This window comes from Kaistella treverensis (genome assembly GCF_900114045.1).
Classification (GTDB): Bacteria; Bacteroidota; Bacteroidia; order Flavobacteriales; family Weeksellaceae; genus Kaistella; species Kaistella treverensis.
The window spans coordinates 226,603-284,273 of sequence record NZ_FORQ01000003.1 but is presented as its reverse complement, the minus strand read 5'-3'; the positions used below and the strand labels follow the sequence as shown (position 1 = coordinate 284,273).

Annotated in this window: 59 protein-coding genes, 1 tRNA gene and 1 riboswitch (2 of these 61 only partly in view); of the genes, 23 read left to right on the top strand and 37 right to left on the bottom strand. The window is 36.4% G+C overall.

The genetic code is table 11. The annotated features are described in order from the left end of the window. On the bottom strand, positions 1–48 hold the 5' end (the start) of the coding sequence (locus tag BMZ55_RS09570; RefSeq protein WP_089820139.1) for a type II toxin-antitoxin system HipA family toxin. Its footprint begins 1,173 nt before the window's first position; only the first 48 of its 1,221 coding nucleotides appear in the window; it begins with the start codon at positions 46–48; the stop codon falls past the left edge of the window. Continuing rightward, complete coding sequence (locus tag BMZ55_RS09565) at positions 45–353, bottom strand: helix-turn-helix domain-containing protein (protein ID WP_089820138.1); 309 nt, start codon at positions 351–353, stop codon at positions 45–47. The genes BMZ55_RS09570 and BMZ55_RS09565 overlap by 4 nt, the downstream gene beginning before the upstream one ends. A gap of 30 nt (positions 354–383) precedes the next feature. Between BMZ55_RS09565 and BMZ55_RS11515 the strand changes: the two genes are divergently transcribed. After that, the gene (locus BMZ55_RS11515; RefSeq protein ID WP_143068767.1) at positions 384–848 is read left to right on the top strand and encodes a metallophosphoesterase family protein; all 465 of its coding nucleotides are present in this window, start codon (positions 384–386) and stop codon (positions 846–848) included. A 50-nt stretch (positions 849–898) separates the two neighbouring features. Here BMZ55_RS11515 and BMZ55_RS09560 read toward each other — a convergent pair whose 3' ends face one another. From BMZ55_RS09560 to BMZ55_RS09545, 4 genes are all read right to left on the bottom strand, one after another. Further along, entirely contained in the window at positions 899–1,738 is an 840-nt protein-coding gene (locus BMZ55_RS09560; protein ID WP_089820137.1) for an META domain-containing protein, read from the bottom strand. Positions 1,739–1,743: 5 nt separating this feature from the next. Further along, a complete protein-coding gene (gene uraH / locus BMZ55_RS09555; RefSeq protein ID WP_089820136.1) occupies positions 1,744–2,142 on the bottom strand; it encodes a hydroxyisourate hydrolase in 399 nt (132 codons plus the stop codon). Positions 2,143–2,158: 16 nt separating this feature from the next. Next, positions 2,159–2,680: a heme-binding protein gene (locus BMZ55_RS09550; protein WP_089820135.1), complete on the bottom strand. Its 522-nt coding sequence runs from the start codon at positions 2,678–2,680 to the stop codon at positions 2,159–2,161. Between the two features lie 63 nt (positions 2,681–2,743). Continuing rightward, the gene (locus tag BMZ55_RS09545; RefSeq protein WP_089820134.1) at positions 2,744–3,313 is read right to left on the bottom strand and encodes a Crp/Fnr family transcriptional regulator; all 570 of its coding nucleotides are present in this window, start codon (positions 3,311–3,313) and stop codon (positions 2,744–2,746) included. Positions 3,314–4,122: 809 nt separating this feature from the next. On the opposite strand from BMZ55_RS09545, the gene BMZ55_RS09540 reads away from it, so the two are divergent. After that, positions 4,123–4,377, top strand: coding sequence for a hypothetical protein (locus BMZ55_RS09540; protein ID WP_089820133.1), 255 nt, complete (start codon positions 4,123–4,125; stop codon positions 4,375–4,377). A gap of 332 nt (positions 4,378–4,709) precedes the next feature. Here BMZ55_RS09540 and BMZ55_RS11480 read toward each other — a convergent pair whose 3' ends face one another. The 3 genes from BMZ55_RS11480 to rhuM form a co-directional block, all read right to left on the bottom strand. After that, positions 4,710–5,825, bottom strand: a complete 1,116-nt coding sequence (locus BMZ55_RS11480) for a nucleotidyl transferase AbiEii/AbiGii toxin family protein (RefSeq protein ID WP_233701932.1) — start codon at positions 5,823–5,825, stop codon at positions 4,710–4,712. Next, positions 5,822–6,427 (bottom strand): DUF6088 family protein, encoded by a 606-nt coding sequence (locus tag BMZ55_RS09530; RefSeq protein ID WP_089820132.1) that lies wholly within the window; start codon positions 6,425–6,427, stop codon positions 5,822–5,824. Before BMZ55_RS09530 ends, BMZ55_RS11480 begins: the two co-directional genes overlap by 4 nt. A 131-nt stretch (positions 6,428–6,558) precedes the next feature. Then, positions 6,559–7,530, bottom strand: a complete 972-nt coding sequence (gene rhuM, locus BMZ55_RS09525; protein WP_089820131.1) for a virulence RhuM family protein/type II toxin-antitoxin system death-on-curing family toxin — start codon at positions 7,528–7,530, stop codon at positions 6,559–6,561. A 647-nt stretch (positions 7,531–8,177) separates the two neighbouring features. Between rhuM and BMZ55_RS09515 the strand changes: the two genes are divergently transcribed. From BMZ55_RS09515 to BMZ55_RS09505, 3 genes are read left to right on the top strand one after another with little or no spacing between them, the layout of a single operon-like run. After that, positions 8,178–9,005, top strand: a complete 828-nt coding sequence (locus BMZ55_RS09515) for an ABC-three component system protein (RefSeq protein WP_089820130.1) — start codon at positions 8,178–8,180, stop codon at positions 9,003–9,005. Further along, the gene (locus tag BMZ55_RS09510) at positions 9,005–9,238 is read left to right on the top strand and encodes an ABC-three component system middle component 6 (protein ID WP_089820129.1); all 234 of its coding nucleotides are present in this window, start codon (positions 9,005–9,007) and stop codon (positions 9,236–9,238) included. Before BMZ55_RS09515 ends, BMZ55_RS09510 begins: the two co-directional genes overlap by 1 nt. Then, positions 9,229–10,929 carry a DUF2326 domain-containing protein gene (locus BMZ55_RS09505; protein ID WP_089820128.1) on the top strand — a complete coding sequence of 567 codons (1,701 nt, stop codon included), beginning with the start codon at positions 9,229–9,231 and terminating at the stop codon, positions 10,927–10,929. The genes BMZ55_RS09510 and BMZ55_RS09505 overlap by 10 nt, the downstream gene beginning before the upstream one ends. A 42-nt stretch (positions 10,930–10,971) precedes the next feature. On the opposite strand, the gene BMZ55_RS09500 is transcribed toward BMZ55_RS09505, so the two are convergent. From BMZ55_RS09500 to BMZ55_RS09420, 17 genes are all read right to left on the bottom strand, one after another. Next, positions 10,972–12,156, bottom strand: coding sequence for a restriction endonuclease subunit S (locus BMZ55_RS09500; protein WP_089820127.1), 1,185 nt, complete (start codon positions 12,154–12,156; stop codon positions 10,972–10,974). Next, the gene (locus BMZ55_RS09495) at positions 12,149–13,651 is read right to left on the bottom strand and encodes a type I restriction-modification system subunit M (RefSeq protein ID WP_089820126.1); all 1,503 of its coding nucleotides are present in this window, start codon (positions 13,649–13,651) and stop codon (positions 12,149–12,151) included. The genes BMZ55_RS09500 and BMZ55_RS09495 overlap by 8 nt, the downstream gene beginning before the upstream one ends. Beyond that, positions 13,651–15,405, bottom strand: coding sequence for an AAA family ATPase (locus tag BMZ55_RS09490; RefSeq protein WP_089820125.1), 1,755 nt, complete (start codon positions 15,403–15,405; stop codon positions 13,651–13,653). Before BMZ55_RS09490 ends, BMZ55_RS09495 begins: the two co-directional genes overlap by 1 nt. Next, positions 15,405–17,723 (bottom strand): EcoAI/FtnUII family type I restriction enzme subunit R, encoded by a 2,319-nt coding sequence (gene hsdR, locus BMZ55_RS09485; RefSeq protein ID WP_089820124.1) that lies wholly within the window; start codon positions 17,721–17,723, stop codon positions 15,405–15,407. The genes BMZ55_RS09490 and hsdR overlap by 1 nt, the downstream gene beginning before the upstream one ends. Positions 17,724–17,725: 2 nt before the next feature. Continuing rightward, the gene (locus tag BMZ55_RS09480; protein ID WP_089820123.1) at positions 17,726–17,914 is read right to left on the bottom strand and encodes a helix-turn-helix transcriptional regulator; all 189 of its coding nucleotides are present in this window, start codon (positions 17,912–17,914) and stop codon (positions 17,726–17,728) included. A 733-nt stretch (positions 17,915–18,647) separates the two neighbouring features. Next, entirely contained in the window at positions 18,648–18,839 is a 192-nt protein-coding gene (locus BMZ55_RS11355; RefSeq protein WP_221404033.1) for a hypothetical protein, read from the bottom strand. Between the two features lie 90 nt (positions 18,840–18,929). Continuing rightward, on the bottom strand, positions 18,930–19,580 hold the full coding sequence (locus BMZ55_RS09470) for a hypothetical protein (protein ID WP_089820122.1): 651 nt from the start codon (positions 19,578–19,580) through the stop codon (positions 18,930–18,932). An 11-nt stretch (positions 19,581–19,591) separates the two neighbouring features. After that, entirely contained in the window at positions 19,592–20,716 is a 1,125-nt protein-coding gene (locus BMZ55_RS09465; protein WP_228411120.1) for a relaxase/mobilization nuclease domain-containing protein, read from the bottom strand. A 16-nt stretch (positions 20,717–20,732) separates the two neighbouring features. Next, positions 20,733–21,191 (bottom strand): plasmid mobilization protein, encoded by a 459-nt coding sequence (locus BMZ55_RS09460; RefSeq protein WP_089820120.1) that lies wholly within the window; start codon positions 21,189–21,191, stop codon positions 20,733–20,735. A 200-nt stretch (positions 21,192–21,391) separates the two neighbouring features. Further along, positions 21,392–22,255, bottom strand: a complete 864-nt coding sequence (locus BMZ55_RS09455; RefSeq protein WP_089820119.1) for a toprim domain-containing protein — start codon at positions 22,253–22,255, stop codon at positions 21,392–21,394. A gap of 221 nt (positions 22,256–22,476) precedes the next feature. Then, positions 22,477–23,715, bottom strand: coding sequence for a primase-helicase family protein (locus BMZ55_RS09450; RefSeq protein ID WP_089820118.1), 1,239 nt, complete (start codon positions 23,713–23,715; stop codon positions 22,477–22,479). Continuing rightward, on the bottom strand, positions 23,712–24,089 hold the full coding sequence (locus BMZ55_RS09445; protein ID WP_089820117.1) for a helix-turn-helix domain-containing protein: 378 nt from the start codon (positions 24,087–24,089) through the stop codon (positions 23,712–23,714). The genes BMZ55_RS09450 and BMZ55_RS09445 overlap by 4 nt, the downstream gene beginning before the upstream one ends. 112 nt (positions 24,090–24,201) lie before the next feature. Further along, positions 24,202–24,993: a hypothetical protein gene (locus BMZ55_RS09440; RefSeq protein ID WP_089820116.1), complete on the bottom strand. Its 792-nt coding sequence runs from the start codon at positions 24,991–24,993 to the stop codon at positions 24,202–24,204. Position 24,994: 1 nt separating this feature from the next. Next, positions 24,995–26,236, bottom strand: a complete 1,242-nt coding sequence (locus BMZ55_RS09435) for a site-specific integrase (RefSeq protein ID WP_089820115.1) — start codon at positions 26,234–26,236, stop codon at positions 24,995–24,997. Further along, entirely contained in the window at positions 26,233–26,802 is a 570-nt protein-coding gene (locus BMZ55_RS09430) for a helix-turn-helix domain-containing protein (RefSeq protein ID WP_089820183.1), read from the bottom strand. The genes BMZ55_RS09435 and BMZ55_RS09430 overlap by 4 nt, the downstream gene beginning before the upstream one ends. 240 nt (positions 26,803–27,042) lie before the next feature. Beyond that, complete coding sequence (dnaK, locus tag BMZ55_RS09425; RefSeq protein ID WP_089820114.1) at positions 27,043–28,941, bottom strand: molecular chaperone DnaK; 1,899 nt, start codon at positions 28,939–28,941, stop codon at positions 27,043–27,045. A 160-nt stretch (positions 28,942–29,101) separates the two neighbouring features. Beyond that, a complete protein-coding gene (locus BMZ55_RS09420) occupies positions 29,102–29,488 on the bottom strand; it encodes a c-type cytochrome (protein ID WP_039341158.1) in 387 nt (128 codons plus the stop codon). Between the two features lie 135 nt (positions 29,489–29,623). On the opposite strand from BMZ55_RS09420, the gene BMZ55_RS09415 reads away from it, so the two are divergent. The 8 genes from BMZ55_RS09415 to BMZ55_RS09380 all read left to right on the top strand — a co-directional run bounded on the left by BMZ55_RS09415 (position 29,624) and on the right by BMZ55_RS09380 (position 36,924). Next, on the top strand, positions 29,624–30,124 hold the full coding sequence (locus tag BMZ55_RS09415; RefSeq protein ID WP_089820182.1) for a c-type cytochrome: 501 nt from the start codon (positions 29,624–29,626) through the stop codon (positions 30,122–30,124). An 85-nt stretch (positions 30,125–30,209) separates the two neighbouring features. After that, positions 30,210–32,207 (top strand): Sec-dependent nitrous-oxide reductase, encoded by a 1,998-nt coding sequence (gene nosZ, locus BMZ55_RS09410; RefSeq protein WP_089820113.1) that lies wholly within the window; start codon positions 30,210–30,212, stop codon positions 32,205–32,207. A gap of 147 nt (positions 32,208–32,354) precedes the next feature. Next, positions 32,355–32,942, top strand: a complete 588-nt coding sequence (locus tag BMZ55_RS09405) for a hypothetical protein (RefSeq protein WP_089820112.1) — start codon at positions 32,355–32,357, stop codon at positions 32,940–32,942. A gap of 43 nt (positions 32,943–32,985) precedes the next feature. Further along, complete coding sequence (locus BMZ55_RS09400) at positions 32,986–33,399, top strand: nitrous oxide reductase accessory protein NosL (RefSeq protein WP_089820111.1); 414 nt, start codon at positions 32,986–32,988, stop codon at positions 33,397–33,399. A gap of 38 nt (positions 33,400–33,437) precedes the next feature. Further along, on the top strand, positions 33,438–34,676 hold the full coding sequence (locus BMZ55_RS09395; RefSeq protein WP_177179803.1) for a nitrous oxide reductase family maturation protein NosD: 1,239 nt from the start codon (positions 33,438–33,440) through the stop codon (positions 34,674–34,676). Positions 34,677–34,726: 50 nt separating this feature from the next. Further along, positions 34,727–35,440 (top strand): ABC transporter ATP-binding protein, encoded by a 714-nt coding sequence (locus BMZ55_RS09390; RefSeq protein ID WP_039341171.1) that lies wholly within the window; start codon positions 34,727–34,729, stop codon positions 35,438–35,440. After that, positions 35,437–36,204 carry an ABC transporter permease subunit gene (locus BMZ55_RS09385; RefSeq protein ID WP_089820109.1) on the top strand — a complete coding sequence of 256 codons (768 nt, stop codon included), beginning with the start codon at positions 35,437–35,439 and terminating at the stop codon, positions 36,202–36,204. Before BMZ55_RS09390 ends, BMZ55_RS09385 begins: the two co-directional genes overlap by 4 nt. 165 nt (positions 36,205–36,369) lie before the next feature. Next, complete coding sequence (locus tag BMZ55_RS09380) at positions 36,370–36,924, top strand: fasciclin domain-containing protein (protein WP_039341175.1); 555 nt, start codon at positions 36,370–36,372, stop codon at positions 36,922–36,924. A 67-nt stretch (positions 36,925–36,991) separates the two neighbouring features. Here BMZ55_RS09380 and BMZ55_RS09375 read toward each other — a convergent pair whose 3' ends face one another. Both BMZ55_RS09375 and BMZ55_RS09370 read right to left on the bottom strand, forming a co-directional pair. Then, positions 36,992–38,206 (bottom strand): hypothetical protein, encoded by a 1,215-nt coding sequence (locus BMZ55_RS09375; RefSeq protein ID WP_089820108.1) that lies wholly within the window; start codon positions 38,204–38,206, stop codon positions 36,992–36,994. A gap of 75 nt (positions 38,207–38,281) precedes the next feature. Next, positions 38,282–38,884: a Crp/Fnr family transcriptional regulator gene (locus BMZ55_RS09370; RefSeq protein WP_089820107.1), complete on the bottom strand. Its 603-nt coding sequence runs from the start codon at positions 38,882–38,884 to the stop codon at positions 38,282–38,284. A gap of 142 nt (positions 38,885–39,026) precedes the next feature. Between BMZ55_RS09370 and ppk1 the strand changes: the two genes are divergently transcribed. Further along, on the top strand, positions 39,027–41,096 hold the full coding sequence (gene ppk1 / locus BMZ55_RS09365; protein ID WP_089820106.1) for a polyphosphate kinase 1: 2,070 nt from the start codon (positions 39,027–39,029) through the stop codon (positions 41,094–41,096). Between the two features lie 61 nt (positions 41,097–41,157). Next, positions 41,158–41,348, top strand: a riboswitch (cobalamin riboswitch). A 101-nt stretch (positions 41,349–41,449) separates the two neighbouring features. After that, positions 41,450–43,357, top strand: a complete 1,908-nt coding sequence (locus tag BMZ55_RS09360; protein WP_089820105.1) for a TonB-dependent receptor plug domain-containing protein — start codon at positions 41,450–41,452, stop codon at positions 43,355–43,357. A 51-nt stretch (positions 43,358–43,408) separates the two neighbouring features. On the opposite strand, the gene BMZ55_RS09355 is transcribed toward BMZ55_RS09360, so the two are convergent. Beyond that, positions 43,409–44,836: a CCA tRNA nucleotidyltransferase gene (locus tag BMZ55_RS09355; protein WP_089820181.1), complete on the bottom strand. Its 1,428-nt coding sequence runs from the start codon at positions 44,834–44,836 to the stop codon at positions 43,409–43,411. Positions 44,837–44,923: 87 nt separating this feature from the next. Then, positions 44,924–45,172 (bottom strand): hypothetical protein, encoded by a 249-nt coding sequence (locus BMZ55_RS09350; RefSeq protein WP_039341186.1) that lies wholly within the window; start codon positions 45,170–45,172, stop codon positions 44,924–44,926. A 213-nt stretch (positions 45,173–45,385) separates the two neighbouring features. On the opposite strand from BMZ55_RS09350, the gene BMZ55_RS09345 reads away from it, so the two are divergent. The 4 genes from BMZ55_RS09345 to BMZ55_RS09330 all read left to right on the top strand — a co-directional run bounded on the left by BMZ55_RS09345 (position 45,386) and on the right by BMZ55_RS09330 (position 49,148). Beyond that, entirely contained in the window at positions 45,386–45,844 is a 459-nt protein-coding gene (locus tag BMZ55_RS09345) for a GtrA family protein (RefSeq protein WP_089820104.1), read from the top strand. A 33-nt stretch (positions 45,845–45,877) separates the two neighbouring features. After that, positions 45,878–46,603 (top strand): lysophospholipid acyltransferase family protein, encoded by a 726-nt coding sequence (locus BMZ55_RS09340; protein WP_089820103.1) that lies wholly within the window; start codon positions 45,878–45,880, stop codon positions 46,601–46,603. Between the two features lie 42 nt (positions 46,604–46,645). After that, positions 46,646–48,094 carry an MFS transporter gene (locus tag BMZ55_RS09335; protein WP_089820102.1) on the top strand — a complete coding sequence of 483 codons (1,449 nt, stop codon included), beginning with the start codon at positions 46,646–46,648 and terminating at the stop codon, positions 48,092–48,094. Between the two features lie 61 nt (positions 48,095–48,155). Then, positions 48,156–49,148, top strand: coding sequence for a DUF3810 domain-containing protein (locus tag BMZ55_RS09330; RefSeq protein ID WP_233701936.1), 993 nt, complete (start codon positions 48,156–48,158; stop codon positions 49,146–49,148). 280 nt (positions 49,149–49,428) lie between these two features. On the opposite strand, the gene BMZ55_RS09325 is transcribed toward BMZ55_RS09330, so the two are convergent. The 7 genes from BMZ55_RS09325 to greA all read right to left on the bottom strand — a co-directional run bounded on the left by BMZ55_RS09325 (position 49,429) and on the right by greA (position 55,390). Further along, positions 49,429–49,502, bottom strand: a tRNA-Met gene (locus BMZ55_RS09325). Between the two features lie 46 nt (positions 49,503–49,548). Further along, entirely contained in the window at positions 49,549–50,832 is a 1,284-nt protein-coding gene (locus BMZ55_RS09320; RefSeq protein ID WP_089820101.1) for a peroxiredoxin family protein, read from the bottom strand. A 62-nt stretch (positions 50,833–50,894) separates the two neighbouring features. Further along, entirely contained in the window at positions 50,895–51,113 is a 219-nt protein-coding gene (locus tag BMZ55_RS09315; protein ID WP_089820100.1) for a hypothetical protein, read from the bottom strand. A 19-nt stretch (positions 51,114–51,132) separates the two neighbouring features. Beyond that, entirely contained in the window at positions 51,133–53,079 is a 1,947-nt protein-coding gene (locus tag BMZ55_RS09310) for a T9SS type A sorting domain-containing protein (RefSeq protein WP_089820099.1), read from the bottom strand. Positions 53,080–53,169: 90 nt separating this feature from the next. After that, positions 53,170–54,351 carry an ATP-dependent Clp protease ATP-binding subunit ClpX gene (gene clpX, locus BMZ55_RS09305; protein ID WP_089820098.1) on the bottom strand — a complete coding sequence of 394 codons (1,182 nt, stop codon included), beginning with the start codon at positions 54,349–54,351 and terminating at the stop codon, positions 53,170–53,172. 25 nt (positions 54,352–54,376) lie between these two features. Beyond that, positions 54,377–54,781 (bottom strand): HIT family protein, encoded by a 405-nt coding sequence (locus BMZ55_RS09300; RefSeq protein ID WP_089820097.1) that lies wholly within the window; start codon positions 54,779–54,781, stop codon positions 54,377–54,379. A 138-nt stretch (positions 54,782–54,919) separates the two neighbouring features. Continuing rightward, positions 54,920–55,390 carry a transcription elongation factor GreA gene (greA, locus tag BMZ55_RS09295; protein ID WP_039341210.1) on the bottom strand — a complete coding sequence of 157 codons (471 nt, stop codon included), beginning with the start codon at positions 55,388–55,390 and terminating at the stop codon, positions 54,920–54,922. A 98-nt stretch (positions 55,391–55,488) separates the two neighbouring features. On the opposite strand from greA, the gene BMZ55_RS09290 reads away from it, so the two are divergent. The 4 genes in view from BMZ55_RS09290 to BMZ55_RS09275 are tightly spaced (at most 15 nt apart) and all read left to right on the top strand, a layout consistent with a single transcriptional unit that may run on beyond the window. Beyond that, positions 55,489–55,938, top strand: coding sequence for a Rieske (2Fe-2S) protein (locus BMZ55_RS09290; RefSeq protein ID WP_089820179.1), 450 nt, complete (start codon positions 55,489–55,491; stop codon positions 55,936–55,938). A 15-nt stretch (positions 55,939–55,953) separates the two neighbouring features. Next, complete coding sequence (gene dtd / locus BMZ55_RS09285; RefSeq protein WP_089820096.1) at positions 55,954–56,403, top strand: D-aminoacyl-tRNA deacylase; 450 nt, start codon at positions 55,954–55,956, stop codon at positions 56,401–56,403. Positions 56,404–56,406: 3 nt separating this feature from the next. Further along, on the top strand, positions 56,407–56,913 hold the full coding sequence (locus BMZ55_RS09280; RefSeq protein ID WP_089820095.1) for a hypothetical protein: 507 nt from the start codon (positions 56,407–56,409) through the stop codon (positions 56,911–56,913). 13 nt (positions 56,914–56,926) lie between these two features. Next, positions 56,927–57,671, top strand: the 5' portion of a protein-coding gene (locus BMZ55_RS09275; RefSeq protein WP_089820094.1) for an alpha/beta fold hydrolase. It continues 38 nt past the right edge of the window; 745 of the gene's 783 nt are visible here — the first part of the coding sequence; its start codon is at positions 56,927–56,929; its stop codon lies beyond the right edge, outside the window.

The following is a 57,671-nucleotide window of genomic DNA, read 5'->3' as shown; positions in this document are numbered from 1 at the left end:
TTGAATTTCAGAACTAAAATTTAATCCAACTTTTATTTCTGTAATCATTTTTTGCTGCCTCTTTTTCTAGTTAACTCATTGTTATCTGATTTTAATACGTCATCAATTGATTTAAAATTGGGCTTAATTGGTTTCAAAACATTTATCATTTCCTCCAGGCCTCCTACTACAGAAAGTATTTTTAAAAATGAATCTAAAGAAATGAGGCCTTTCTGCTCAAATTTCCTCAATGTAGATAATGGAACACCCGATCTTTCGGACAATCCTTCTTGGGTGAGCTCCATCAATAATCGTCGTTCACGAATATTTTGAACCAACTTTCTTTGCGCTTTTTCTAAAGAAATAAATACCATTATTGTAGCACTTAGTGAGATAAACGACCAATAATTAACATTATTGTATTACAAAGTTACAAAGAATTTAATAACTATTCTTTTCTGAACGAAAATACCTTTTACCTCCATAACTCTTCCGTTGAGATTGATGGACTTCAAATTTGGGGATCTCCTTACCCGCCTACGTTTTTTAATTGGGCTTTCAATGTAGACCGCGGTAAAGAAATTGAAAAAATATGGAAAGATATTCCCAGGGACACCGATATATTAATTACGCACGGACCGCCATTTGGAATTTTAGACCAGACCCACTCCAACCAACATGTAGGCTGTGAAGAACTGTTGAAAAAAATATATAAAATACAGCCACAATATCATCTATTCGGACATATTCACGAAGCCTACGGAATTTTCAACACGGAGAAAACCACATTCATCAATGGCAGTGTTTTGAATGAGCATTACGAAATGGTGAATTTGCCCATTACCTTTGAGTGCGGCGGAAAAACATAATTTACGATCTTCACGCGCCCATTCGCAACATTTAAAATGCGCGCATAACCTTAGAAATATACCGCTTCGAACACTGCGAGAGGCATCCGTTTTCCAACAATAAGGTGTAGTGTGTCACCGCTGACGGTATAGCTCTCTGCAAGTCGAAAAACTTCGAGAAATCCACGCTCATTGAAGCCAAGGTCGGGGCAGGCTCTCATTGTCGCCGCCATGTTCTCATCAAAACGGATTCTGTTCCCTTCGTTAATCTGGTACGCACCTGTGAAGTTATTGCAGCCGGCAAATCCGTTAACAGTTCCGTCACTGCGGAGTATAAAATACTGTTCCTGCTGCTGTGAGGCCTCCATGGTAACTGCCTTACCATCCAACTGAACTAATTTCCAGTATTTGTTTGTTACTTCAGGATGGCTGATCTTCTTAAATGTGGCTAAAGGAGACCGGTCCTCTCCGCTTAGCATCAGTTTCCCATCTTCAAAAATGAAGTTTGCTGCGTCTTCCAGGGCTTTGGTCATTTCATTTTCGAAATTCTGATCCGGGCAGGTCATCCTTGTAGTGGCAAGACCATTCAGCTTAATCCGCTGGTTTTTGGTGTCTGCCATATAGGTTCCCCGCACCGTGTTGCAGCCTAAAAACCCGTTTACCCTGTTGTTTTCGGAAAATTCTATCCGTACAGGTTTAATAGTTTTTGGTTTATTACCCCGAAGATCAGTTATTTCCCAGGATCCGCGGAGTTCCGCCTGTACCGCTTCTTGAGCTGCATCACCTGTTTTACAGCCCGAGAGCAGGGCTGCAATTGCGATCAGATTGAATATTTTTACCATTATTATTTTTATTATAAGTTGTACATTTTTGTGAATAGCTGGAGTCACGTCACCGAAACCGGTTTCCATCAATTCTAATTCCCTCTGTAGGTCGAATATCCGTAAGCGGAGAGTGTGATGGGTACGTGATAATGCTGATCATCTTTGATCTGGAATACAACTTCAATGAAAGGGTAGAAAGATTCTTTATTTGTCCTTTTAAAGTAATCGCTGACGAGATACGTAAGTTTGTAGATACCTGTAGATTTGTTGCCGGGTAAAAAATCGGTGATTCTGCCGTTCTTATCAGTTGTTTTCTCATCAACTAAAGACCATACCCCACTGCTGTAACGTTCCAGCCGGATATTTACGCCGCTGGCAGGTTTTCCTTCAGACACATCGAGAATGTGGCTTGACAACTGGTAAGTGTTTGTCTGGCCGAAAGCGCAAACAGACAGAACTGCGAAAAAGGCAGTAAAAAACATTTTTTTCATATTGATTATTTTAAGATTATTTGGAAGTTAAAATTCCTTGTTCAGGTAGTGCGGCTGCACGCGCGATGATATCATCATTTTCCGCACTGCCGCCACCGGCGACCCCAATGCCGCCTATCACATTACCGCGGTACCAAATCGGAACTCCGCCACTGAGCAGCAGCAACTCGGGAAGCGTATTCAGGTTCTGCGTGTCGGGGTTTGCGGCGGATTTCCTGAGGAGCGAAAGTGTTGCGGTCTTGGTTGAAAGTGCAGTGTATGCCTTCCGCCGTGCCGCTTCGGTATTATGAGGCCCAACGCCGTCGCCACGGAGCAGCAGCACCACCGTGCCCGAGGCGTCCAGCACTGCGACCGAAACTTCACGATCAAAACTTCTGGCTTTTTCAGAACTTCTTTTTGCAAGTTCGAAAGCCGCTTCCAAAGTAAGCTGGTCTGCAGACCTGACAAAAGACAGCTGCGGGACCGGTTTTAGCTGAGTGGTGTGTTGTGCTGATGCCAGTGTTGACAGCAGGAGCAGAATGGGTAAGATCGGTTTCATACTTAAATTTCAGCAAAGGTAATACGTCGGTAACCGCAAAAAGTTGCTCTAAGTCAACGTTTTCTATAACCGCGGTTTTATCCTGCTTAATGTGGAAGGCGATATGCCAAGATAAGTAGCTGCCATTTTGTTGGACAGCCGTAAAAGCACCTGCGGCTGGTGGTGAATGATCCACCTTACCTTTTCGAGCGCATTAAAACTCTGAAATCCATAAATTCTCTTTTGGGCTGCTATGAATCCCAGTTCCAGAATTTCCGTATAGATTTTAGCAAAAGCGGGCACATTCTCTACCAAACTGTAAAAATCAGAACGTGTGATACAGAGAAGTTCAGACGGCTCAATACTCTGCAGGTATTCGTCTGCCGGCAGCTGGTCTATGAAGCTTGGAAGTGCAGTAACAAAATTGCCCTCAAATGCAAAATATCGGGATCTTTCATTCCCGTTTTTATCCGTGGTAAAGATTCGCATACACCCGCTGTTTATAAAGTAATAATGCCGGCAAACTTCATCACGGCCCGTAAGAATCTGGTTACGCTTGGTCTTAACGGAACTGAAACACGAAAGAATTTGTGCGAGCGCCCGCTCATCGGGTGACGAACGGGCAAGAATAAAGTTTTTTAAGGTTTCATGCATTTATTGGAGATACCATTGTTACGGATCCACAGGTCAATTTCCGGACCACTGTGGGGATCTTTAATTTCATACGGATGTGGAAGTCACTTTAGATGAAGTTACTTTCCGATACAGGATCTAAATAACATGACTAGTAGTGTCCTTCCTAACTTGGAGGGTAATATTCCATCTGTTAAAAATCCCTTTTCTGTTACTTTCCATTGTAGCTCTATAATCCCTAACTTGACCGGGTGTGACAGATCTTTTAATGCTTTTACATTGCTATATTGCATGAAATCACCAATAGCGGCTTACCTAACTGTACCTTCGCCGGTTTTATACTAGTCCCAATAACTCTTCATCCTGCCAGAAGAAGAGTGGCCATTGGTTTAGTTCGTGGATATATGGTGCCATCGTTAAAGATTATGCAGTAAATATAATGATTATTCTCCGTATATTTTGCGGTAAATATATGGTTTATTCGCAGCAAATGTTTTTCAGGGCTTAAATTTCCACGCATTTAATACCCAATAGGCTATAAAAATATATAAGGACGATTGCCATTATAAAACCGTGGTATTTGCTTATATATATGGGTAAACGATGAACATAATGCATGTTCTCACTAAAAATTTAACCGTTAATTGTATGGAACCCAATTATATATGCGCAATCTGCAAAAGCTGCGTTCTCTGGCCCGAGTTTTACACCAACTAGGATTTGAGAATTTAGGGATTATACCCTCCTTATGCCCCTCAGGTCTTTCGTGGCGGTGTGTTTTTCTAGCGGAGAATAACGGAAAGCGCCGGGAGGTGTTTGCCTCAAGCTGGATGCAGGACGAATTTGATATTAACAGCAAAGAAATAGAAGAATCCATCGAGGAAATCGCCGCAAAATTTATCGTGAAAAAAACGGGATTTCTTGACCAGTGCGGGGGTGAAAATAAGGTATATGCAAACTGGGTTAAAAATGTACTTCAGCAATTGGAAAAAGAGGAACTGCCCTATGCATTTTCAGATTATCTTTCGTCCACTTCCTACTGGAAAACTTCAAAAGGCAACAGATCTATATTATTCCCGGAGTAGAAAAATACTATTTCTAAAACTAAAAGAACAGTAAATGACTGACCGAAGCGCCTCATATGATCAGGAAAACAGCGAATCTGCAATGGTTTGCAAAAGAGCATGATTATCTCAAGTTCTTTTGCGGAAATATGAAAATTGAGCTGATAAACTTATGAAGTAGAATTCTTCAGTTGTTAGTTGTGCCAAAAAACTTGGGCTATTTCTAGAGTTCGTGGAAGATACTACCAATCGTTAGATTATTCGCTGATTATGGGGTTTATTCGTCGGGCGGCTTTAAGGATTGGAAAGTTACACACTTTACGAGATAGTGTCCAATATTTTAAATTTCGCTACTACTCCGCAATCACCACCATATCAAACTCCCTGCATTTTCGTTTTTCTTGCAGTAATTCTGCAATATCATATCTGCCGTTGCTTTTCTGCCAAATGTCTAAACCTCTGCCTAAAATAATTCGCCATCCATTGTTGCAAGTAATGTATCTGTCATGCGCCGATACTTTAAAATCGACTTCAAAATCGATATTTATTTCTGCCAAAGAATCCTTTATTTCATTAAAACTTTCGGTGGCGCTTTCCATAAAATCTTTGTCATTCCAAGTGATCAGTTTTAACGTTATTTTTTCTGCCTCGCTATTTTTTTGGTAAATTAATGAACACAACTCCATGAAATTTCTGAATTGATATGCATACCGAATGTAAGGATCTTGAATAATAAATTCTGTTGCCCCCTCTAAATAATCTCCAAACAATTTATCATAAGAAATATTGGTTTGATTATCTCTAATGTGTTTTGTGCAGCCGTTAATTGATACCTTACCTCCTTTTTTCTCAAGAATTTCTTCTGGATTAACTGATGGAACATTAAAAGCTAATTCAGCAAAATCCAAATTTTTATATTCCTCGTCTATAAATGATGAAACTAAACAGTTTGAATATGGCTCTTTCAATGACCTACAACCAACTTCTATCTGGACTCTAGGATTCATATATCCTATCGCAACTATTAAAGTTGGATAGTAAATATTAATGATTCTTGGATCTTGATCTGACTGTGCATCTTCTAAAGTAAAACGAACATCCTTACCAATACCCTTTTCGATAAAGCGTTTTTGCAATTTGGGATAGAATTCTTCTGAAACGAATATTCCGGACTTCTTTCTAAGATTAGTCTTTCTTTTCGGAGTTTCGGAAAATCCTAAAAATTCTCTGTCTATCGCTAAATCTATATCTTCTGAAAACCTTTGAATTAAATTCCAGGACTTACTTAATGAAGTTCCACCTTTAAATACTAAATAAGGAGCTTCTTCCATTTCAAAAATGATAGATAAAGTTTGTGTAACCCACCAATCCTTTTCAACTGCAAAAGGTGAAATTCCTTTTTCTTCAGCAATTTGATTGATTGCATTTATTCTTGTTTGTTCTGGTAAGTTTAAAAATTTATTTTTCATTTTACCTCTTTCAAAGCTTTACGCATAATAATCCTTATCCATTCAGGAGCCAATTTAATATCATGTTCTAAACGATAAGATTCCTCTTTTTCTAAATGATTTAATATCGTTTGAATTTCAACTTCTGTTACATTTTCTTTTCCAATTTCTTTCAATGCTTGAATAACAATTCCACTTATAGAACCAATTGCCGAAAGGTTTTTAGGACTTGCTTTTTTTAAAACTATTGTTCTTTTTCCGACTTTTATTGTTCTTGCTGACCCATCAGTTAAATAAACTAAATTCGTTGGAATTTGAGTTGATAACCCTAAAGCATTCAGCGCTAAAGTACCAGTAGGAATAATCCGGGCTTTATCTCTTTTCCTGATAGATTCAGCAATTTTTTCTGCAGTTGGAAACACTTCACCCAAATGAGGATCTTTCTCTAAAACAGCGAAAATACCACGAGAAACTCTAGAAAGTTGTTCCTCATTCACTAAACGTTCTAATGCTTTAGAAACGGCTTTATAGTTCCCAAAAGAAAGAAAATCTTCGGTATAAAAAAGCGAACCCCTCTTCGCTTTTTTAATTTTTTCAAGTATTTTAATATCAATGCTTTCCATTACTTAAACTAGTAAATTTTGTCGCAAATATAGTAAACATTTGCGACAAATATCGCCTTGATTTGTATATTCAGTCCAATACCAGTAAATTTGTAGAACAAATTTACTGGTATTGGACGCTTTAGAGTTGTTTAATTATTCCTATTCAAAACACTTATCACCAATCGTTTAACGGTTTCCATTTCTTCTGGTTTACTTGATGCTATGAAAAGCGTTAAACTAGCTAAAGTATCATTCCCAATAATTAGTTCATTTTGGGCGTTGAAAAGCATTTTATTGGTTTGTAAAAATTTAAGAAAACACGCCGCTGCAATTCTTTTATTGCCATCTACAAAAGAATGATTTTTCACAACTAAATATAGAAGCATTGTTGCTTTCTCCTCCAATGTTGGATAGAAATCATTTTCTCCGAAACCTTTTTCTATTTGAGCAATTGAACTTTCAAAATTTTGATCCTTTTCTTTTCCAAATACTTGTGAATCAAAATCAACAACCATTACATTTATAAGTTGTTGATAATCTTCTCTGGCAGGATAAATTGCTTGTTTTTTAGTTAAACCTTTAGAATCCAATTCTTCGTGGTCATAATCATCTAATAATTGTAAGCCTTTAGAGAAAATTGACAGCCATTCATTTTCATCTGTTTTCTCTTCAACAACGCGACTTAAAATCTGAATCCCATTTTTTAGGAGTTGAACTTCCTGCTCTTTTTGGGCTAATCTTTTTTCGTTGACTGCGTAACCTTTGACTAAATATTCTTTTATAACTTTGTTTGCCCAAATTCGGAATTGGGTTGCTCTTGCTGATTTTACTCTATATCCTACTGAAATAATCGCATCTAAATTGTAGTGCAATTGTTTTCTTTTTACAGTTCTCGTTCCTTCTCTTCGAACTTGTAAGAAATCCTTACAAGTTGAATTTTCATTAAGTTCTTCATCTTTGAAAATACTTTTCAAGTGCATCGTAATATTTTGAGATGTAGTCTCAAAAAGTTCTGCCATTTGTGCTTGTGTAAGCCAGACTGTTTCTTGTTCAAATTGTACATCTATTTGAGTTGAACCATCGTTGGCTTGAAAAATTTCTATTGGTTTTTTAATCTCCATAACTTCTAAAACACATTGTAAATATCGGATTTTTTTTAATTCATCAAAAGTACAGAAGAAGATACTATTACAACTTTCCAACTTGTGTGGTTTTCGCATAAGTTGGAACGATCATTTTTTCTGTAAGTCATATTTTACAAATGTTCAATATCATAATATGTACTTAGATTGGTCTGAAAAGTAGCAGATAGTGCAGGCACAGAAATAAATAACCTATTTCTAGCTCTGCTGATGGCGACATAATTTATTCGATGTTCTTCATTTGAAAGCAAATTCTGTTAAATTAAAAAATTAATATCCTTCTCTTCTCTCAGAACTAAAAGCACATTGTCAAATTCATCACCTTTGGCTTTATGAATTTGTCTTGTGTAAACTCATATCTTCTGGTATGGATACACAAAGTAATAATTGTTAAAATGTATAACTTTCATAAAAAGTTTTGATTGGTCTTGAACTTCATCTATAAATACCTTAAGAGAAGAAATCGCTATAGAAATATCAAATTAGACTTAGTACATTGTTGTAATTTTTGAATTACATTTGTATCTTACAGAATTAGGCTTTAACAGCTATTCAAAATACATTTTTTTTAAAAGTAGACTGTAAATAAGAGATTTATTGTGAATAATAATTAATATTAGGAATGAATGGCAGACAAGAAGGCAAGACAATATTCTATACTTACTATTAAAAAACTGTATGCTTTATCTGGGAATAAATGTGCATTTCCTAATTGCGATGTAGTGTTTTTAAATTGGGAAGATGATATAAACTTTTCCAATATATGCCATATCGAAGATGCTAATCAGAGTACACAAAAAGCTGATAGATATAATTCAAAATTAACAGGCAAAGAACGGGCAGATTATAATAATCTATTGTTGCTTTGTCCAAATCATCATATTGAAACAAATAATCCAGACAAGTATACCGTTGATGTTTTAAGAGAAATGAAACGGAATCACGAAGAGGATATTTTACGAAAACTATCTGGACAAAATTTAATCACAAAAAACCCTTCGGCACTCAATATTGTTATTGGGAGTTTAGGAAGTAGTATTTTTGACAGCACAGCCGTTAATGATCCATCATCGGCTCCTGACCCAGAGGAAAAAATTCTTTATAATAATGTTGTACGTTACAAATCCATTATTGAGGAATACAAAGTCTATCAGGGAAGACTTAATAAAGTTTATGAAGAAATAGAAAAACAAGGGTCTACAAAAAAAGAATATGTTTTATTGAATATAAAAACAGCCTACCTCAATGAAAAGAAAAAATATAGTAGTATTGAAGAGATTAGGGCGAATGCAGATAATATTATAGAAAATGTAGAAACCAAACTTTGGGATTTAATAGAAAATAGTAGTAATGCAAATACTCATTTACCTATTGAAGCCATACAAATTAGTTTGTATGTGGTTTTAGTAGATGCATTTATGCGATGTAGTATTTTAGAAGAGCCGCCAAAATAATGATAGTCAATAAGAATATAAACCCCGAAAGAGATTTGTATTATTTGGGTGGGAAGGTAATAGAAATATTAGATAACTCAAATAATGCAAAATTTGATTATTTTGAGTTATATAGTACCCTAATTAAGAATCATGATATTTCTATCAATTTATTCACGTTGGTATTAGATTGGTTATTTATTTTAGGCGCAGTAAAAAAAGATAAAAAAGGTTTGTTAGAAAAATGTTTTTAAAACGATTAATAATAGAAAATAAAGCGGGTGTTATTCGGGATATTCCTTTTAAAAAAGGGATAAATCTTATTGTGGATGAAACTCCCGAAACGCTAACTCAGCAAACCACAGGTAATAATGTTGGTAAGACAACTGTTTTACGATTAGTTGACTATTGTTTAGGTTCAAAAGGTGAAAGTATATATAAGGATACCGAATTTTCTCAACAGCCAAATACAACTATTGAAAACTTCTTAACTGATACTGAAGTTTTGGTTACTATAGAATTAGTAGAAGATCTCGATGACGAAAACAGCGAACACATTACCATTCAGCGTAATTTTTTGAAGCGAGGTAAAAAAGTCCAAAAAATTAATGGAGAGGATTTTACCGACGATAAAAAATTTGATGCAGAATTGAAACGATTGGTTTTTAATACAGATGTAGAGAAACCAACTTTTAGACAAATAATCTCTAAAAACATACGAATAGACAAAGACCGAATGGATAAAATCGTTCGTGTACTAGGTTCTTTCGTAGGTAATGAAGTTTACGAAGCATTGTACTTATTCTGGCTTGGTATAAAAACAGACAAAGCAGAGGAGAAGCGCAATCTTACTGAGGATAGGAAAAGTGAGAACAGGTTTCGTAGGAGATTAAAAAAAGAAGGAGAACTTTCATTAATTGAACAAAAATTAGCTTTCCATAACGATAAAATAAAAGAGCTCGACGAACAGAAAGCGAATTTCAATCTCAATGAGCAATATGATGAGGATATTGAAAAACTTAATCAAGTAAAATATGCGCTGAATCGTACGGCTACTGAAATTAGTCAATTGGAAGTAAGAAGGGATTTAATTATTGAAAGTAAAGACGATTTAGAGCAGGAATATGCTAATATCAACACAAGCCAAATAAGAAGTTTGTATGATAAAGCAAATGCGTTAATTCCTGATATTCAAGTCACTTTTGAAGAGACATTGAAATTTCACAATGAGCTTATTTCTGAAAAGTTAGACTATATTACAAAAGAACTACCTGATTTAGATATAAAACTGAAAAAATTAAGAGCTGATTTAGCAAAATTACGTGATCAGGAATTTAACTTGACTACTAAAATTCAAAAATCAGGAGTAATTGAAGATCTAGAAAAAATCGTCACAGAATTAAACAAACAGTTTGAGCGTAAAGGTAATTTAGAAGAGCAAAAACGACTTTGGGAAGTTTCTAACGAAAAAATGGACAGAATTGAGCGTGAATTGGGTCTTATCAATGAGGACATTACTTCTAATGACGATTTAATAACAAGTAGAGTTACTCAATTTAATAAGTATTTCACAAAAATGTCTGAGATACTTTACGATGAGAACTACATACTTACTCCCAGAAAAAAGGACGTAGGATACGATTTGATTGTAACTAATATCGAAGGAAATCCAAGTACGGGTAAGAAAAAAGGGCAAATAGCTGCTTTTGATTTTGCCTATATCCAATTTGCTGATAATTTAGATATAAGATGCCTTCATTTTATTTTACATGATCAATTAGAGAATATTCACGATAATCAATTGAACACATTAGTCGAGGTTGCTAATAGTCTAAATGGTCAATATATTGTTCCTATTCTAAGGGATAAAATACCGAGTAATATTGACATCAGCCAATACGAAGTGTTGTCTTTATCACAATCCGATAAACTATTCCGTTTATAAAATAACTTCCCACATAATCTTTCTTTATGTGGGAAGCTACTATTACAATTCCCCTTTAAATGCTTGATCTAGCAAACTACTTTTTAAAGCTTTCAAATTGTCGAGTTTGATTTGAATTTCATTAATAAAATTGTTCGTTGTATCCGTTATTAATTTTATTGTTGAAACTACTTTTTTCTGTTCACTTATAGAATTGGGCAAAGGAATTTTTATTGATAACAAATCTTTGTCTGAAATTGCAGGGTATTGTGCTCCTTTAATAAATGGAGTAATTAATTCTTGTACTTTTTGTGAGGTTAAAAAATAGAACAGGTATTCATTATTCAACTTAGTTTCTAATGGTCTTAAAACGCAAAAACCAGTAGAAGCTATCGGATTAATGTAATCCTCTTTTACTATAGCAATATTTTTTAAATTTGGTCGAGTTGTAGCAAAAACGATATCACCTTGTTTCACTACTTTTTTTGCTCTACTTGGTGCGTCTTTACCTTTAAGAATTTTAGGATTAACTATTGAATATTGTACGTTATTGATAGATGTAATATCAATATAAGTGAATTCTTTCTCTTTAAATTCAGTTATTGGATTCAGGTTAATGGTTTTTTCTAAAATTTGTCCAATTTCTACTTGTTTACAATCTAATTTACCAAACTCTTCATCTAAAATACTTAAAAGCAATGCCTTTGAATGTTTCAAATTTTCTTCAAGAAGTAAAATAGATTTGTCAATTTTCAGGAAAATCTCATCAAGTTTTGAGACGATTACTTTTTGAATTTCCATTTTAGGTAAAGGAATTTTAATAAGTCCTAGTTTTTGACCGTTCACATTTGGTTGCGCTGCACCAACTTCATGTCCTCTAATTTGTTGCCAATAATTTTCTGATTGAAAAAATAGATAAAGGAATTTGGGGTAAATGTTTTCTTTCGGTTTTATTCTAATCAAGTACGAAGCGAAAATTGAATTCTGCACTTCCTCAACTAAAAATGATTTCCCAACTGTTGCACCTGTTCTAGCAAACAAAATATCATTAGGCTCAAGCTTGTATTTTTCTATTTCAGGTTCAGAAGATATATCACTTATTGGAACATTATCCCAATCAACTTTTTGATTTTGAATGTCTGTTATTCGTAAATATTTGTAGTTACCTGATTTTACAGTTTTTCCAGTATAACCGTATTGAATTTTTTTTGCAATATCTTTAACCAATACCTCTTTAAAATTATCCATGTATCAAAAATTCAATTTGGTTTATAAAATCATTTATCTTTTTCTCATTATCTCTTATTTTAGATAAAAGTTTGATTGGTGTTAGGTGTTCCACTTCTACAACCTTATGTGGATTTTTGGCACTGATGTCGTAATCTACAATATCTTCAACAGAAACTGTCCAATTGTTACAACCTTCGACTGATTTACCATTAGTATGATTTCTCTTGTTTGGGTTTTTAAATAATTCTACAAACTCCTGCATGTGTTCGTATGCAATCGGTTTATTCTTTGTTAACTTGTAAGGCGGTGTTACATCATAATACCAAATTTTAGACGTAGCACCTTTTCTATCAAAGTAAAGAATGTTTGTTTTAACACCACTATAAGGCAAAAACACTCCACTTGGTAAACTCACAATCGTATGAACATTGAAGCCTTCTAAAAGGTCTTGTTTAATTTTTTTAAAGGCATTGTTTGCTTGAAACAAAACGCCTTCAGGAATCACAATCGCTGCCCGTCCTTCTAATTTCAACATTTTCATAAAATGCTGAATGAATAGCATTTCTGTTGCGTTGGTTTCAATTGGGAAATTCTGTTGAATCTGTGACTTCTCTTTACCGCCAAATGGAGGATTGGCAAGTATCACATTGTGTCTGTCTTTTTCTTGGTAATCTCTAATATTTTGGGTTAATGTATTTCCTTTATAAACATTCGGGCTTTCAATACCGTGTAAAATCATGTTCATCATACCCATTACATAACCTAAAGAGGTTTTCTCTTGTCCGTAAAACGTATTGGTTTGAATGGTTTCCCAATCAGACGCAGAAAGTTTTTCTTTTTTTTGGGGAGATGTCATGAATTCAAATGCTTCTACCAGGAAACCTGCACTACCTACAGCTCCATCGTAAATGGTTTCTCCAACTTGCGGGTCAACAGTTTCAACCATTGCTTTAATAATGGCTCTTGGCGTATAAAATTCACCTGAGTTACCACCATCAGAACCCATTCCTTTTAATAAGTTTTCGTAAATATGCGATAGCTCAAATAGCTCGTCTGAACTTTGAAAATCTAAACTATCAATAATATCTAACACTTCTCTTAAGGTATGACCGCTGGCGATTCTGTTATCTAAAAATTCAAAAATTGCCCCAATTTTATACTTTATTGATTTTGGGTCATTCGTGTTGTTTTTGAATTCCTGTAAATAATCAAACAAAGTTTTATTGACAAACTCAATTAAATCACTCCCAGTTAAAGCTCGTTTGACATCTAGTTTTCCATTCTCATCTTTTGGACAAGCCCAGTTTTCCCATCTTAAATCTTTACGGATAACATATTCATATTCTTTACCTTTTAGAACAGCTTCATCCGCTTTGTTGATTTCAAAGTCATTTAAGAATTTCAGAAATAGAATCCATGAGATCTGTTCCGTGTAGTGCATTGCCCCACTGATACCGTCATCTCTTCTTAATATGTCAGTTATTCTGTCTATTTTATTTTGTATGTCGCTCATTATGCAATCGTATCTTTTAAGTAATTATAAACTAATTCTATATCATTAGAAATTTCATCTACTTGAATATGACTAATCATTTCTTCAAGCATTTCTTCATTAAACCCTGAACCATCTATATTATACAATGGTCTCAAAACAGTTTTGAAATCTCCATTTCTAAAATCTGTAATGTTGTCTAAATTATTTCCAATATCATAATTTGGCAAATTGTAAAGTGCATTTACAGCGTCATTACAATTCTTTGCATCAAATAGAGAAGGTGCTAATAGATAATTTTCGATTTCTCTTCGTTTCCAGCATAGAAGATGCGTTTTCGTATCATTGCCATTAAATCTTTTTATGCTATTAAAATCTGCGTGAATTGTAACTGTTAGATTTTGAGTTATTTGATTTTCTGGAAAAACGTCTTTGTCGCATATGAGAAATATCTCTTTCGTTAATATTTCTTTTCCTTGGTTTTCTTTTCTGAATTCTTCAATAAAATGAAGTTTACTTCTACCTAAAATTTCGTTAGGACTATTGAAACTTGACTCTTTTGAAATAGGTAAGAATTTGTCAAGAGTTAAATTAATATCTTCTCCAAGTTTTTTTACTGCAAGTTTTTTGAAAATTGTCCAATCATTTACATTGTCCATTATTACAGGGTATAGGACTCTTGACAAAATTTTAAATTGGTAGTTTTTCTGCCCAACTATACTGTCTAATCTCTTTGAAAGTTCTAAAAAAGTCAAACTTTCTTCAATTCTGCCATTTTCAATTACCTTAATATTTTCAATTTTATTATGTAAGATAGATTCCGAAATGTGAGTTGTTGTAATAATGATTCCTTGTGAATTATTTAATACTCCCCACATTTTATTCAAATTTTTGTAGTATAAATGAGAATCAATTTCATCAAATAAGAAAATTGTATTTTCATTATCAAACAAATCTATTATAGCATAAGTAGATAAAATTTGATACTCTCCATCACTCAAATGTTTAAATTGGATATTGTTCTTAAACCTTAAATTGAATTCTGATAATTCGGAATTTGACAACCAGCCATTGGTTGCTAAAGCCCAAAAACTAAATAATTTGTTTACATTTTTATGCGTAAACACTTCAAAAGCTTTTTTCGAGTCGAATGTCAACCATCTTTTAACTAAGTTATCATTATTCTGAAAGTCAAAATCAATATCAAAAGCATTAATAATTTTCTCTAAAGTCTCATGAAATTCGGTTTTCCGTAGTAGGTTTTCCTGCAATTCATATCCTTCATCATTTTCATTATTTCCTAACTCTTCTTTCTCGATTTCTTTCCTAATGTTAAGGACGTAATTTTTTCTCACTCTAAATCTAAAATCTAGTCTGCTTGAAATATCATCACCTAAATTGTCAACTTCGATATATCCTTTTTCTTTTAAATAAGTTCTTACTAGTCCATTTTCTTTGAAAATAGAAGACCAGAAAATCAATAATTTAATCCATTCATTATTAAAATAAAATGATTGAATTGGCTCGTTTCTCTCTCTTAAATATTTCCGATTTGTTTGTTTATGTTTATGGAAAAGTTCAGTAAAAAGCTCATTTTGTCCAGAACTGAAACATATAACTCTAAAATTGTCATCTTCAATATATTTTTCGAAAATTGCTTCTAAAATTGACGATTTACCAGAACCATTACCACCGATAAAAGTAGTAATGCCATTATTTACATTAATGGTTTGGGTATTTTCTGAAATCTTACTTTTAAATTCTAATGTGGTCATTATACTACTTGATAAATGTTTTGTTGAAGTTGGTAATATGCTCCCAATAAGTTTTTCATATCGCCAAAAACAACCTTGGCATCTTTGGTTGTACCTAATTTTAATTTCACTAAATCACCTAGTTTCTCTCTCTGTAATTCTTCAATTCCAAATTTTTCGTAATGATTCAAAACATATTCTAAAAATTCTCTCGCCTTCAAGTTTTGATATACGGCAAAGAAATTATCATCACGAACCGCAATTGCTCTTTCTTTTCTTGTTTTTAAATCAGAGCTAAATGAAATATGTGAAAGCACATCAAAAATATCACATTCAGGCGAAGCGATCATATTTCGTAATGCATCTAATTGTTCTTTATCGAAACCTAAAGAACCAAGTTGCTCTAAAAGTTCTTTTCTTGTGTCTGGATTTGCCCAAATTTCACGAAGATTGTTTTCATCTTGGTAAATTGCAGGTAATTCGCCAACCAATTTCTCTAGAAATTCTCTTACAGTTAATGGTTTGCCATTTTCGTCAATATATCTTGTATCAATATCAATTACTTTTAAAGCTCTTCCGTTACTTAATTCTACAATTAGTTTTTCTTTTTTCTCTCCATATTCTTCGCTAGGTTCTTCTACTATATTTGTTTGAGGCTTCTTTGGAGATTTTTCGTTTCCAATTTTCCCTGTTTCATCCGTTACGATTTCATCCTCTGGAATTCCATCCCAAGCAGCATCATAGAATAAATCTGTTGCACCAACAAAATCAATTATTGTAAAAAAGTCTTTGCCATCATAAACTCTAGTACCTCTTCCAATAATTTGTTTGAATTCGACCATTGAACTTATAGGTGAGGTCAAAACTATGTTTCTAACATTTCTTGCATCAACACCAGTAGTAAGCATTTTTGAGGAGGTCAAGATTACTGGAATATCCTTATCATTGTCTTGAAATGCTTCTAAAAAGTTCCTTCCAATTTTCCCCTCGTCGGAGGTAACTCTTACACAATAGTTAGAATCAGTAACCGTTTTATGCTTGTTTATCATGTCTCTCAATTCCAAAGCATGGTCTTGGTTCACACAAAAAACAATGGTTTTTTCCATTCTTCCGATATTATTTAGAATGGCTCTTGCAACTAAATCAGTCCTTTGTATAATAGTTATGTTCTTATCGAAGTCATTTATATCATAACGGTCTTTCTTTATTTCACCTTGGATAACCTTATTGTCATTTGTATGAATGTATTCATCGATATTAGTCTTAACCCTTTTTACTTTATATGGCGTTAAAAAACCATCAGAAATACCATCGTTTAAAGAATATTCATATATCGGTTTTCCAAAATATGAATATGTATCTACGTTATCTTCTCTTTTCGGTGTTGCTGTTAAACCTAAATGAACTGCTTGACTAAAGTGGTCTAATATTGCTCTCCACGAACCTTCTTCATTAGCACTACCTCTGTGACACTCATCAATTATTATCAAATCAAAAAAATCGGGTGGATATGCTTTGTAATACGCACCAATATCTTCTCTTTCCGCGATTGCCTGATAAATAGCAAAGAATATAAAAGCATTGGTTGGAACAACGCCATTTCTACTTTTTATTTCTTCTCCGTTAATTTTCACGAGATCGTTTTCGTATGGATTGAAAGTATTTATAGCTTGGTCTGCTAAAACATTCCTGTCCGCTAAAAACAAAATTCTGGGTCTCCTGCTTTCTCCGTCAAGATTCCATTTAGCTTGGAAAAGTTTGTGTACAATTTGAAAAGAAATAAATGTCTTGCCAGTCCCAGTTGCTAGAGTTAGTAAGATTCTTTTCTTTTCGTCTGCAATATTTTCTAAAACTTTGTTAACTGCAATCTCTTGATAATACCTAGGTCTCATTGCACCAGTTAGGTAAAAAGGTATACTGTGTAATAGCTTTTTTAACTCAATATTTTTTCCGTAAAGCTTATTGTAAAGTTCTTGAGGAGTTGGAAATTTCTCAATATAATCACCTTTTCCAATGACTCTATTAAACTCGTAGATTTGTTTTCCATTTGAAGAATAAACGAAATCTATTTTTAATTTCTCGGCATAATCTATTGCTTGTTGTAATCCTTTTGTTGCATGATCATTTGACTTTTTAGCCTCAATTAAGCCCAGATTAATGTTGTTGAATTTCAACAGATAATCAAGAAATAGTCTCTTGCCTCTTTTATTTCCAAGTAATTTTCTGCCGTCCGTAAAGTAATATTCTCTTTCTATATTATCAGAAGTCCAATCACTTTCTATAAGTTTCGGATCAATATAATTTGCTCTTGTGTCAGCTTCAGAAATGTTTTTCGTCATAATTAATCTTCTTTAAGCAGATCTTTAACACGTACTTTTAAAATTTCAGCAATCTCATAAAGTACTTCAAGTCTTGGCTGCTGCCGATTTTGCACATAACCATTAACCACATTATAACTTTTACCTAACTGTTCTGCTAACCATTTTTGTTTAATACCCTTTTCTAAAAGTACTTCTTTAATTCTGTTCATATGATTAAGTGCTCTTATATAAAAATAATATTTTCACTTCAAATATATCAAAATTCAGTGTAAAAATAGATTGATTTTAATCTTATTTGCTGTTTTCTAAAATTCACATTATTTAGGAAGATTCCAAAAAATATTTTGCAATCTATCATTCACTATTCCGAGTATTCGAAGCATTTCTTTGGCATCGGGGAATTTTCTACAAACTAATTTTCTAAAAAATTAAATATATATCGGCTCAATCTCATGCTTGATTAAATAGCGTTTTGTTTTCGTTCAAATTCATTTGATATTCCATTTTTCAGTCGTACTCAGGACTTTATCAGCAGCTTTAAAATTATATTTCGTGATAGGATTAAGTGAGTTTTTTAATAATTTTATATCATCCAAATTAATATGCTCTAGTATTGCTCCCAATAATGCTCTGACAGAAGGTTGGTATTTCAAGGCTAGTTTCTGCAAATTATAATTTTTTTAGAGTTCTTACATTTTAATATTTCAATAAATCTTTTAAGTGTATTTTATATATTTGTATCTGGGGTTTTATTAATAAATCTTAAAACATCAAGCAATTGCAAGGAATTAATATTTTCTTTATTAATCGTGTTTTTTTGTTTCACAAAAGAAATAGAATATCTTCCTCTTTCTAATGGAGGTCGAATCTCATTTTTCCCGATTTGAATGGTATTGCTTACTTGGGTTGTAAATCCCAATTGGTCGTAGATGCTTAATCACGTTAGATAGCCAGTTCAGGTTTGTAATATTTCCCTTGTGAAAGTTTTTCAAAATTCCCCAAACCCGCCATCCTATTCAATGCCTTTATAAGTGCTTCGTTATTATTGACCTCATTAAAAATATCATCATGAGTGAACACATAACCTTTAGAAAGGCGATTTATAGTATATGCTAGGTAATCAGCTGTTTTCATTGAATCATTAAAAAATAAATATAATAAAAATGTCCAGTTTTTTAATTAAAAAACTGGACATTTCGAACATCAAAATTAAAATTCATGTAATTACTCACTCTCTCTTTCCGTAGTATTTTTCGCATCATACCCATCCTTAAACCGCAAAAAATCTTCCGCCTTTTTAGGATTATTCTTTATCCATAATTGCATCAATTTAGTATTTTCACTCAAAGCTTTCACCTCATTTTTATCATAGATTTTTTTCCCTTCACCAGCAATTTCACTTAATATATTTGCACGAAGTTCACTTTTCGCTTTAATGCTTTCTTTATACCAGTTCGTAGCAAAATTGATAGAAATAACTAAAATCAAAATTCCTAAAATCATCGTTCCCAATCCGGACCATGTTAAGATTTTCATTTCTTTCATTTTTGAATTTATCTTCTCAAAATCTTCTACTGTTTCTGGCGAAAGAACCGCTTCGATTTTGGTCGGAATATTTTTTAAGAATTCAGTTTTTTTTACAGATTCTAATTCATGAAATTTCATTGCATCTTGATATGTCTCGCCAACCGCTTCAAAATCTAATTGAGTCTGACCCATGATAGTTAAGTGATCTTCCAACGCAAATGCTAATTTTGAATAAATTTCAATTCTACTATTATTTGATTTTATATTCTCTTCGTTCGATCTGATTACATTTTCTAAAAGTTCAAATCCATCAGATTTTGATTCTTCAATTTGATTATTGTTTTCCATTTTATATTTTTTTATCGATTAAATTTTTTCTTCTTTTTCCACCATTCATCTTCCGCTGGTGAAACGTAATTTGGTTTTAGGATTTCTTCAACTGTTTCCAAAGCAATTTCTAATACATTTTCATTCGTGCTACTGGCAGGAAAAACTGATGATTGTGCGGTAGCATTTATTAATTTTTCAATGTTTTGAAAATTGCCACCAATTGCAGAAAGAGAAAACCCATTGTATTTATCGTAAAAGAAACCATTTTTCTGCTGATTGGAAGTTGTGGTCGCAACTCTTTTGATCCAGATATCATGAACTTGATTAATTTGATTGGGTCGGAATTCTTTTTTATACTGAACTTTCATCGCCCATCCTTGCCGATACAGATTATCCCGAAGTTCTTTCAAACTTGAAGACGCTTTTAATTCTTGTTTCACAATATTTTTTAAATCAAAAACACTTTTGATCTCCGCTATTTTTAGACTTGATGTTATTTCTGAAAGTTTATAACCCGGTTTGTATTGTCGTTCGGTTTGATGATTGATGTCGCTCTCCAAAATGATTCGCATTCCCGAAATTCCAATTTTTTCATTTTTAGAAAGTTCAGTTAAAAAGCCTCTTTTCCTCATTTCTGAAATTAATTCATCAAAATTATTGGAGCACTTCAAACTCTGATTAAGATTTTTCAGCATTTCTGCTTTCTTTTCAATTCCAATTTCTACATCCGTTTTCAGATTTCGTTCCTGACAAATTTGGCGGACTGCTTCACCGAATCTTTCACCAATTTTACGTGATTTTACCGTACATTTTCCATGAATATTCATTCTATTGACCACAAAATGAATGTGTTTTTGTTTTGTGCTGTTGTGGATATCCAAGCGGTATTGATTGCTATCTGTAACTCCAATCTTCTGCAATGCTTCAATTGAAATTTCAGTTAATTCTTCATCTGATAATTGCTTTGTGTTTTCAGTAGGTGGAGAAATATATCCAGTTAAAGCCCACTTTTTCACTTTTGAATTTCTGTCGGCTACAGTTTTCATTTCCTGGTATTGTTGTTCTGGATTGCTGCTTAAAAGGAAATTAGATGCAGCAGCGATTGCCATTCCTTTATCGTTCCCATTATATTCCAGCGCAATTTTAGAGATCATTCTGGTAGTTGCTGAATTATTCATCCGCTATTTTTTGATTGTTTTTAAAATATAAATACTGACGAATGAGTTCGATTATTTCTTCGATCTCAACAATAATTTTCTTTTTATTTGAGAAAACATTCCATTCTCTGTGGCGCAGTAAATTTTTAATTCTTTTAAAATTATTTCCGTATTCCAACAAAATTTCATCGGTTTTAAATTCGTCAATTTTCAGCACTTTTCCATGGTAAACCATTCGGGCAAAAGTTGATAATTTCAACTTTGCTTTCTCGGCTTTTTTTAACTCAATCTGATATTCACTTTCAGTCATCCTAAAGGAAATTATTCTCGTTAATTGTGGATCAGATTTCTTTTTCAAACCACCTCTTCGACCTAAATCTTTGAAGTGATTTTTTCTTTTTTCAGCATTCAATTTTTGCTCATTTTCCTGTGTTGCTTTTTGCACAAATTTTTTAAAAAAATCTTCTTTCATGTTTTAATTTTTATTTTGTTATTTACTGTAAATTGTATTTCTGACGATAGGAAGAAATCAAAAATCCCAGTTTTATAAAAAGCGTGAAACGCTTATTGTAAACAATGGGTACTTTTTGCACTACCTTCTAACCATATTTTGACCGTCACCTTTTTACGCAGGCCTTTTATTGTTTCTTTTATGCTAATACCTCCTTCTATTTAACGATTGTAGATTATCATTTTGTGGATTTTATGAATCAACCAATCATTTAAATCCTTAAAATCGGAATACAAAACCCTACAATCTTCTGCTTCAATTCTTTCATTTTTGATGATTTCAACGGCGCAATTTCCTGCTTCGTCATTATCAAAATAGAGGTCTATTTTTTCATAATTTTCAAGTGAATTTTTAATCTTATGAATCATCGAAACTGAATTCAAAATCATGTAATCTGAAGGTTCATTTTCTAATGATTTTTCAATATTTTTAAAGGAGAGAAAATCAAAAAAGCCTTCAAAAATCCGAAGCGATTTTGAGTTATTTTTTATGATGGTAATGTCTTTTTTGCCCAAACTAATTTTAGAATAAGCATTGCGAATTTCATATCCATCGGAATCATTTTTAAAACAAATTCCAAAATATTTTTTATCATTCATTTGATAATGAATTTCCTGAATCAAGTACTTTTGATCTTCTACTTTTCTGCTTTTCAAATATTGAATTAATGCAGGATGGTGAATATCTTTCACCTCTAATATTTCATAAGTTTTAGGAAGATTGAATAATTTCTTATTTTTTGTTTGCTGGTGAAAAGAAGAAAAATTCTGATTTTCTGCCCAGTTTAAAACTTCAGATATGGAAGTGTTTAAATATTTCTTCATAAAATCAATATTGTTTCCACCAATTCCTTCTGAAAATAAATACCAATAATTGAGGTTTTTATTAATTTTAAAAGAGGCGTTGTTTTCTTTGGAAAACGGATTTATAAACCACGCTTCTTTTTCATTTTGTTTTGTAGGAAAATGTCCAAGAGATTGCAGGACTTCTTCCACCGAAATTTTGTTAAATTGTGTGCAGTTCATTGCTGTAAAGTTTAGGGGTTGAGTTTGGGGAAAAATTTGATGAATTGATGAGGAAAGGTTGTATCTATTTGTTTAACAGAAAGTTAATCACTCATCAAACGCTCATCGTCTCATCAAACCTGTATTTTTTCACTCATCAAACTCTCATCAAAAAAGACGATATAGAAATTTGATGAGGCTTTTGATGAGTAGTAACTAATTGATTTTCTTTTCATTATCAACTAACTCATCATTTCATCAAATTTTTGAGATATAAAATTTCTTTTTATGGTAAAATAGCGTCCCAGTTTATTTTGTTGATAAAAACTTCCGCCATAATCCATGTCGTATTTGATGTAAGCCAAAGAATTTTTTTGCGGCTCTAGTTTCCAGATTTCCTTTAATAATTTTCGAACATCATTGATGGTCCAGTAACTGTTTTTGAACATTTTATTGAGCATATTCAAAATATCTTGCGGGACAGCATTTATTTCCGGGTCTTCTACACTTTCAAAAAATTCAAACAGAAATTCAATGATCCGGGATTCTAGTTTGTTATTATTTTTCCAAACTAATTTCTGCAAAGCAGTTGTGTGTAGTTCCGTGTGAGTAAACCACATTCGTGTTTTCTTCTGGCTGTGAAATGGTCTTTGAATCAAGTAGTTTAAAAAGTAAGGTATTTCAGCATTAAGATCGCGTAGAAATTCAGTTCTTTCAGATTTGATTGGTTTGATTTTTAGAATCCAGAACCGAACTTCGTTTTCATCAATCTGAATAAAATTATCTTCATTGTTGGAACATAGAATAAACTTCGCAAAAAAATCGACTTCCTCCCGGTCTTTTCCTTTCGCTTCTTTTTTATCTTTATCTGTGGTGGAAAGATATTTTAAACGTTCAGTAATCTCTTTTTTATCAAAGAAAACTTCATCAATTGCCACAATTAGCATAGAGGTCCAATCTGCGTTAAACTGACTTCCAAACGAATCTCCTTTTATGTAGGTCATATTCAATCCGAAAATACATTTGAGCCATTTTATAAATGTTGTTTTTCCGGTCACTCTTTCTTTGCTGACCAGACAGAGTATCGGAAGGATTTGCGTGGGATATAGAAGTAATATTTTTAAATAGTCCAATCCTAATTCTATCTGCTCTCCGAAAATATGCTCCATAAAATTCAGGGAAAAAGGAATTTTTTCTGATATTGATTGAAGGTCTGCTTTTTCATCATTTGGTTGAAAAGGCATTTCATTGTACACATTGTAGAATCCTTCAATTACTTGTTGATAATTCAAATGGTTTGGAATACAGCAAAATCCATCAAATTTAGGAACGCTCGAAACGTATGTTTTTCCGTGGTCGCTCACAATTGTTTCCCGATTCCAGCGTACTAAAATCGAAATCTTATCGCCAGAAATCAACGGTTTTTCTATGGTTTTGTAGTAGGAAGTTCCTACTCTTAAGTAAGGAATTTCTGTGCTCATGATTGGGATTTTAGATTAAATTCTGCTGAAGTTTTTCTAAAATTCTTTTTGAAATCTGCAGTTGCTTCAGATTCGATTTCCTGCAAAGTTTTCTTTCTTCCTTTGGAAATCCACTCCAATAGTTCGTCCTCGAAAAAATAGAGTTTCTTGCCATTTTTATAGCAGGGGATTAATCTTTTCCGTACAAGAGTATAAACGGTAGGTTTGGCTTTCCCGATAATTTGGCAGGCTTCCGTTATATCTATTGGAATTCTTTTTTGAGGAACTTGCTGTGGTTGCTTTACTTCTACCAAAAGTTTTATTATAGCAATTTCGCTGACCAGATGCGCCACTGCTTTTGGCAGATTTTCGAATGAGATTTCATTACTCTCCATAACTGTTGTTTTTGATTGTTATGGTGCAAAGAAAAAAAGTGATTCCTCTGTGATGGCCGTAAACACGCAATCACAGAGGAATCACTTAAAATACACTACGTTTTGTGATTTTTTATGTCTTTTGGTAGTCTGCCAGGTTTTCTTGAATTTTTATAATGCCTTTTTTAGGTTCATCTTTCAAATGGGATTTGATACTTTCCAAATCAATATCATCTAGCGAAACGAAAACATTTTTTAATAATTTTGAAACCTCCTCCTGTTTTATGGGTCTGAAATGATTCCAGATATTCCAGCCGAAGTGATAAAGGTCTAGATTTGTTAAGTCCTTTGTGTAAATAGAAATATTATTAAGAATATCTTCTTTTATTGAATATAAATTTACCGCGTCGCAAAGTACATCAAGATCTTCATCCTTTAAATGTAATGCAAATTGATTTCGAGTGTAATCTAGAGCTACTTGTAATTTCTCACTTTCAATCTGTTGCTTTTGCTGAAGTTGGGTTTTTCTTATAGACTCAAGATTTACCTTTTCCATTGTTTGATTCTCAATATTTTCCTTTGAATCTTCAATTAACTGATTTGCTGTATTGTCATCAATTATTTCTTTTTGCCCGATTGTAATATTCTCATGATTTTCAGTTTGAATAAAATCTACAGTAGGATTTTTAGAGTTATTCTTTTTGGGAAAAATTTTTCTGAATAAAACTATTATTCCATCAAGAAATAGGACTATAATTGCATAAAGTATTACACCTAATGCACTGACACACCAGAAAATAATATTTGCAGTGTAATCGTCAACTCCTTTGTCAAGAAAAGAAATTCTCACTAATGCTGCGAAAGAAAGCCAGGCTATAACTACAGGGATTTTCTTTAGAATATTATAAAAATGTTTAGACTGCATTTTAAAAGTTTTTTAATAGGATTGCTTTTGATGCAGTATTTTTCTTTTCATCAACAACTTTTGCATAAACTTGAGTAGTTTTCACATTTGTATGTCCAAGCATTTTACTGACTGTATAAATATCTGTTCCGCTAGAAAGTTGCAAAGTAGCGAAAGTGTGTCTGAAATTGTGAAAGGTTATTTTTTTGGTAATTCCTGCACTTTCAATCCATTTTTTAAGTGGTCGAGAAATCCAAGCTGGGTTCGTTAAATCTTTAAAAACCAAATCAGTTGGACCGCCAGATTCACCGCAAAGTTGTAAAGCTTGTTTAGACATCGGCATATATTCTACACCTTTGGTCTTTTTTTGAGTGAAATTTATTCTGGCTTGATTGTTTTCAATACTTATTTCATTCCACGTCAATTTTTGAATATCGGAATGTCGCAAACCTGTCAATGCAGAAAATAGCGCTGCACGTTTTAGAACATCAAGTTCGCATGGTGTTTCAACTAAAGTATTCAGTTCTTCCAGTGTTAAATATTCCCTTCTCGATTCTTCATGTGGAATTGATTTTATTTTCGCCGAAATATCAGTCGTAAAAAAGCCATCGATAAACGCTTCTTTTAATGCAGCTTTGAAAACAGAAAAGTAAGTTGAAGCCGTATTTTGAGAAATTATCGCTTCTTTATTGCTACCACTTTTTGCAGTCAACAAATACGATTTGAAATTTTCACAGAACTTCGTATCAATCTGTGAGAACGTAATAATTTGACCTCCGAAATCTTTTAGAAATTCTATCGACCGATACCAATTGACCTTAATAGATTCGGAGTTATTTCTATGTCGTTTGTTAATAAGCAGTTCGAAATACCTCAGAAAATTCTCTTGAGATTTTTCTTTTTGTTCCTGCTGAATTATGTCAAGTTCGTTGTAAAGTTCAATGTTATCGTATTCTCTCTGTCTCAGTTTGCGTAATGAATCTGCGTAAAACATTGTTTCGCGGTCGTTTTCACTTTTGCATACAATAATTCCATTATCATCCCTTCTGGGTTTGAACGAAACTGAATTTTCCGTTGTTCGCGCGGGTCTTTTCTTGTCAAAATCGACGGTGGTTACACTCCTGTTCAAATATTCGCGAATTCTTTGAGGATCATTTTTACCTGAAATCATCACAGGATAACTTTCCAAATAAATGAACCATTCTTTTCGGAACTCGGCTTTGCGCAATCGTACGGTAACTTTCGTTTTTAATAATTCTTTCATTTTCCGTCAAAAATTTTATCTATTAAATTTTTAGGTACGTACACAAAACTTCCAACTTGCTTTGTCGGAATTTTATTTCTTCTAATTACGCTGTTTACGGTTCCAGGATCAGCATGAAATTTTGCACTTATCTCAGAAATCGTATAGCAATTTCCAACTTCAAAGTTGGGTTTTGCGCGGCCGGCTTCATCCGTTTTAGGCATATCAACTGTCGTAAACAAAGCTTCCAAATCTGTTTTACAAACCCGTGTTAGTCTCTGACCAAAATTGTAAGCAGAAATTCTTTTGTTTTTGATTAATCGATGCACGGTATCTTTTGACATTCCGAACAGTACAGCCGCTTCAGTTACTGAGATGTATGGGCGCGTCTGTATTTCAGCAATCTTTATTGCGGACTTTTCCAACAAAGTTTGTCTCGCTTCTAATTCTTTAGCCAGACGTTTCTGTTTTTTTATTGACGTCGCTGAACAATATTTACTGCAAAATCTGGTAGTAACAGTTTTTGCTTCAAATAGTTTTTCGCAAGATTCACAAGCCTTCGGGATTTTGAGTTTACTAAAGCCCATCATATTAGTTTTAGAGGTAAATTGTCACATTTAAACATCGGAAGCCCGTTTAAGACATGATAAGACGCACATTGTCTACTATTTAAAACGCGGTACAAGTAAGATACAAAAATACGATAAAAATAGATTAAAATCAACTATTAATGAAAAATGTCAAAAACAAAAAAATCGCTATAAACATTAAGTTTACAGCGATTTACTACTTTATTTCAATCGATGTTAATCGATGATAATTGTTAATTACTTGACTTCTTCGAAGTCTGCATCCTGAACGTCATCGGCTCCGTCATTGCTTTGCGGATTTCCCTGCGCCTGATCGGCACCTGGCTGTCCTGCATTTCCCGCAGCATACATTTCTTCGGAAGCAGCCATCCAAGCAGCGTCTAACGCTTCAGTTTTGGATTTGATGCTTTCCATATCTTTCGCTTCAAAGGCGGTTTTCAATTCTGCGTGTGCAGCTTCAACAGCAGCTTTTTTATCAGCAGAAAGTTTATCTCCAAATTCTTTCAGCTGTTTTTCTGTTTGGAAAATCAATCCGTCAGCTTTGTTGAAGATTTCAACTTCTTCTTTTTTCTTCGCATCGGCAGAAGCATTTTCTTCCGCTTCGCGCTTCATTTTTTGGATTTCTTCTTCTGAAAGTCCGGAGCTTGCCTGAATTTTAATAGACTGCTCTTTTCCGGTTCCTTTATCTTTTGCGGAAACGCTAAGAATACCGTTTGCATCAATATCGAAGGTTACTTCGATCTGGGGAACACCACGTGGTGAAGGTGGAATATCTGTTAAATCAAATCTACCGATTTCTTTGTTGTCATTAAACATCGGTCTTTCGCCTTGTCCAACTCTGATGGAAACTGCTGGCTGATTGTCGCTCGCGGTAGAGAAAACCTCTGATTTTTTGGTTGGAATTGTGGTATTTGCTTCAATAAGTTTGGTAAATACAGAACCCATTGTTTCAATACCTAAAGAAAGTGGTGTAACATCTAATAATAAGACATCTTTTACATCACCGGTTAAAACTCCACCCTGGATCGCAGCACCTAAAGCTACTACCTCATCCGGGTTTACGCCTTTTGAAGGTGTTTTACCGAAGAACTTTTCTACCTGCTCCTGAATAATCGGAATTCTGGTAGAACCACCAACTAAAATTACTTCGTCGATGTCTGCGGTTGTAAGCCCGGCATCAGAAAGTGCTTTTTTACAAGGTTCCATGGAGCGTTGTACCAAATCAGCAGCTAACTGTTCGAATTTCGATTTGGTTAAAGTTTTCACCAGGTGTTTTGGTCCGGTAGCTGTAGCTGTAATATAAGGAAGGTTGATTTCTGTTTGGGTAGAAGATGACAACTCGATTTTTGCTTTTTCCGCAGCTTCTTTTAATCTTTGAAGCGCGATTGGATCTGCTTTCAAATCAACACCTTCTTCGGTTTGGAACTCATTTGCCAACCAGTTGATGATAACATCATCAAAATCGTCACCACCTAAGTGTGTATCACCGTTTGTGGACAATACTTCGAAAACGCCGTCACCCAAATCAAGGATAGACACGTCAAAAGTACCACCACCTAAATCGTAAACTGCGATTTTCTGATCTTTATGGCTTTTATCCAAACCATAAGCTAAAGCTGCAGCTGTAGGCTCGTTGATAATTCTTTCTACTGTTAAACCAGCGATTTCACCAGCTTCTTTTGTAGCCTGTCGCTGTGCGTCATTAAAGTAAGCCGGAACAGTAATTACCGCTCTTGTTACCTCCTGACCCAGATAATCTTCCGCTGTTTTCTTCATTTTCTGAAGAATCATTGCAGAAATTTCCTGTGGTGTATATTCACGGTCGTCAACTTTTACTTTTACAGTATCGTTTGGACCTTTTACTACTTTATATGCTACTCTACCAATTTCAGTGGCGTCATCTTTAAAATGTGTACCGATAAATCTTTTGATTGAATAGATTGTTTTTGTTGGGTTGGTTACCGCCTGTCTTTTTGCAGGATCACCTACTTTTCTTTCGCCATCTTCTGTAAAAGCTACGATCGATGGTGTGGTTCTTTTACCCTCTGCGTTTGGGATAACAACAGGATCTTTACCTTCCATTACCGCAACGCATGAGTTGGTTGTACCTAAGTCAATTCCGATTATTTTACTCATATCATTTATTTTTAATTATTACCATTATTTGTTCAGGCAGGTTTTCTCCAATTTTATACCAACAAAAAAACTATGACAAATTGACATAATTGCGATACTGACAACGAAAAAGGCATTTTATATTGCTATAAAATGCCTTAATTAAGCGTGAAAAATATATTTATTTTTTTAATGTCAAAATATAAGCAACCATTTTTTTCGCGTTTTCCTGGCTCATTCCGGCGTGAGGTGTCATTGGGATTTCGCCCCAGTTTCCTTTTCCACCTTCAATGATTTTGCCTGCAAGCATATCAATATCCGCTTCGGTATATTTATCTGCTACTTCCTGGTAAGATGGTCCCACCACTCTTACATCCATTTTATGGCAGGTAAGGCAGTCGCCACCTTCAATTAATGCAAGACCTTCATGCTTGCCTGCAGCTGCAGAATCTACTACTGTATTTACAGGTTCTTCCAACATCACATTAGAGTCCAAATTAGGATTTACTTCTTTTTTATTACATGAAACAATTGCGATTAAGCCGCATATCATCAGATACTTTTTCATTCGGATATAATTTAAATCTATTTAATTTCTTAGGAGCACAAATTTCACGATAATTATCATACTTCGTGTATGACTACGGTCATAATGCAAAGTTACAAAAGATTACTACTTTTGACTATACAAAAAAATAAAATAATGAAATCACTAAAGACAGTTGCAATTGCAGCATTAGCGTTCACCTTATTCTCTTGTGGGGGTGACAAGAACACGGATACGATCCCAACGGCATCTACTGAAACTACAACTACAGCGGCGGAAAGTGCAGCACCGACAACAGCGGATGCAGCAACTTATGATCCAAACCGCGGTTTAGGAAAACATGAAAACGTTGACGTTAGCAAATTTGATCCAGCGATGGCTGCAGCAGGTAAAAAAATCGCCGAAGTTAAATGTACTTCATGCCACAAACCAACAGACGAACGATTGGTTGGACCAGGTTGGTTAGGAGTAACTAAAAGACAAACTCCGGAATGGATTATGAACTTTATTTCTAACCCAGATCCAATGATCGACGTAGATCCTGAATTACAAAAACAACTTGAGCTTTGTTTGGTAAGAATGCCAAATCAAGGTTTAACTGATACTGATGCCCGTGAAGTTCTCGAATACATGAGACAGATCGACGGCGCAAAATAAAATGCTCTACCGATGAATGGTAAAGCATACTTTGCCATTCATCTTTCCTTTTCCTTTCTCTTCTGAAAGAATAATTAATCCATATATGAAAACTTACAAGAAAATTGCAATTGCAGCCTTTGCTGCGGTTAGTATCGTCGCATGTAAACCCAAGGGCACCAAAAATGTTGTCTCCGGTGATGCTGCTGAAAAAGTTTACGTTGCACCAGGGCAGCATGATGAGGTTTACAACTTTGTCAGCGGTGGTTTCAATGGCCAGATCAGTGTAGTAGGACTGCCGAGTGGCAGAACGCTGAAAATAGTTCCTGTCTTCTCAGTTCACCCGGAAAACGGTTATGGTTTCAGCGAAGAAACAAAACCAATGCTGGAAACTTCACATGGTTTCGTGCCTTGGGATGATCAGCACCACCTTTCACTTTCGCAAACGAATGGTGAAATTGATGGCCGCTATTTATTTGCCAACGCAAACAACACACCGCGCGTTGCAAAAATCGACCTGAAATCTTTTAAAACTACCGAAATTCTGGAGATTCCAAACTCTGCCGGAAATCACTCCTCACCTTTCCTTACAGAAAATACCGAGTATGTAGTGGCTGGAACGCGTTTCGCAGTACCGGCTGATGGCGATGGCGATGTTCCGATTGAATCTTTCAAAGAAAACTTCAAAGGATATCTTTCTTTCATCGGAATCGATAAGGAAGATGGAAAAATGGATATTACTTTCCAGATTGAAGCACCGGGCTTCAACTTTGACCTTTCACACGCCGGAAAAGGGAAATCTCACGGTTGGTTCTTTTTCTCTTGCTACAACTCAGAACAGGCAAATACACTTCTTGAAGTAAATGCCTCTCAAAATGAGAAAGATTTCATCATGGCGGTGAACTGGAAAAAAGCTGAAGAATATCTGAAAGCCGGAAAAGCCAAAAAAATGGCCGTAGAATACGCGCATAACACGTATGACGAAACTACACACATGGCGAAATCAGAGATTCTAAAAGAAGTTTCTGTACTTTCTGCTAAAGAACTGAAAGACATCGCGTATTTAATTCCATGTCCGAAATCTCCACATGGTTGCGATATCGATCCAACTGGTGAATACATTATCGGTTCCGGAAAATTGGCCGCTTTAATCCCTGTTTTTAGTTTTGATAAATTAATGAAAGCTATTAAAGACAAAAAATTTGCAGGTGAATTTGATGGAATTCCAATTCTAAAATATGAAGATGTTTTACATGGCGAAGTTCAAAAACCAGGTTTAGGACCTTTACACACCGAATTTGACGGAAAAGGAAATGCCTACACCTCCATGTTTGTATCTTCGGAAATCGTGAAATGGGACATTAAAACTTTGAAAGTTTTAGACAGACAGCCGACTTTTTATTCTACCGGTCACCTAATGGTTGTTGGCGGCGACACTAAAAAACCTTACGGAAAATATTTAGTTGCTTACAACAAAATCACCAAAGACCGTTATTTACCAACCGGCCCGGAATTGGCGCAATCTGCCCAGCTCTTCGACATTACGGGTGATAAAATGAAACTGCTGCTGGATTTCCCGACAATTGGCGAGCCACACTACGCGCAAGCCGGTCCCGCAGAATTATTTACCAAAAACCAGGTAAAATTCTTCAAACTCGAAGAAAATAAGCACCCTTATGTAACCAAAGGAGAAGGTGAAAGTAAGGTCGTTCGGGAAGGTAATAAAGTACATGTGTACATGACTTCTATCCGCTCACATTTCTCACCAGATAATATTGAAGGTGTAAAAGTCGGTGATGAAGTGTACTTCCACGTTACTAACCTCGAACAGGATTGGGATGTACCTCACGGATTTGCTATCAAAGGTGCACAAAACGCCGAGCTCCTTATCATGCCGGGTGAAACCTGCACACTGAAATGGGTTCCGCTGAAACCGGGAATGTACCCAATGTACTGTACGGATTTCTGTTCCGCACTTCACCAGGAAATGTCGGGCTACGTAAGAGTCTCTCCGGCAGGCAGCAACACGCCACTGATTTTCTCCTTGAATAACAAAAAGGATAACGCCCAAAGCCCAGTGAAAGAAGCGGAAACCAAAAATTAAATTTTTAAAAAAAGGGCAGTTTAACTGCCTTTTTTTGTTTTTATGATTTGTCTCAGTTAATGGATTTTTGCCTCATTTTGCTCGGAAAAAGTCCCGACCTTTACTTAGGAAATTATAGAAAAAATGCCTTTTTAACAGGAAAAAAAAATGAAAACACTTCCTCTTCATCAGTGGACAAAAATCACGCTAATCATCTTAGGTATTGCTCTGGCTGTGGCGATTTTTGTTCCCATTTGGTCTATCTATCTGAACGCGCCACAATACCCCGAAGGACTTGCGATGTTCATCCACTCCAATAAAGTGAGTGGTGAATATCAAATCATCAACGGTTTGAACCACTACATCGGCATGAAAGAAATTCACGCTGATGAATTTTGGGAATTTAAAATTTTACCCTATGCGTTGGCATTTTTTGCTGCTTTATGTTTGCTCGCAGCTTTCATGAACAGCCGAAAAATCCTGTACTTTGTCACCGGACTTTTTCTTCTTTTCGGAGTAGGTTTCGTGATTGATTTCTGGCGCTGGCTTTACGATTACGGCCACAACCTAAATCCAAATGCGGCGATTATTGTCCCCGGAATGTCTTACCAACCGCCGCTGTTGGGCTATAAGCAATTGCTCAATTTCGAAGTCTGGTCTTATCCCAATATTGGAGGCGGCATCATGATCGGCACCGGAATTATTTTGATTATCTTAGCATTTGTAGAATTTCGTTCAGCTAAAAAAGTGGTGTAAATTTAACCTGCTAAAAGCATTAAAATTTAAAAAAATAAAAATCATGAATTTCATTAAAAACACTCTCATCGTTGCCGGAATGCTTTCTTTGGCCGCTTGCGCGGAAAAAGGTCCACAGGAAATTACCATCGGAAAAGACCAGTGCGACAACTGCAAGATGACAATCTCCGAGCCGAAATATGCTACGCAATTGCTGACGGAAAAAGGCAGAGTTTATAAATTTGATGACATCGCTTGTCTGCGCGATTACGAAGCGACAAATCCCGAAAATACCGGAAGTGCAACCGTTTACGTGGCAGATTTCCCAAGCGGAAAATTTGTGGAAAGCAGTACTGCAACTTTTATTAAAGGCGGCCAAATTAAAAGCCCAATGGGCGGAAATACCCAGGCATATTCCGACAAAGCAGCAGCGGAAAAAGCAGCTTCAGAACTCGGCGCCACACTTACAAATCCATAATATCAAAACTGAAGGATTCGTCTGCAGTTAAGATGAAAATGAAAAAAACATCCTTTTTACCGTTAATTTTTCTCTTTCCGTTTTTTGCTTTTTCCGCAGTTTTCAAGGTGGGCAAAAACGAGGAATTTAAAACCATAAAACAAGCTATCGCCGCCGCAAAAAGCGGCGATACGGTTGTTGTACAAAAGGGGATTTACCGCGAAGGAACGATTGATATCGAAAAACCGCTTACTTTACTCGGCATTGAAAGACCTATTTTAGATGGAAATTTCAAAGGAGAAATCATTACTTTTCGTGCAGATAATATTGTGCTGAAAGGTTTTAAACTTATCAACAGCGGCCGCGATGAAATTCAGAGTATCGCCGCGGTTCATATTTATACCAGCAGCAATTCGGTCATTGAAAATAATATTTTCGAAAATAATTATTTCGGAATCTATGTACAGCGCGGTTACCGCATTTTAATTAATAAAAACAAAATTACTACAAACCGAGGCAGTTCGCAGGAAAGCAGCGGCGACGGTATTCACCTACTCGGCAGCCGCGAAATCTGGGTGAAAAACAATTACATCAGTGGTCACAAAGACGGCATTTACCTCGAAAAAAATGTTAAATGCTACGTCTATCATAACCTTTCCCGCGACAATTTGCGCTACGGTCTGCACTTTATGTTTTCCAATGACAGCGTTTACACCGCCAATGTTTTCGATAATAATGGTGCCGGCGTTGCGGTGATGTACGCCATGAATGTCAGCATGTACCACAACAAATTCATCAATAACTGGGGCGACAGCGTGTACGGACTTTTGCTGAAGGAAATTTCTTACAGCAAAATCCGAGGAAATGTTTTCCAGAACAATACCACGGGAATTCTTGCCGACGGCGCCACCAAAATCGACTTTTACAACAACCAGTTTGAAGACAACGGCTGGGCGCTGAAAATCAATGCGAATTGTATGGAAAATCGCGTTTTCCGGAACAATTTCATTAACAATACTTTTGATGTAAGCACGAGTGGTTCGGTGGTGATGAACGATTTCCGCTTTAATTTCTGGGACAAATATGAAGGTTATGATCTGAATAAGGATAAGATTGGTGATGTGCCTTTTCATCCGCTGAGTTTATATTCGGTTTTGGTTGAACAAAATCCGTCGATTATGTTGCTTTTCCGGAGTTTTCTCGTGGATACTTTAGATAAAATGGAAAAAATACTGCCGACACTTACACCGGAAAGTTTTGTGGATGAAAATCCTGTATTAAAACCGGTAAAAATTTAGAGCTTTTAAAGCCCATTTTTTTAAAACGATGATGTGAGCATCTGAATGATATGATTGAAATAAAAAATTTAACCAAGAAATTTAACAAGTTCACCGCGCTGGATGATGTGAACTTAAAATTCGAAAATGGACATTCCATTGCGCTGATCGGTCCGAACGGATGCGGAAAAACCACCATCATTAAATGTATTTTAGGTTTAAATGTCGTGGAAACCGGCGATGTTCTGGTGGATGGAAAAAGCGTAAAAGAAGATTACCGCTACCGCGAAATCATTGGTTATATGCCGCAGATTGGTCGTTATCCGGAAAATATGACCATTGAAGAAACCATAAAAATGATCAAAGAAACCCGGAAAAATTCTGAGGAAGAACTGGACACCGAACTTCTGGAAGCCTTCGATCTGAAAAGCATTTATAAGAAAAAAATGCGCACGCTGTCGGGTGGAACTACCCAAAAAGTAAGCGCCGTGCTTGCGTTTCTGTTTAATCCGAAAGTCATCATTCTCGATGAACCGACTGCCGGCCTCGATCCGCTGGCTACAGAAATTCTGAAAAATAAAATCCTCAAGGAAAAAAATAAAGGGAAACTCATCATTATCACTTCGCATCTTTTAAGCGAACTCGATGATATGATTACCGAAATCGTTTTCATGAACGAAGGAAAACTTCTCGTGCACCAATCCGTGGAAGAACTGAAAACGCAAACCAATACGGCGAAAATTTCCGACGGAATTATTTCCATTTTAAAAGCGATGAAAAAATGAACAAAATAGCACGTTTTATTTTATTTGATATTTTAAAAAACAAAATCGTAATTCTTTACACGGTTTTACTTTTCATCATTTCCTGGTCGGTTTTAGGTCTTGAAAGCAATTACACCAAAGCAACTTTAAGTTTGCTGAATGTGGTTTTGCTGGTTGTTCCGCTTGTAAGCATTATTTTTTCCACGATTTACGTGTACAACAGCTCGCAGTTTATTGAACTTTTGCTGAGTCAGCCGGTGCCGCGCGCGAAAGTTTGGTTTAATTTATTTTTAGGCCTTTCAACGGCATTAATTTTAGCTTTTCTGCTCGGTTGCGGAATTCCGATTTTGCTATATTCATCAATAGAAACCGGCGCTTCACTGATAATTACCGGAGTTTTTCTGTCGATAATTTTCACCGCTTTAGCAATGCTTGCAGCGATTTCCAGCCGCGACCGCGCGAAAGGAATCGGTGTTTCCATTTTTATCTGGATGTTTTTCGCCATTATTTACGACGGAATTTTACTTGTGCTGATGTTCCAACTCGGAGATTATCCGATTGAGGGAATTATGGCCACTTTAGCAGCAATAAACCCGATTGGTTTATCACGAATTTTTGTGCTTTTGCAGCTGGATGTTGCCGCGATGTTGGGTCAGGCAGGTGCGATTTTCAAACAGGTTTTCGGTTCCGGTGGCGGCTTGGTTATTTCAATGATTATTTTAACCTTGTGGACTTTCGTTCCGTTTTTGTGGTCGCTTCTGAAATTTAACAAAAGAGACCTTTAAAGCACGGAAATTTTTTTTCTGTTATACGTGATAAAACTCAGCCTATTAACCTGTTACAATGTGATTGCAATCATACTTTTTCATTTTTTATAGACTTAAATTTATATTGTTAAAAGACTTAAAAACCTGACTTCTTCCGAAAAACTAACAAATAAAATAAAGACTATGAAAAAATCAATTATGATGCTTGCTGTTCTCGCGCTTGCTTTCTCTTCCTGCGCGAAAAGCGAAGAAGCAGCGACAACTGAAACCACCAGCACAGAAAATGTGGCAGTTGGAGGTCAGGAAGCTGTTCAGGACGATGAGAGTGCGCCCGACATCGTAAAACTTGCAGTCAGCAATAAAGACCTTTCTACTTTAGTTACAGGAGTTCAGGCGGCAGGTCTTGCGACTTCATTAAGCAACGCCGGACCTTTTACGGTTTTCGCACCAACTAACGAAGCTTTCGATAAACTACCAGCAGGAACTGTCGATGATCTTCTAAAAGCGGAAAATAAGGATAAACTTAACGATATTTTAAGCCATCACACTTACGTCGGCGTCATCAAAGCGGATCAGTTCACTGATGGCCAAAATCTCGGCATGGTGGATGGAAAATCAATCACCATTAAAATGGTGGATGGCAAACCAACTGTAAATGGTACAGCGCACATCATTGCTTCAGTACCTGCATCGAACGGAATGGTGCACGTAGTAGACAACGTAATTTTACCGCAATAAAGACTGTTTTTTTTGATTTAGATTTAATGTTTTGTTTACACTTTCCAATTAAGTGGGAAGTGTTTTTTTATATCGTTTTTGGTTTCAGGCTGAACCAAATATAAAACAGTGAAAACATCATCAATAATGAAACTGCTAAAAGAATTTCTGCCGCGTACGGAACCGCAATATATTGTGTGGAGAAGAGGCCCATTAAACCTAAAACCGCTTCATTAAGGAAAATTCCTAACAGCAGCAATTTTAAGCCTGTGGTGACCGGTTTTGTCATTTTAAAGACATTGGTCGCTAAAATCTGATTTAAAAGGAAAATCGAAACACACATCAAAAGAATCAGGTGAAGGTAAGCGATAACCACATTTCGGAAACCAAAAGCAAACTGGCTGAGGACCGGAACATTTGAGCCGAGCTGCAGCAAAATTTTCATGAAAAAAGCGAAGCCGACATACATCAAAACAAATCTTTGCAAGGCGGAAAAATTCTGCACTACTTTGCCCCAATTTTCTTTCACAACTTGATAGAGTTTGAAGGCGGAAACTGTTTGAGCAATTGTTCCAAGCAAAATGACAATCAGAATCCAAAGCGGAATTTTCATCCATAAAACTGAAAGTCCGTAACCGATTATGCAGCCGATAAACATCAGCCAGAAAATGAGTTTATTGTCTTTTTCGGTGATTACCGCGCCGATATTTTTCAGCGAAAGCATCAGAAAACCGATGCAGCAGAAAATGAAAAATCCGTTATACTGGAAATGAAGATAATAATAGGTGGACGCGAGATACAGCGTTTGGTTCATATTTTCGGTCGCCATCATGTAGCTTAAGTTGAAAACGCCTGCTGAGGAAATTACGGCGAAAAATAGTCCGGCTAAAAACCAGGGTTTTATCAAATCACGCGTGCCGCGCAAATCGCGGAGTAAAAAGAAAAAGAATGCAAAACTGGTGAGCAACGCCGCAGTAGAAGCCGCTATTGAAACCGAGAAATAACCGTTGTAAATAAAACTCGGAATCATTACATATGCTGATACCGCATTGATAATCAGCAGAATATTGTATTTTTTTAGCGTTTCAGCAGGTAAAATTCCGTACAGATAGCGGATGATAAGAACGTAGATAATTTGGGTAATCCAGCCGTAAAAAGCAAAATGCGAATGCGCTTCCTGCATGAATTTCTGGTCCACAATCGGCAGCGAATATGCGATTTTATAACGCATAATAACGCCTAAAATGGCAACAATAAAAAAGTTAAGAACTGAAAACCGGAGCCAAAAAACAATATTCTTCATATTACAAAAATAAAAGCAAAAAACTGATTAACACTAAGATTCAGATGATTTTCGGTATGATTTCCATCAGCCTTTTTAATAAATTATTTTACCGTTTACAATTTCCAGTTTCTCCTCTTTTTCCATTTTTTTTATGGTGCGGATAACGGTTTCAATGCGGAGGCCGGTCATGTGCGCCAAATCTTTCCGCGTAAGCTGAATCAAAACTTTTTCATCCGGCTTTCCCATTTCTCTTTTGAAATCCTGCAGCTGAAGCGTAATGCGGTCTTCGGGATTGAAGAGGACAATTTGCTTTAAAAGCTGGCTTTTTTTAATGGATTTATTCGCCACAGAAAGCGTGAATTCAAACAGAATTTCCGGATTTTCCTTTAAATATTTAATCAGATTGTCGCGCGGAATCTTAATGATTTCGGCTTTGTCGGTGCAGACTTCCACATTTCCGGGAAAACCAACGCCGAGAAGTACTGCCGGTTCTGCGAAAAAATGGCCGGCTTTTACTTTGTGCTGCAACAGTTCCTTGCCTTTTTCAGTCAGGTTAGAAACCGAAAGTTCGCCTTCTTTCAGATAATGAAAAAATTGTGAGCACTCCCCTTCGCTAAAAATAATATCACCTTTATAATATTTCTTAAATTCAGCTTTTGTCTGTTTTAATAAATCGTCTTCCAGTAAAAATTTCATTTATTGCAGTTGTAGTTCCTCAAATATAGCAAAGTTTTTACGTTAAATTTTACTAAAAACGCGATAATTTTGCTGATCTTCACCAAAAATCCACCATTATACCCATCTTAAATCTCTATTTTTGAAGAAGTAAAAAAGTAGAATGTCCAATCTTTTCAATCCGCGTGATATTACGTGGCTCGCCTTTAATGAACGTGTGCTCCAGGAAGCCATGGATCCTCATGTTCCGCTGCATTTGCGTATTCGGTTTATGGGAATTTTTTCGAATAATCTGGACGAATTTTTCCGAGTTCGCGTTGCCGGTTTAAAGCGCGCCATGGATTTTAAAGAAAAATTCATCACCGAATCTTTTTACCAGCCGCCAACCAAAATCTTGCAGAACATTACCGATATCGTAATCCGACAACAGCAGAATTTCGATAAAACCTGGACAAAAATTCAGGTGGAAATGGCGGAACAGAATGTTTACATTAAAACTGCAAAAAATCTAACCGTAAAGCAGCAAAAATTTGTGGTTGATTATTTTGATGAGTTTGTTGAAAGCAACGTCATCCCGATTTTGCTTCACGAAAATACTGCAATGCCGTATTTGCGAGATAAATCGCTGTATTTGGGCGTAGCAATGCGGAAAAAAGATTTACAGTACGAAAGTCAATTCGCGATTATCGAAATTCCGTCACGCACTTTAGGACGTTTCGTTTTGCTTCCAAGCGAAAACGACGGTGAAAAAAATGTGACTTTGCTCGAAGATGTCATCATTCATAATTTACCGCATATTTTCTCCTATTTTGGATATAAAGAATTTGTGGCGCATTGCTTCAAAGTTACCAAAGATGCGGAGTTTGATTTAGATAACGACATCCGTACGACGCTGGCAGAAAAAATTGAAAAAGGCATAAAATCGCGGCGAAAAGGAAAACCGACGCGTTTCGTTTTTGACAAAGAAATGGATAAGGCTTTGCTTGAATTTCTGATCCGAAAGCTGAATTTAAGCAAAAAAGACAGCATTATTCCGGGTGGAAAGATTCATAATTTTCGGCATTTCATGGAGTTTCCAGATGTTTTTGAGACGCATCAAAAACCCATTGAAAGAACTTCCTTCGATCATGCTGATTTCGTCGGAAAGCGAATCACCGATGTCATTCAAAAAACCGATATCTTGCTTTCCTTTCCGTATCATAAATTCACGCCTGTCATTGATTTGTTACGCGAAGCTGCGATGGATCCGGAGGTAAAATCAATTCAAATTACTGCGTACCGACTGGCGAGCAATTCAAAAATTATCAATGCTTTGATAAACGCCGTACGCAACGGCAAAGAAGTGACAGTGATGCTGGAACTCCGCGCGCGTTTCGACGAAGAAAATAATCTGGGCTGGAAAGAAATTCTGGAGCAGGAAGGCGCAAAAGTTCTGGTCGGAATTCCAAACAAGAAAGTTCACGCGAAACTGTGTGTCATCAAAAAAAGAGTACACAATAAAACCCTTCAGTATGGTTTTGTAAGTACCGGAAATTTCAATGAAAAAACGGCTAAAATTTACGGCGACCATTTGCTGATGACTTCCGACCGCGCAATTATGGCAGACATCAACAAAGTTTTCAGCGTTCTAAAAAAGCCAAAACACGACATTATGCTTGCATTGAAATCCTGTAAAAACCTTTTGGTTTGCCCTGATTTTATGCGCGAAAAAATCATCCAGCACATTGATAAAGAAATTGATGAAGCTAAAGCCGGCAAAAAAGCTTTGATTATCATTAAAGTAAATTCCTGCAGCGACCGCGCGCTCATCACCAAAATTTATGAAGCCGCGAAAGCCGGCGTGACGGTGAAAATGATCGTGCGCGGCATTTACTGCGCCATCAACCAGAAAGATTTTAAGCAAAAAATTTCCGCGATCAGCATCGTTGATGAGTATCTGGAACATTCGCGCATCATGTATTTTTACAATAAAGGTCAGGAAGACATTTACATTTCCTCCGCCGACTGGATGACGCGAAATCTGGATCACCGCATTGAAGCGGCGGCAAAAATCACGCAGAAAAATTTAAAAAAGGAAATCAAGGAACAGCTTGACATTCAGCTGAATGATAATGTAAAAGCCAGAATTCTCGATAAAAAACTTAGGAATTTTTATGTGCAAGATGGAGATGTTCCGATCCGTTCCCAAATCGAAATTTACCATTATCTAAAAGACAAAGTTTCAACTAGCTAAACTGAAAAAAAATGCCTGAAAAGCGGCAAATTTTTCGTTTTAAATTCACCAAGATAAACCGCAAAAATATCTGCTTTTAGCCGGATATTTCCGCTATCTTTGCCATGCTTTTAGAAAAGGGAATCGTGTGAAAATCACGGACTGTCCCCGCAACTGTAAATCACGCTAAAGAATTGCTTCGGAAAAACCACTGGAAACGGGAAGGTGAAGCAAAGTGAAAGTCAGGAGACCTTGCTGAAAGTACCATTATTAAACGCTTTCGGAGGAAGAGTCGTGAATTGCTGGAAATTTTTTTTCGGCTATTTTACCTACATTTTTCCGATAAGTACACTTTAACCAAAAATTATTTTTTTATGAAAAAAAGATTATTTTTTGTTGGAGCAATGCTTGTCGTAAGTTCAGACATTTTTGCCCAACAGGAATTTCAAATCGATGAAGTGACCATCGCTTCCAAAACCAAACAGCAACTTTACAAAACCGGAAAAAACGTGCAATTGGTCACGGAAAAAGATCTGGAAAAACACAGAGGTCAGGATTTGTCAGAAGTGCTCAGCCAGGTTTCCGGTTTTCAAATTGTCGGAAACCAAAACAACAGCCAGGAACCGAAAGCTATGAAAATCCGTGGAGGAAAAAGTGCGAATGTTCTCATTTTAATTGATGGAATTCCGATGAAAGACGTCACCGGTAATGACTATAATGTTTCTGATTTACGGCTACTGGCTGTGGAAAATGTAGAAAGCATTGAGATTTTAAACGGAGCTTCGTCGGTTTTGTACGGCAGCAACGCTACGGTTTCGGTGATCAACATTAAAACCAAAAAATCCGCAACCAAAAACATCGAAGGAATTGTTGGCGCGCGCGCCAGTTCATTTAAAACATTTGCGCAGAACGCTTTAGTAAAAGGAAAAATCAGCCGCTATAATTACCAAATTTCCGGTTTTAACGAAAAGTCCGAAGGACTTTCTTCCGCGAAAGGCGAGAATTTTGAAAAAGACGGTTTTGAAAAGCAAAACGTAAACGCCAATCTTGGCTACGCTGATGAAAATTTCGACGTCAACATTAACGGCGGATGGAATCATCATCTTTTCCAATACGACGGCGGCGCTTTTACCGACGGAGATTACCGTTCGGATGACCAGCAAAGTTACATTGGTGGAAATGCAAATTTCAGATACAACAAAGGTGAAATCACTCTAAATACCAGATTTTCAGGCAATGAAAGACTTGGTCAAAGTTTGGTAAATACCGAATATCAAGACCTGTTTTCGTATTCCGGCACAGATTTTTTCACCGAATTATTCAACCATTATGAGTTCAATGAAAATATCGGTTTTACCGCCGGCGTTCAGTTTGAAAACCAAAAAATGGGCGCAAAATCGCTGCCGTGGGGCGGAACTTCTTTGCAGGAAGATTTGAAAATGGATGATACCAAACTTCAGACTTTTGATGCTTTCGCAAATTTCAATTTCAAATATAACATTTGGAATCTGGACGCGGGCGCGAGAATGACCGATAATTCTAAATTTGGAAATCACTGGGTTTACAGCCTTAACCCTTTTATTTTAAAAGAACTCGAAACCGTCTATTTTAAGCTCGGTTATTCATATGCAACGGCGTTTATCGCCCCGACTTTATACCAAAATTACGGTTCGCTGCCGTACGTTTTACCAAATTTTGATTTGAAACCGGAAACCAATTCTTCACACGAAATCGATTTAAGTTTAGGTAAAAAAGACCGAAGCATCGTTTTTACGGCGAGCTTGTTTCAGCGCGAAGAAAAAGATGCTTTTGCGTACGAAATCACAGATTTTCAAACATACGCCGGACAGTTTAAAAACGTTGGCGAAAATACGGTGAAAGGTTTTGATATTGGTTTCACGTATAAGCTGAATGAAATGCTGAATTTTGGTGGGAATTTCAGCTTTGTGGAAAAAGACAAACGAGAAACCATGTTACGACAGCCGAAACAGCGTGTAAATTCGTTTCTAGAAATTTTGCCGTTTAAAAGCACCAGAATTAATTTCATTCACCAGTTTGTGTCGAGAAGAAGTGATGCTTTTTACAATTCCGAGACTTTTATGGTTGAAAATGTGGATTTGAAAGGTTATAATTTGTTCAATTTAAACATAAACCAGAAAATTTCGCCAAAGATTGAAAGTTATCTGAACATCGGAAATCTTTTCAACATATCGTATGTGGACGTTATCGGCTTTACAACGAAACCGCGAAATTACTCGCTCGGCGTAAATTATCAGTTTTAAAAACTTAAAGAAAAAACCCTTTCAAAATTTTGAGAGGGTTTTTTATATTTTTTAATTTTTTGCCAAAATAAGGCCCAAAATTTCAGCTTCTTTAATGACAAAGTTTCGCGCTTCGGTTTTATCGTTTGCAATTTCACCTTCCAAAATCGCTTCTTTCACTTTTTCTTTTAAAATCCCGATTTCTCGTCCGGGCTTAAGGTTGAAAAGTTCCATAATTTCTTCGCCGGAAATCGGTGGCTGAAAATTCCGGACCTGGTCTTTTTCTTCAACTTCTTTTATTTTTACGGCAACTTCTTCAAAATTCCGCTTAAATTTTGCCTGTTTTGAAGCGTTTTTTGTGGTAATGTCCGCTTTACACAGCGTAAATAAATCTTCGAGATCGTCGCCAGCGTCGAATAAAAGTCGGCGCAGCGCCGCATCTGAAGTGTCGTCATCAATCAAAGCAATCGGGCGCGACGAAAGTTTTACCAATTTTTGAACATATTTCATGTCGCTTCCCATCGGTAGTTTCAGACGGTGAAAAAGATTTTTGACCATTTTAGAGCCTAAAAATTCGTGGCCGTGAAAAGTCCAGCCGCTGCCTTCCAGAAATTTTTTTGTCGGTGCTTTACCGATGTCGTGCAACAAAGCTGCCCAACGAAGCCAGAGATTATCGGTGTTTTGCGAAATATTATCTACCACTTCCAGCGTGTGCCAAAAGTTATCTTTGTGCGTTTGACCTTCAATTTCTTCAATTCCGCGAAGTGCAGTGAGTTCTGGAATTATTAACGGCAAAATGCCTGTTTTTTCCAATAATTTCAAACCGAGCGAAGGTCTTTCGGAAAGCATGATTTTGTTGAATTCCACCATAATGCGTTCCATCGAAACGATTTTGATTCTCGCAGCTTCTTTGGAAATCGCGTTCAGCGAATTTTCTTCAATTTTAAAATTTAAAGTGGAAGCAAAACGAATCGCGCGCATCATCCGCAAAGGATCGTCAGAATAAGTTTGGCTCGGTTCTAAAGGCGTGCGCAAAATTTTCTGCTGAAGATCTTTTAAACCATCAAACGGATCGATGAGTTCACCAAAATTTTCCGGGTTTAAAGAGATCGCCAAAGCATTAATTGTAAAATCACGGCGTTTCTGGTCATCTTCCAAGGTGCCGTTTTCTACCGACGGATTTCGGGAATTTTCGGAATAGCTTTCTTTTCTGGCACCAACAAACTCCAGGTCCAAACCTTTATGTTTGAACATCGCGGTACCGTAATTTTTAAAAAGGGAAACTTTGGGTGTAGGTTCAATTTCGTGGGCAACGGCTTTTGCCAAAGTCATTCCGTTTCCTTCTGTCACAAAATCGATATCGGTGGGCACCGAACGGTGTAAAAGCAAATCGCGCACGTAACCGCCGACGATAAAAACGGTTTGTCCGTTTTTCTGGGCGACTTCGGAGATTAATTTAAAGAGTTTTAAATTTCTGTTTTGCGTGAGATTGATGTTCATAAGCTGCCGCGAAGATTTTTGCAAAGATAAAGCTTCTGGCGGGAACTTTTTTAGCTGAACAAACAGCAAATTTTTGAAAATTGCTTCTTACTGCACGTTGTTGTCCTGTAAAAGCCAATCATCTATTTCTTCTTTCAAATATTCGGTTTGAAGTTTTATGGCATCCAGAAAATCATCGGGAATACTGGTGACATCGGTGTGCTCCAGATTCCATAATTCTTCCGACATGGTTTCATATTCTGTAAAGACTCTTTTGAAACGTGGACTTTCTTTTTCCAAGGCTTCAATTTTCTTTTGAAACGGCTTGAACTTTCGGGGTGGTGACTTGGTTCTCATGGCGTGATTTATTAGGTTTTGTGTCGAAATATTTTCAATTAAAATTTAAAAATCTGCGAAATTCAATCTTCAATAACTGCCTAAAAATGAAAACTTTATAATCGTATTTTCTTATTTGGCAAAATAAAAGTAAACAAAATAGAAAGACGAAAAAATAATTTAACATCTTTTTCTGATTGTTTAACATATAATTTTAAATTTGCAAGTTGAGTTATGAAGCAACTTCTTTTTAAGCAAAAACAGATTGTTTTTTTTGGTATCGCAGGAGCGCTGAGCGCTTTTGTAGAAATTGGATTTTTTAAGATTTTTACCCTTTATTTGCCGGTTTTTTTTGAAAATGAAAGAAATTTCCACGGCATTCATTTCCCTTTAAGCAACATTTTTTCTACCAGCTGCGGCATCATCACCAATTATTTCCTGAGCATCTGGTTTGTATTTGAAAGAGGCAAACATTCGAAAAGGCGGGAATTTGTTTACTTTATGACGGTTTCGGTTTTTTCCACCATTTTAAGCTTAATTTTTTTCCAGATTTTCTTCAGCTTTATCTTCAGCGATCATCTGGATGTCGGCGTGTTCGTCTTCAGCCGTGAGATTTTAAGTAAAATTTCTGCGATCCTGCTTGTTTCGATTTTAAATTATTCCGTAAAAAAGAAAATCATTTTCAACGGATAAGGTTTTAGACAAAACCAGAAAAAATGCCATTTTATGACGAAATTTTTTAATTATCTCTGGCGCGGATGGATGATATTATTAGGTGCGGTGCTCACCTTTTTATTGGCGATTCCCGTTTTGGCTTTCTCCGTAAAAAAAGAACATTACCCCGTTGCTTATAAATTCATCCGGCTCTGGTGTTTCGGTATGTTTTACGGAATGGGTTTTCGGTATGACTTAATAAAGCTCACGGAAAAAAAAATCGATAAAAACCGGCAATATGTTTTCATTTCCAACCACACTTCGATAATGGATGTGATGTTACCGTGCATTTTAATGCCAAATCATCCGCTGTGTTATGTCGGTAAAAAAGAAATCGAAAAAATCCCGGTTTTTGGGTTGGTTTACAAAAGAATCTGCGTGATGGTGGACCGCAGTTCGCCAAAAAGCCGCGCCGACGTTTACCGCCGCTGCGCGGAAAGAATGGAAGAAGGCGACAGCATCGTCATTTTTCCGGAAGGTGGCGTGGCTGAAGATACTTCGATAATTCTGGACACCTTTAAAGACGGCGCTTTCACCTTGGCTTCAAAACATCAGTCGCCGCTGGCAGTTTTTACTTTTGTGGGTTTAAAGGAAATGTTTCCGTTCGATGCGTCGCGTGGTTTTCCGGGAAAAGTGAAAGTTTATTTCACCGATGTTATCGAACCAGAAGAAAGTGTTTCCGAGCTGAAAAGCGCGGCTTTTAACCAAATCAAAAATGTGTTGGTAAACCACCAATAATGGAATAAAACGGCTATATTTGTTTTCAAAAAATAACTTTATATGTCGACAAATTATTCTAAGCAAACCAATTGGGGACAGTTCGTGCCGTTGGTTACGGTCTTTTTCTTTTGGGGTTTCGTTGCAGCCAGTAACGATATTTTAATTCCGGTTTTCAAAAAAGCTTTTGATCTTACCCAAAGTCAAAGTCAGCTGGTTTCGGTTGCTTTTTACGTCGCATATACCGTAGGTTCTCTTATTTATATGTTTGTATCGCGCGCGATGAAGCAGGATTTGGTGAATAAAATTGGCTACAAAAACGGCTTAATTTTAGGTTTGCTGATTTCCGCTTCCGGAACTTTGCTATTTTATCCTGCCGCGAATCTCGGTTCATTTCCGCTAATGATTTCCGGACTTTTTATCGTAGGACTTGGGTTTTCGCTACAGCAGATTGTTGCAAATCCGCTTGCGATTGAAGTTGGACCTTCAGAAACCGGTTCGCAGCGTTTAACAATGGCAGGAGGAATCAATAACTTCGGAACGACCATCGGACCGCTGATTGTTTCTTTTGCGATTTTCGGTTCTGTAACCGCCGGAAATACCGAAGCGAGCATTGAATCGGTAAAAATTCCGTATTTGGTTTTGGGTGTTGCTTTTATTTTGGTGGCAATTTTACTTAAATTTTCGTCTTTACCACAAATTACTCCAACCATAAAAGAAGATACAGAAGATGTAATTCCGGGCGAACACCGCGATTCAGCTTTGAAATATCCGCAGTTGGTTTTAGGAATGATCGCGATTTTTGTTTACGTGGGCGTCGAAGTTTCTACGGCGAGTAATTTGCCGGCTTATATGGAAAATTCACTCGGATTTTCGACTAAAGATATTGCGCCTTACGTTTCGTTATACTGGGCTTCATTGATGATCGGGCGTTGGACCGGCGCTGTAGAAGCTTTTGATGTGACCTCCGGAACGAAGAAAATTCTGCGCTTTTTAGCACCTTATTTGGCTTTCGGAGTTTTCCTTTTGGTAAACGCCATCGCACAGCACGATCTCTCGCATTTTTATGTGTACGGACTGATTATTTTGGTGATGATCGCGGCCGATATTGCGAGTAAAGGAAATCCCGCGCGCATGCTGCTTATTTTCTCCGGCATGGGAATTTTAGCTTTGGTAATCGGAATGATGACCACCGGAATGACCTCGGTTTACGCATTTACAAGCGTTGGTTTGTTCTGCTCCACACTTTGGCCGTGTATTTTCGCGCTGGCGATTAACGGTCTCGGTAAGCACACCAATCAGGGTTCGGGATATCTAATTATGATGATTATGGGCGGCGGAATAGTTTCCTGGATTCAGGGCGTACTTGCAGATGCGGTGAACATTCATTTCAGCTACATCGTTGGCGTCGCGTGTTTCGCTTATCTGGCTTTCTACGCCGTTCAGGTGACCAAAATTCTGAAAAAGCAGGGAATTGAATTAGACAGCGTGGAAAAAGCAAATGCTCATTAATTTTAAAAAACTATATCGCAGAAAAAGATTTTGGGCAGGTTTATTACTTGCCCAATTTGTTTTGTTTTTTCTGTTTTCGAAAATCCAGTTTTTTTCGGCGTTATTCCATCATTTTTTTGAATTTCAGAAAGCGTCCCATCAAAAATTATTTGCGGGAATTCCGTTTTCGGTCGGTGATGTTTTATACATTTTGCTGATTATTTATTTCGCATTTATTTTCATTAAAATTTTAAACCGGAAAAAAAGGCCCGTTTACCTGCTAAAATTTTTAATGTTTTTAAATGTACTGTATTTCATCTACCAGATTTTCTGGGGAATGCTTTACTTTCAAAAACCACTTTTGGAAAAGCTACCGGAAAAAAATATCGGGTTAAATGAGGTAAAATTTCTGACTTTAAAATATCTGGAAAAATGCAAAAAATCGCGGGAATTTGTAAGTGAAGATGAGCACGGTGTTTTCAGAATTAATGATTTCCAGAAAGTGGAAACTGAAGTTTTAGCACAACAGAAAAAAATTCCGGCCTTTTTGAGCCGAAAATCTGCAACGGAAATTCATGCGTTTAAAAAGTCGCTGTTCCATAACGTCATAAGTTATAGCGGGATTTTGGGTTATTATAATCCGTTTACCGCCGAAACACAATATAATGCTGATTTACCGGACACGTATTTGCCGTTCACTTTAGCGCATGAAAGCGCGCATCAGCTTGGTTTTGCGCGCGAACAGGAAGCAAATTTCGTAGGTTATTTAATTGGAAGAAATTCGAAAAACCCAGATTTAAAATACAGCACAGACTATTTTGTTTTGAAATCACTTTTGAATTCATTGGTAGAAGAAAATCCGGAATTTGTAAAAAATGTGATTGATAATTATTCGGAAGGAATGAAACGCGACCGAAATGCGGAAAAATTATTTGTTGAAAAACATGCCGGATTGCTCGATATTTTTTTCGGTTTCACCAATGATCTTTTTCTGAAAAGCAACCAGCAGGACGGCACCATTACGTATTCTTATTTCATCGATCTGTTGCTGCGCTACGACGAAAATGTGAAATAAAAAGAATCGCAACTTACGAAGCGATTCTAAAAACACAAATGATGAAAAAAAATTTATTTACTCTCTAAGGATTTCTCCTTAAGCATTGTAAATGTAGTGCAAATTTACAACATTACCACATTGGTAAGTAGCTTTTTTATATTTTTTGCAGAGTGATATTTGTCACGTGAAAATCAAGATAATATGAAGAGGAAATCTTCATTAAATATTTGCCGCTACAAGGGCAAAAAATCTGAAATTGCTAAAACCGAAAAAACCCAGCTTTTGCCGGGTTTTTTTGTAGCGAAGACGGGAATTGAACCCGTGACCTCAGGGTTATGAATCCTGCGCTCTAACCAACTGAGCTACCTCGCCGTTTTGGTGGTGCAAATATAAAAATATTTTGTGAGGTAGCAAATAATTACTTTAACTTTAGATAAGAAATTACGTCGGCAGCGTGGTCTGGCTTTGCTATGATTTTGTTGTTAGCGTCCAGTATGAAATACGTTGGTGTCGCATGGATGTTGTAGGTGTCAGAATAAGAACTGTTCCAGCCTTTCAACTCTGTATCATTAATCCACGGAAGCATTTTCACCTTGCTTTCGTAGGCGCTTTTGTCATTGTCTAAAGACAAAGCAACGATTTCACCTTTCTGACCTTTAATAGCATTGTATTTTTCAATAAGCGTTGGCAGTTCTGCTTCGCAGTGCGAACATGTTGAAGCCCAAAAAACCACTACTTTTTTATCAGCCTTAATATCGTGAAGCGTTTTCGCGGTCGTGTTGCTGGCATTTTTAAATGTGTAATTCGGGAAAACCGCACCAATTTCCGTGTTTTTGTTGGTGGAAATGGTTTGAGCTAGCCGGTCGTTAATTGTACATTTTAAATTGGTGGCTTCGGTGAGATATTTATTTTTCAAATCGGGCATTCCATAGGTGTCGAAAATTTCAATCAGTTCCGACATTACTGTTTGCCCGCGTGGCGTTTCAGTATTTACCGCAGCTAAAAGTTTGTCCACATCGGCAATGATGTTTGTGCTTGGTCCGATGTTTAAATAAGATACCAAAATGGGACGCAACAACGAAGAAGTTTCCAGCATGTCGGTTGATTTGTTTATAAAATCAATGATTTCCGCATGGGTGACCGCGTTTGCACCTGCTTTCTTTTCAATGTATTTTCTGTAATTGGTGTTGTAGAAGTTGATGAACGGAAATTTTGTAGCGTCGGTCACATTTGTAGACAGCCGCTCAATTTCCTGAGTAAGCGCGGTACCGAAACCAGCGTCTGTTTTATAATATTCTTTAATCTGGTAAAGCGCCGGCAAAATTATTTCTTTCTTCTGCTGTATATCCTGAATTTGGTTCATCGTTGCGTTCGCTTCATCCAGATATGCTACGTCCGTAATTTTATTATTTGCGGTGGTAAACTTCAGCTTTACATCTTTGTTCTCGGAAATAAAATTGATGGTAGCATTATTTTCCGGAAAATAAAGTTTCATCATTCCGGTGTATGGTTGTTTTACCTGAATTTGCCAGGCATTTCCTTTTTTTATTTCTCTGGTGCTCAGGACATCTTTAGAACCATTTAAGGTATAAAGGTAAACTTCCTTTGGTGCAAATGACGCCGGTGCTTCAATGCTGATTTTAAATTGTGCGCTATAGGAAATGCACATCAATAAACTTGTAAATAGAACAATTTTTTTCATGTTGTAAATATAAAAAAACCCACCGAGTTACGGTGAGTTCTTTTTTTTGTTTTAATCCAGTACTAAGCGAGTTTTTTACTTGCTCTCTTTGCATAATAAGCAATAAATAAAACTGCTACAATGCCCAATACATAAATGTATGCATCAATTGGCGACGCCGGGGCACCCGGCCCAACACCACCACCACCACCACCCGGAGGAGCCGGCGGACCTGTTTGAGCACTTAAAAAGGCACCTACTGTAAGGAATGCGAATAATAAAATTTTATTAATATAGTTCATAATTTAACCTTTTTAAGAATTATCTGATAATTTTTGTACTGAATTTTTCGCCAGTTTCTGAAAGCGCTGTCACAATATATGCGCTGTTTTGTTTGCTTAATTTTAAATTGTAATCACTGCCGGTTTCAACATTTTTGTTGGAAATAATAAGCTTTCCGCTCATATCATAAACCTGAACATCCGCTTTTTTCCAGTTTGGATCAAACCTTACAAAGAAACCGTCCGTACTTGGATTGTAAACTACTCTTGTTCTGCTTGGTTTCACTACGTTATCTGTTCCGAGAGAAGTTGTAGCTTTACCGTAAAATAAGCTGTATTTATCACCTCTTACAGGAACTATAGAGTTTTGCGAAGCTTCCTTTATTTCTCCGTTGGTATCTTTATAATAAAAACCAATTCCTGTAGATAATGTGTGCTGACCTTTATCGATTAACTCCGCGTTTTCTCTGATTTCAAATTTAAGAGATTTAATATCGCGGTTATAAAGCATCAAAGGTATAGCTTTTCCAAAAAAGTCTTTTTCATTTGCTTCATTAATATAAAGCCAGTATGCATCTTTTACCTTATCGTCAATACCGCCATTTACAGCATCTTCTTCATAAGTACCAATAATATTTTGGCTACCTAGAACTGCTTGTGTCGTAGATTTTGAAGAATGTCCGGTTGTACCGTTTTCGTAAACCACGTAATATGCTCTAGACATTTCTTTTCCGTTCGCATCTAACGCAATTACGCCTAATTGCTTAACAGTGCTTGTTCCAACCATCTTTTCCGCCGTTGGACTGTATGGAGTGCTGTTATTTCGTGAACCTGGGTTAAACCGGCGTAAACCATCAAAATTTAAAGTTCGGTTAGAACCGACCTCAGGATCGTTATTTCTTAATTTGATCGCAATAGCTTCCATTGGCTGAATGGATACATCCACGTCCCCTACAGGAATAGGACTAAACCCATCATTTGTGAAACTTATAATATCGGCATTTACAGACCACGTTGCGCCTGCTTCATTTGAAACAACACCGCCCGGATCTAATCTTATACCTTGAATTGCACTTATATTATTTCCATCTGTTGTTGCACCACTTTCAACTCGTCCAATAAATTTCAAATCTAAGTTAACGAGGTATGGATTTCCGTACTGATAAATATTTTTCCCGTAGGTAGGAACAGAATAAGGAGTTGCTCCCGGAGCTACTAACTGCGCATCCCAAGCATCTTGCAGGTACGTGTTATACGGCTCACTATATGAGTTTCTCATATTCCCTGTTGGTCCGAAATCAACTTCTGCTCCGGCATTTACCATCGTTTCTTTCACACCATTTGCAAATGGAATTCCTCTTAAAGTGAACACATCACCGACAAGAGGACTAGCTGAATTAAAGTCCTTGGAACCTAACATATAGTAAGTCGTTCCCTTTAACGTAAAATTACTTGTGCTGAAATTATCAGCTTCCACATTGTCATTATCCCAAATAAGAATTTCATTTTGGGACCGTCGAACATCGGTAAAGTTTTTACCTAATTCTGAATCCAGGGAAGCCATTGGTTTATTGAAAAACGGAAGTGCAACCTGCTGGTAAGTACCATGTTTTAGAGTTTTGTATTCTCTGTCAACAATCCCAGTAATATTACTCTGGGGAATTCCATCAATGTAAAGTTGCCCGTAACTAGTAGCGTCAACGGCTAATGGTGAATTTATACGAACAATGATGTTACGGCCATCCGTTTTTTCACCGATCCCTGCGGCATCATACGTTCTAATACCGTCAGTTGCATCGCCGACAATCATTAAATTTCCATGCAAATCAATGATACCGTTTCCTTTGGTCTGAATACCGCCGCCGTTGTATACTAAGGCATATTCGCCAACATAGAAATTGCCGCCATTATCAACATGAATAAGTGCCTGGGCACTCATTGATAAACTTAACGACAAAAATCCTACAGTTAATAGATTTTTTTTCATTATAAGTAGTGTTTGTGTTTTTAAAAAATAAGCCTGAGCTACAAATATACTATTTTTTTGAACACACCAATAATTATACCATCAAAAACTTTAAAATGAAATGTTTTCCTTGGTTACAGCAACTTTCTTTTCGGCATCGATATCAAACATATAATCTTCCAAAACTTTTTCCGTAGTACCGCGAAGTCCACGCGCGCCCAAACCTTTTTCGTTGGTTTCTTCCACAATCATCTCCAAAGCTTCATCAGTAAAGGAAAGTTCTACCCCATCCATTTTGAAAAGCTCTACAAACTGGTTGATGATAGAGTTTTTAGGCTCTTTCATAATCCTCAACATCGTTTCTTTTGTCAGTTTTTCGAGATAGGTAATGATCGGGAATCTTCCTAAAAGTTCCGGAATAAGGCCGAATTTTCGAAGATCGATTGCATTGATTTGCTTTAAAATATAGTCGTCTTCATCAACTTTATTTATTTTATCGGCGCTGAAACCAATAGCCTGTTTGTTCAATCGACGTTCAATAATTTCCTTAATTCCGTCAAAAGCCCCACCGGCAATAAACAGGATATTTTGGGTATTAACCTGAATGTATTTCTGATCCGGATGTTTTCTTCCCCCTTGCGGTGGAACGTTTACAATGCTGCCTTCCAGTAATTTAAGCAAACCTTGCTGCACACCTTCGCCGGAAACATCACGCGTAATACTTGGGTTATCAGATTTGCGCGCAATTTTGTCGATTTCATCAATGAAAACAATTCCACGTTCCGCTTTTTGCACGTCGTAATCCGCGACCATCAAAAGTCGGGAAAGTATGCTTTCTACATCTTCACCAACATAACCCGCTTCGGTAAGAATGGTTGCATCAACGATACAGAAAGGAACATTTAGTTCTTTAGCGATGGTTTTAGCCAGAAGCGTTTTCCCGGTTCCGGTTTCACCGATCATGATGATATTCGATTTTTCAATCTCCACTTCACGGTTTTCATCCTGTGCGTGAAGTAATCTTTTATAATGGTTGTAAACCGCGATGGAAAGCTGCTTTTTTGCCTGATCCTGACCAATAACATACTGATCCAGGAACTTTTTTATTTCCATCGGTTTCTTTAACTCTTCCATAGTATTTGCCGGGAAAACCCCATTTTTCGTTGAAGTTTCCTTTACAATTCCATGAGCCTGTTCAATACACTCTTCGCAGATAAATCCGTCGTTTCCGGAAATTAACATTTGAACTTCATTTCGTTTCTTACCGCAAAAAGAACATTGGTTTGAATTCATATAATATTATTAAAAATAATTTTTTTTAAAGGTTAAGCGCTTCGGAGTTAACGATGCGTTGTTGGATTCTCTTGTATTCCTCTTCAGAAAATTCTAAACGCGCGTTTTTGAAATTCATATCTTCCATTTTCGAAATCGGGATGAGGTGAATATGCGCGTGCGGAACTTCCAGACCCACAACTGCCACAGCAATTCTTTTAGCCGGATAAGCTACTTCCAATTTTTTTGCCACTTTCTGCGCGAAAGCCCAAAGATTTTTATATGCTTCCGATTCCAGATCGAAAATAAAATCTGTTTCTTCCTTCGGTATGACCAAAGTATGACCTTCCACCAGCGGCATCGCATCTAAAAAGGCCAGATTTTCAGCATCTTCAGCAATTACATACGCCGAAATTTCTCCTTTTACAATCTTCGTGAAAATAGATGCCATTTTTGATATTTTAAATTAAAAAACCCACGCCGAAGCGCGGGTACAAATTTACAAAATCTGAAATAATAGTTCAGTTAAGGTTTTATTAATTTTATTTCACAAAAAATTCGCTGCTAAAACAGCATATTTTCATAATTTCTAAAGTGAAATTTCTAAAATATCGAATGAAAGTTTATTACCGTTTGGCAAAACAATTTCTGCGGTTTCACCTACAACTTTTCCTAACAAACCTTTCGCAATCGGCGTGTTCACTGATATTCTTCCGGTTTTAATATCGCTTTCGTTATCAGGAACCAAAGTGAATTTCTGCTCAGCTTTTGTGGCATTATTTTTCAAACGAACCGTGGTCAAAATAGAAACTTTTGAAATATCAAGCTGGCTTTCGTCAATCACTTTAGCATTGATGATGATGTCTTTCAGTTTAGAAATCTTCATTTCCAACATTCCCTGTGCTTCTTTAGCCGCGTCGTATTCGGCGTTTTCAGAAAGATCTCCTTTGTCGCGGGCTTCTGCAATCTGCTGCGTGATCTTTGGTCTTTCTATTGTTTCCAGCTTCTCCAATTCCGCCTTCATTTTGTCTAAACCTTCTTTGGTGACGTAACTTGCCATAGCTTCTAATATTTAGCGTTAGTATAAAAAAATAATCCGACATTTGTCGGACACTGTTTATGGGTGATTTGTTTCACAAAGATATAAATTTATTTTACATGAAATACATTTTTTACCGGCTTTTCGGCACAATAATTCTCATTTTCAGTCTTTTAAATCTGCAGTCCTGCGCAGATCGTCGCGAAACCGTCAGCTGTTTTCCCGAAACTCCGATAAATGTTGTTTTAAACCTCAATCTTCCCGCTTATTTTAATTTACAATCTGTTGGCGGTTGGATTTATGTTGATGAGCAGCAATCCGGAACACGCGGTTTAATCGTGGTTCGTACCACAACAGGCTACAAAGTTTACGACCGGAACGCGCCGCACATTTGCCCCGATGCAAATACTACGCTGAACGTGGTTGAAAACATTAAAATTACCTGCGCGAAAGACGGTGCGGAATGGATTTTATTAACCGGCGAACCCATCAAAATCGCCACCGTTCCACCGAAAACTTATCCCTACAGCTACGATCGCAATTCCAATATTTTATCGGTTTCTTACTAAGATTTTTTAATTTTTATGAAAGCAGTTATTCAGCGTGTTTCCAAATCTTCCATTCAAGTAGACGGAAAAATCGTGGGTGAAATTGCCGCCGGTCTTTGCCTTTTAATCGGCATTGATGAAGACGACGCGAAAACTGATGCGGAATGGCTTACGCAGAAGACTTTAAACCTTCGAATTTTTGGTGATGAAGACGGAAAATTAAACAAATCGGTTTTGGATATTTCGGGTGAAATCCTTTGCATCAGCCAGTTTACCTTAATCGCCGATTATAAAAAAGGCAACCGACCTTCCTTCATCAAAGCTGCCAAACCTGATGTTGCAATTCCATTATTTGAATTTTTCAAAGCGGAACTTGCAAAATCCGGTTTAAAAATAGAAAGCGGAATTTTCGGCGCGGATATGAAAGTTGAAATCAGCAACGACGGGCCTGTAACCATTGTGATGGATTCCAAAACCAAAATGTAAAGCATGAAATATTTTTTAGCCGCTATTTGGGCACTTTTTTTCATTTCCTGCACACAAAAAGAAACCGTGGAAGACCCGCTGATTACCGCGGAACACAGAAGAATTGAATCGCTGAATGTCATCAGAACAAAAATTAATGACAGCATCGCGCTGAAAAACAGCAAAAACAAATTCCACAACTTAGCGGGAAAACATCAACTCAGTTTTTCAAATGACGAAAATTTGCCGTTTTATGGCGGTATTTTTTTTAAAGCGAACGGTGGCGATAAATATGAGGTTGAAGGCAGCGCGAAATCCGGAAAAAACTCATTGAAAATCGAGGGAAAAATAAGAAGAGTTTCTGAAAGGCATCTTAATTTTGAAGGTGAAATTACACAAAACATCAACGGTGAAATTTATAAACGCACCGGTAAAACCACTTTTTTTGATGAAAAAAAGGGGAATTTTTGGCGCCTTCAGAACAAAATAAATGGCGAAGGTTTTGTTGATTACATTGACATTCATTTCTAAAAAAATCTAAATTATGCTGAATTTCAAAACTTCTGGAAGCGGAAAAGAAAACTTGGTTTTGCTGCACGGTTTTATGGAAAACCTCTCCATTTGGGACGAAATGGAAAAATTTCTGTCCGATAAATTTTCACTGATTAAAATCGATTTGCCGGGACATGGCAGTTCGAAAGTTTACCACGAAACGCACACGATGGAATTTATGGCGGAAAAAGTGAAAGAAATTACCGATTTTTTAAAATTGGATAAATTCCACCTTTTAGGTCATTCCATGGGCGGTTATGTTTCGCTCGCTTTCGCGGAAAAATATCCGGAAGTTTTAAAAAGTTTAACCTTATTTTTTTCAAATTATCTGGCTGATGACGATGAGAAAAAAGAACAGCGCCAGAAAAGTTTAAGAATTATTAAAGAAGCTTATCCCGGTTATGTAAATGCGGGAATTCCGAATCTTTTTAACCCAAACGAAAAAGATTTCCTGGAAGCCAAAATAGAAATTGCAAAAAAAATCGCCCTGAGCACCGAAAATTCAGGTGTAATTGCCGCAGTGAAAGGAATGATTGAAAGAACGGATAAAACTTCTTTAATCCAGAATTTTGAAAATAAGATTCTGGTTATCGCCGGAAAACACGATAACGCCGTAAAAACCGAAGAATTGCTGAAAAATTTGCCGGATAAAACCAATATCAAATCTTACGTTTTAGATTCGGGCCACAACGGACACTGGGAAAAACCGGAAGTCTGCGCAGCCATCATTAATACCG

Coding starts and splice junctions, on each gene's coding strand:
- BMZ55_RS09565 (WP_089820138.1), bottom strand. CDS start 353: ATGGTATTTATTTCTTTAGAAAAAGCGCAAAGAAAGTTGGTTCAAAAT.
- BMZ55_RS09560 (WP_089820137.1), bottom strand. CDS start 1,738: ATGGAAACCGGTTTCGGTGACGTGACTCCAGCTATTCACAAAAATGTA.
- uraH (WP_089820136.1), bottom strand. CDS start 2,142: ATGAAAAAAATGTTTTTTACTGCCTTTTTCGCAGTTCTGTCTGTTTGC.
- BMZ55_RS09550 (WP_089820135.1), bottom strand. CDS start 2,680: ATGAAACCGATCTTACCCATTCTGCTCCTGCTGTCAACACTGGCATCA.
- BMZ55_RS09545 (WP_089820134.1), bottom strand. CDS start 3,313: ATGCATGAAACCTTAAAAAACTTTATTCTTGCCCGTTCGTCACCCGAT.
- BMZ55_RS09540 (WP_089820133.1), top strand. CDS start 4,123: ATGCAGGACGAATTTGATATTAACAGCAAAGAAATAGAAGAATCCATC.
- BMZ55_RS11480 (WP_233701932.1), bottom strand. CDS start 5,825: ATGAAAAATAAATTTTTAAACTTACCAGAACAAACAAGAATAAATGCA.
- BMZ55_RS09530 (WP_089820132.1), bottom strand. CDS start 6,427: ATGGAAAGCATTGATATTAAAATACTTGAAAAAATTAAAAAAGCGAAG.
- rhuM (WP_089820131.1), bottom strand. CDS start 7,530: ATGGAGATTAAAAAACCAATAGAAATTTTTCAAGCCAACGATGGTTCA.
- BMZ55_RS09515 (WP_089820130.1), top strand. CDS start 8,178: ATGGCAGACAAGAAGGCAAGACAATATTCTATACTTACTATTAAAAAA.
- BMZ55_RS09510 (WP_089820129.1), top strand. CDS start 9,005: ATGATAGTCAATAAGAATATAAACCCCGAAAGAGATTTGTATTATTTG.
- BMZ55_RS09505 (WP_089820128.1), top strand. CDS start 9,229: ATGTTTTTAAAACGATTAATAATAGAAAATAAAGCGGGTGTTATTCGG.
- BMZ55_RS09500 (WP_089820127.1), bottom strand. CDS start 12,156: ATGGATAATTTTAAAGAGGTATTGGTTAAAGATATTGCAAAAAAAATT.
- BMZ55_RS09495 (WP_089820126.1), bottom strand. CDS start 13,651: ATGAGCGACATACAAAATAAAATAGACAGAATAACTGACATATTAAGA.
- BMZ55_RS09490 (WP_089820125.1), bottom strand. CDS start 15,405: ATGACCACATTAGAATTTAAAAGTAAGATTTCAGAAAATACCCAAACC.
- hsdR (WP_089820124.1), bottom strand. CDS start 17,723: ATGACGAAAAACATTTCTGAAGCTGACACAAGAGCAAATTATATTGAT.
- BMZ55_RS09480 (WP_089820123.1), bottom strand. CDS start 17,914: ATGAACAGAATTAAAGAAGTACTTTTAGAAAAGGGTATTAAACAAAAA.
- BMZ55_RS11355 (WP_221404033.1), bottom strand. CDS start 18,839: ATGAAAACAGCTGATTACCTAGCATATACTATAAATCGCCTTTCTAAA.
- BMZ55_RS09470 (WP_089820122.1), bottom strand. CDS start 19,580: ATGGAAAACAATAATCAAATTGAAGAATCAAAATCTGATGGATTTGAA.
- BMZ55_RS09465 (WP_228411120.1), bottom strand. CDS start 20,716: ATGATCTCTAAAATTGCGCTGGAATATAATGGGAACGATAAAGGAATG.
- BMZ55_RS09460 (WP_089820120.1), bottom strand. CDS start 21,191: ATGAAAGAAGATTTTTTTAAAAAATTTGTGCAAAAAGCAACACAGGAA.
- BMZ55_RS09455 (WP_089820119.1), bottom strand. CDS start 22,255: ATGAACTGCACACAATTTAACAAAATTTCGGTGGAAGAAGTCCTGCAA.
- BMZ55_RS09450 (WP_089820118.1), bottom strand. CDS start 23,715: ATGAGCACAGAAATTCCTTACTTAAGAGTAGGAACTTCCTACTACAAA.
- BMZ55_RS09445 (WP_089820117.1), bottom strand. CDS start 24,089: ATGGAGAGTAATGAAATCTCATTCGAAAATCTGCCAAAAGCAGTGGCG.
- BMZ55_RS09440 (WP_089820116.1), bottom strand. CDS start 24,993: ATGCAGTCTAAACATTTTTATAATATTCTAAAGAAAATCCCTGTAGTT.
- BMZ55_RS09435 (WP_089820115.1), bottom strand. CDS start 26,236: ATGAAAGAATTATTAAAAACGAAAGTTACCGTACGATTGCGCAAAGCC.
- BMZ55_RS09430 (WP_089820183.1), bottom strand. CDS start 26,802: ATGGGCTTTAGTAAACTCAAAATCCCGAAGGCTTGTGAATCTTGCGAA.
- dnaK (WP_089820114.1), bottom strand. CDS start 28,941: ATGAGTAAAATAATCGGAATTGACTTAGGTACAACCAACTCATGCGTT.
- BMZ55_RS09420 (WP_039341158.1), bottom strand. CDS start 29,488: ATGAAAAAGTATCTGATGATATGCGGCTTAATCGCAATTGTTTCATGT.
- BMZ55_RS09415 (WP_089820182.1), top strand. CDS start 29,624: ATGAAATCACTAAAGACAGTTGCAATTGCAGCATTAGCGTTCACCTTA.
- nosZ (WP_089820113.1), top strand. CDS start 30,210: ATGAAAACTTACAAGAAAATTGCAATTGCAGCCTTTGCTGCGGTTAGT.
- BMZ55_RS09405 (WP_089820112.1), top strand. CDS start 32,355: ATGAAAACACTTCCTCTTCATCAGTGGACAAAAATCACGCTAATCATC.
- BMZ55_RS09400 (WP_089820111.1), top strand. CDS start 32,986: ATGAATTTCATTAAAAACACTCTCATCGTTGCCGGAATGCTTTCTTTG.
- BMZ55_RS09395 (WP_177179803.1), top strand. CDS start 33,438: ATGAAAAAAACATCCTTTTTACCGTTAATTTTTCTCTTTCCGTTTTTT.
- BMZ55_RS09390 (WP_039341171.1), top strand. CDS start 34,727: ATGATTGAAATAAAAAATTTAACCAAGAAATTTAACAAGTTCACCGCG.
- BMZ55_RS09385 (WP_089820109.1), top strand. CDS start 35,437: ATGAACAAAATAGCACGTTTTATTTTATTTGATATTTTAAAAAACAAA.
- BMZ55_RS09380 (WP_039341175.1), top strand. CDS start 36,370: ATGAAAAAATCAATTATGATGCTTGCTGTTCTCGCGCTTGCTTTCTCT.
- BMZ55_RS09375 (WP_089820108.1), bottom strand. CDS start 38,206: ATGAAGAATATTGTTTTTTGGCTCCGGTTTTCAGTTCTTAACTTTTTT.
- BMZ55_RS09370 (WP_089820107.1), bottom strand. CDS start 38,884: ATGAAATTTTTACTGGAAGACGATTTATTAAAACAGACAAAAGCTGAA.
- ppk1 (WP_089820106.1), top strand. CDS start 39,027: ATGTCCAATCTTTTCAATCCGCGTGATATTACGTGGCTCGCCTTTAAT.
- BMZ55_RS09360 (WP_089820105.1), top strand. CDS start 41,450: ATGAAAAAAAGATTATTTTTTGTTGGAGCAATGCTTGTCGTAAGTTCA.
- BMZ55_RS09355 (WP_089820181.1), bottom strand. CDS start 44,836: ATGAACATCAATCTCACGCAAAACAGAAATTTAAAACTCTTTAAATTA.
- BMZ55_RS09350 (WP_039341186.1), bottom strand. CDS start 45,172: ATGAGAACCAAGTCACCACCCCGAAAGTTCAAGCCGTTTCAAAAGAAA.
- BMZ55_RS09345 (WP_089820104.1), top strand. CDS start 45,386: ATGAAGCAACTTCTTTTTAAGCAAAAACAGATTGTTTTTTTTGGTATC.
- BMZ55_RS09340 (WP_089820103.1), top strand. CDS start 45,878: ATGACGAAATTTTTTAATTATCTCTGGCGCGGATGGATGATATTATTA.
- BMZ55_RS09335 (WP_089820102.1), top strand. CDS start 46,646: ATGTCGACAAATTATTCTAAGCAAACCAATTGGGGACAGTTCGTGCCG.
- BMZ55_RS09320 (WP_089820101.1), bottom strand. CDS start 50,832: ATGAAAAAAATTGTTCTATTTACAAGTTTATTGATGTGCATTTCCTAT.
- BMZ55_RS09315 (WP_089820100.1), bottom strand. CDS start 51,113: ATGAACTATATTAATAAAATTTTATTATTCGCATTCCTTACAGTAGGT.
- BMZ55_RS09310 (WP_089820099.1), bottom strand. CDS start 53,079: ATGAAAAAAAATCTATTAACTGTAGGATTTTTGTCGTTAAGTTTATCA.
- clpX (WP_089820098.1), bottom strand. CDS start 54,351: ATGAATTCAAACCAATGTTCTTTTTGCGGTAAGAAACGAAATGAAGTT.
- BMZ55_RS09300 (WP_089820097.1), bottom strand. CDS start 54,781: ATGGCATCTATTTTCACGAAGATTGTAAAAGGAGAAATTTCGGCGTAT.
- greA (WP_039341210.1), bottom strand. CDS start 55,390: ATGGCAAGTTACGTCACCAAAGAAGGTTTAGACAAAATGAAGGCGGAA.
- BMZ55_RS09290 (WP_089820179.1), top strand. CDS start 55,489: ATGAAATACATTTTTTACCGGCTTTTCGGCACAATAATTCTCATTTTC.
- dtd (WP_089820096.1), top strand. CDS start 55,954: ATGAAAGCAGTTATTCAGCGTGTTTCCAAATCTTCCATTCAAGTAGAC.
- BMZ55_RS09280 (WP_089820095.1), top strand. CDS start 56,407: ATGAAATATTTTTTAGCCGCTATTTGGGCACTTTTTTTCATTTCCTGC.